Annotated in this window: 50 protein-coding genes and 3 pseudogenes (1 of these 53 running past the window's edge); 32 read left to right on the forward strand and 21 right to left on the reverse strand. The window is 60.7% G+C overall.

Translation table 11 applies throughout. From position 1 onward, the window contains the following. The first annotated feature begins 272 nt into the window (after positions 1-272). Entirely contained in the window at positions 273-1,157 is an 885-nt protein-coding gene (locus tag ACRARG_RS18595) for a DUF1403 family protein (protein ID WP_107817727.1), read from the forward strand. 2 nt (positions 1,158-1,159) lie between these two features. Continuing rightward, a pseudogene (gene scpB / locus ACRARG_RS18600) lies at positions 1,160-1,615 on the forward strand (SMC-Scp complex subunit ScpB); the annotation flags it as partial. An 83-nt stretch (positions 1,616-1,698) separates the two neighbouring features. On the opposite strand, the gene ACRARG_RS18605 reads toward scpB, so the two are convergent. From ACRARG_RS18605 to ACRARG_RS18615, 3 genes are read right to left on the reverse strand one after another with little or no spacing between them, the layout of a single operon-like run. Then, positions 1,699-2,550, reverse strand: coding sequence for a TniQ family protein (locus ACRARG_RS18605; protein ID WP_082852112.1), 852 nt, complete (start codon positions 2,548-2,550; stop codon positions 1,699-1,701). After that, the gene (locus ACRARG_RS18610; RefSeq protein WP_067267035.1) at positions 2,547-3,428 is read right to left on the reverse strand and encodes a TniB family NTP-binding protein; all 882 of its coding nucleotides are present in this window, start codon (positions 3,426-3,428) and stop codon (positions 2,547-2,549) included. The genes ACRARG_RS18605 and ACRARG_RS18610 overlap by 4 nt, the downstream gene beginning before the upstream one ends. Before the next feature lie 12 nt (positions 3,429-3,440). After that, entirely contained in the window at positions 3,441-5,054 is a 1,614-nt protein-coding gene (locus ACRARG_RS18615) for a TnsB C-terminal domain-containing protein (protein ID WP_107817728.1), read from the reverse strand. 156 nt (positions 5,055-5,210) lie between these two features. On the opposite strand from ACRARG_RS18615, the pseudogene ACRARG_RS18620 reads away from it, so the two are divergent. Together ACRARG_RS18620 and ACRARG_RS18625 are read left to right on the forward strand one after the other, a co-directional pair. Further along, positions 5,211-5,819: pseudogene (locus tag ACRARG_RS18620) on the forward strand (IS3 family transposase); the annotation flags it as partial. Between the two features lie 146 nt (positions 5,820-5,965). Further along, positions 5,966-7,092 (forward strand): IS3 family transposase gene (locus ACRARG_RS18625; protein ID WP_371931096.1). Its coding sequence is split into 2 segments (ribosomal slippage): positions 5,966-6,236 and positions 6,236-7,092, totalling 1,128 coding nucleotides; the frame shifts between segments, so codons are not numbered across the junction. Positions 7,093-7,151: 59 nt separating this feature from the next. Here ACRARG_RS18625 and ACRARG_RS18630 read toward each other — a convergent pair. Beyond that, the gene (locus ACRARG_RS18630; RefSeq protein ID WP_067264464.1) at positions 7,152-7,490 is read right to left on the reverse strand and encodes a TetR/AcrR family transcriptional regulator; all 339 of its coding nucleotides are present in this window, start codon (positions 7,488-7,490) and stop codon (positions 7,152-7,154) included. A gap of 167 nt (positions 7,491-7,657) precedes the next feature. Between ACRARG_RS18630 and ACRARG_RS18635 the strand changes: the two genes are divergently transcribed. The 6 genes from ACRARG_RS18635 to ugpC all read left to right on the forward strand — a co-directional run bounded on the left by ACRARG_RS18635 (position 7,658) and on the right by ugpC (position 13,556). After that, positions 7,658-8,500 carry a metallophosphoesterase gene (locus ACRARG_RS18635; RefSeq protein ID WP_067264461.1) on the forward strand — a complete coding sequence of 281 codons (843 nt, stop codon included), beginning with the start codon at positions 7,658-7,660 and terminating at the stop codon, positions 8,498-8,500. Positions 8,501-8,545: 45 nt separating this feature from the next. Continuing rightward, entirely contained in the window at positions 8,546-9,859 is a 1,314-nt protein-coding gene (locus tag ACRARG_RS18640) for an ABC transporter substrate-binding protein (protein WP_432691721.1), read from the forward strand. A gap of 62 nt (positions 9,860-9,921) precedes the next feature. Next, positions 9,922-10,857, forward strand: a complete 936-nt coding sequence (locus ACRARG_RS18645) for a carbohydrate ABC transporter permease (protein ID WP_082852031.1) — start codon at positions 9,922-9,924, stop codon at positions 10,855-10,857. After that, a complete protein-coding gene (locus tag ACRARG_RS18650; RefSeq protein ID WP_067263926.1) occupies positions 10,847-11,710 on the forward strand; it encodes a carbohydrate ABC transporter permease in 864 nt (287 codons plus the stop codon). Before ACRARG_RS18645 ends, ACRARG_RS18650 begins: the two co-directional genes overlap by 11 nt. Further along, positions 11,710-12,453, forward strand: coding sequence for a tyrosine-protein phosphatase (locus tag ACRARG_RS18655; protein ID WP_067267189.1), 744 nt, complete (start codon positions 11,710-11,712; stop codon positions 12,451-12,453). The genes ACRARG_RS18650 and ACRARG_RS18655 overlap by 1 nt, the downstream gene beginning before the upstream one ends. Beyond that, positions 12,450-13,556, forward strand: coding sequence for a sn-glycerol-3-phosphate ABC transporter ATP-binding protein UgpC (ugpC, locus tag ACRARG_RS18660; protein ID WP_067264170.1), 1,107 nt, complete (start codon positions 12,450-12,452; stop codon positions 13,554-13,556). Before ACRARG_RS18655 ends, ugpC begins: the two co-directional genes overlap by 4 nt. Before the next feature lie 18 nt (positions 13,557-13,574). On the opposite strand, the gene ACRARG_RS18665 is transcribed toward ugpC, so the two are convergent. The 4 genes from ACRARG_RS18665 to ACRARG_RS18680 all read right to left on the reverse strand — a co-directional run bounded on the left by ACRARG_RS18665 (position 13,575) and on the right by ACRARG_RS18680 (position 17,383). Continuing rightward, positions 13,575-13,958 carry an enoyl-CoA hydratase-related protein gene (locus ACRARG_RS18665; protein ID WP_067264167.1) on the reverse strand — a complete coding sequence of 128 codons (384 nt, stop codon included), beginning with the start codon at positions 13,956-13,958 and terminating at the stop codon, positions 13,575-13,577. 69 nt (positions 13,959-14,027) lie between these two features. Next, a complete protein-coding gene (locus ACRARG_RS18670; protein WP_082852112.1) occupies positions 14,028-14,879 on the reverse strand; it encodes a TniQ family protein in 852 nt (283 codons plus the stop codon). After that, positions 14,876-15,757 carry a TniB family NTP-binding protein gene (locus ACRARG_RS18675; RefSeq protein WP_067267035.1) on the reverse strand — a complete coding sequence of 294 codons (882 nt, stop codon included), beginning with the start codon at positions 15,755-15,757 and terminating at the stop codon, positions 14,876-14,878. Before ACRARG_RS18675 ends, ACRARG_RS18670 begins: the two co-directional genes overlap by 4 nt. A gap of 12 nt (positions 15,758-15,769) precedes the next feature. Continuing rightward, positions 15,770-17,383, reverse strand: a complete 1,614-nt coding sequence (locus tag ACRARG_RS18680) for a TnsB C-terminal domain-containing protein (RefSeq protein ID WP_107817728.1) — start codon at positions 17,381-17,383, stop codon at positions 15,770-15,772. A 157-nt stretch (positions 17,384-17,540) separates the two neighbouring features. On the opposite strand from ACRARG_RS18680, the pseudogene ACRARG_RS18685 reads away from it, so the two are divergent. Beyond that, a pseudogene (locus tag ACRARG_RS18685) lies at positions 17,541-17,702 on the forward strand (SMC-Scp complex subunit ScpB); the annotation flags it as partial. 223 nt (positions 17,703-17,925) lie between these two features. Here the strand turns inward: ACRARG_RS18685 and ACRARG_RS18690 are convergent. The 3 genes from ACRARG_RS18690 to ACRARG_RS18700 form a co-directional block, all read right to left on the reverse strand. Further along, positions 17,926-18,054: a hypothetical protein gene (locus tag ACRARG_RS18690; protein ID WP_274840669.1), complete on the reverse strand. Its 129-nt coding sequence runs from the start codon at positions 18,052-18,054 to the stop codon at positions 17,926-17,928. A gap of 281 nt (positions 18,055-18,335) precedes the next feature. Further along, positions 18,336-19,703: an ATP-binding protein gene (locus tag ACRARG_RS18695; RefSeq protein ID WP_078572350.1), complete on the reverse strand. Its 1,368-nt coding sequence runs from the start codon at positions 19,701-19,703 to the stop codon at positions 18,336-18,338. Next, positions 19,700-20,359, reverse strand: coding sequence for a response regulator (locus ACRARG_RS18700; RefSeq protein ID WP_078572351.1), 660 nt, complete (start codon positions 20,357-20,359; stop codon positions 19,700-19,702). Before ACRARG_RS18700 ends, ACRARG_RS18695 begins: the two co-directional genes overlap by 4 nt. 145 nt (positions 20,360-20,504) lie before the next feature. On the opposite strand from ACRARG_RS18700, the gene ACRARG_RS18705 reads away from it, so the two are divergent. From ACRARG_RS18705 to ACRARG_RS18745, 9 genes are all read left to right on the forward strand, one after another. Further along, on the forward strand, positions 20,505-20,786 hold the full coding sequence (locus ACRARG_RS18705) for a PepSY domain-containing protein (RefSeq protein ID WP_078572352.1): 282 nt from the start codon (positions 20,505-20,507) through the stop codon (positions 20,784-20,786). Next, positions 20,779-21,447 carry a cytochrome b/b6 domain-containing protein gene (locus tag ACRARG_RS18710; RefSeq protein ID WP_078572353.1) on the forward strand — a complete coding sequence of 223 codons (669 nt, stop codon included), beginning with the start codon at positions 20,779-20,781 and terminating at the stop codon, positions 21,445-21,447. The genes ACRARG_RS18705 and ACRARG_RS18710 overlap by 8 nt, the downstream gene beginning before the upstream one ends. 171 nt (positions 21,448-21,618) lie before the next feature. After that, the gene (locus ACRARG_RS18715; RefSeq protein ID WP_107817729.1) at positions 21,619-22,026 is read left to right on the forward strand and encodes a hypothetical protein; all 408 of its coding nucleotides are present in this window, start codon (positions 21,619-21,621) and stop codon (positions 22,024-22,026) included. 38 nt (positions 22,027-22,064) lie between these two features. Next, positions 22,065-22,535 carry a DUF2271 domain-containing protein gene (locus ACRARG_RS18720; RefSeq protein WP_078572355.1) on the forward strand — a complete coding sequence of 157 codons (471 nt, stop codon included), beginning with the start codon at positions 22,065-22,067 and terminating at the stop codon, positions 22,533-22,535. A gap of 12 nt (positions 22,536-22,547) precedes the next feature. Beyond that, a complete protein-coding gene (locus ACRARG_RS18725) occupies positions 22,548-24,755 on the forward strand; it encodes a PepSY domain-containing protein (protein WP_078572356.1) in 2,208 nt (735 codons plus the stop codon). After that, complete coding sequence (locus ACRARG_RS18730) at positions 24,736-25,716, forward strand: FAD:protein FMN transferase (RefSeq protein WP_038147442.1); 981 nt, start codon at positions 24,736-24,738, stop codon at positions 25,714-25,716. The genes ACRARG_RS18725 and ACRARG_RS18730 overlap by 20 nt, the downstream gene beginning before the upstream one ends. A 5-nt stretch (positions 25,717-25,721) precedes the next feature. After that, complete coding sequence (locus ACRARG_RS18735; RefSeq protein ID WP_088726623.1) at positions 25,722-27,635, forward strand: heavy metal translocating P-type ATPase; 1,914 nt, start codon at positions 25,722-25,724, stop codon at positions 27,633-27,635. Next, positions 27,632-28,333 carry a VIT1/CCC1 transporter family protein gene (locus tag ACRARG_RS18740; RefSeq protein ID WP_078572358.1) on the forward strand — a complete coding sequence of 234 codons (702 nt, stop codon included), beginning with the start codon at positions 27,632-27,634 and terminating at the stop codon, positions 28,331-28,333. The genes ACRARG_RS18735 and ACRARG_RS18740 overlap by 4 nt, the downstream gene beginning before the upstream one ends. A gap of 541 nt (positions 28,334-28,874) precedes the next feature. Next, positions 28,875-29,471: a DUF6088 family protein gene (locus ACRARG_RS18745; RefSeq protein ID WP_107817737.1), complete on the forward strand. Its 597-nt coding sequence runs from the start codon at positions 28,875-28,877 to the stop codon at positions 29,469-29,471. A gap of 178 nt (positions 29,472-29,649) precedes the next feature. Here ACRARG_RS18745 and ACRARG_RS18750 read toward each other — a convergent pair whose 3' ends face one another. From ACRARG_RS18750 to ACRARG_RS18760, 3 genes are all read right to left on the reverse strand, one after another. Then, on the reverse strand, positions 29,650-30,567 hold the full coding sequence (locus ACRARG_RS18750; protein ID WP_107817730.1) for a nucleotidyl transferase AbiEii/AbiGii toxin family protein: 918 nt from the start codon (positions 30,565-30,567) through the stop codon (positions 29,650-29,652). Continuing rightward, positions 30,557-31,387, reverse strand: coding sequence for a type IV toxin-antitoxin system AbiEi family antitoxin domain-containing protein (locus ACRARG_RS18755; protein WP_107817731.1), 831 nt, complete (start codon positions 31,385-31,387; stop codon positions 30,557-30,559). The genes ACRARG_RS18750 and ACRARG_RS18755 overlap by 11 nt, the downstream gene beginning before the upstream one ends. Before the next feature lie 246 nt (positions 31,388-31,633). After that, positions 31,634-32,215 carry a plasmid pRiA4b ORF-3 family protein gene (locus ACRARG_RS18760; RefSeq protein ID WP_245890225.1) on the reverse strand — a complete coding sequence of 194 codons (582 nt, stop codon included), beginning with the start codon at positions 32,213-32,215 and terminating at the stop codon, positions 31,634-31,636. 928 nt (positions 32,216-33,143) lie between these two features. Here ACRARG_RS18760 and ACRARG_RS18765 point away from each other — a divergent pair. From ACRARG_RS18765 to ACRARG_RS18790, 6 genes are all read left to right on the forward strand, one after another. Next, complete coding sequence (locus tag ACRARG_RS18765) at positions 33,144-33,482, forward strand: DUF736 domain-containing protein (RefSeq protein ID WP_008335659.1); 339 nt, start codon at positions 33,144-33,146, stop codon at positions 33,480-33,482. Between the two features lie 635 nt (positions 33,483-34,117). Next, positions 34,118-34,294 carry a hypothetical protein gene (locus ACRARG_RS18770; protein WP_170109353.1) on the forward strand — a complete coding sequence of 59 codons (177 nt, stop codon included), beginning with the start codon at positions 34,118-34,120 and terminating at the stop codon, positions 34,292-34,294. A 411-nt stretch (positions 34,295-34,705) separates the two neighbouring features. After that, a complete protein-coding gene (locus ACRARG_RS18775) occupies positions 34,706-35,326 on the forward strand; it encodes a helix-turn-helix domain-containing protein (RefSeq protein WP_107817733.1) in 621 nt (206 codons plus the stop codon). After that, positions 35,319-37,247 (forward strand): relaxase/mobilization nuclease domain-containing protein, encoded by a 1,929-nt coding sequence (locus ACRARG_RS18780; RefSeq protein WP_107817734.1) that lies wholly within the window; start codon positions 35,319-35,321, stop codon positions 37,245-37,247. Before ACRARG_RS18775 ends, ACRARG_RS18780 begins: the two co-directional genes overlap by 8 nt. A 16-nt stretch (positions 37,248-37,263) precedes the next feature. Next, positions 37,264-39,189, forward strand: coding sequence for a type IV secretory system conjugative DNA transfer family protein (locus ACRARG_RS18785; RefSeq protein WP_432691722.1), 1,926 nt, complete (start codon positions 37,264-37,266; stop codon positions 39,187-39,189). Between the two features lie 495 nt (positions 39,190-39,684). Next, complete coding sequence (locus tag ACRARG_RS18790) at positions 39,685-40,605, forward strand: HNH endonuclease (protein WP_432691723.1); 921 nt, start codon at positions 39,685-39,687, stop codon at positions 40,603-40,605. 99 nt (positions 40,606-40,704) lie between these two features. On the opposite strand, the gene ACRARG_RS18795 is transcribed toward ACRARG_RS18790, so the two are convergent. The 5 genes from ACRARG_RS18795 to dndB are packed head-to-tail and all read right to left on the reverse strand — an operon-like array spanning position 40,705 to position 47,157. Further along, entirely contained in the window at positions 40,705-42,288 is a 1,584-nt protein-coding gene (locus ACRARG_RS18795; RefSeq protein ID WP_432691724.1) for a DNA phosphorothioation-associated putative methyltransferase, read from the reverse strand. Then, positions 42,176-42,550 carry a DNA sulfur modification protein DndE gene (dndE, locus tag ACRARG_RS18800; protein WP_420415727.1) on the reverse strand — a complete coding sequence of 125 codons (375 nt, stop codon included), beginning with the start codon at positions 42,548-42,550 and terminating at the stop codon, positions 42,176-42,178. The genes ACRARG_RS18795 and dndE overlap by 113 nt, the downstream gene beginning before the upstream one ends. After that, positions 42,550-44,541, reverse strand: coding sequence for a DNA sulfur modification protein DndD (dndD, locus tag ACRARG_RS18805; protein ID WP_432691725.1), 1,992 nt, complete (start codon positions 44,539-44,541; stop codon positions 42,550-42,552). Before dndD ends, dndE begins: the two co-directional genes overlap by 1 nt. After that, positions 44,538-46,070 carry a DNA phosphorothioation system sulfurtransferase DndC gene (dndC, locus tag ACRARG_RS18810; RefSeq protein WP_432691726.1) on the reverse strand — a complete coding sequence of 511 codons (1,533 nt, stop codon included), beginning with the start codon at positions 46,068-46,070 and terminating at the stop codon, positions 44,538-44,540. Before dndC ends, dndD begins: the two co-directional genes overlap by 4 nt. Continuing rightward, positions 46,045-47,157 (reverse strand): DNA sulfur modification protein DndB, encoded by a 1,113-nt coding sequence (dndB, locus tag ACRARG_RS18815; protein ID WP_432691727.1) that lies wholly within the window; start codon positions 47,155-47,157, stop codon positions 46,045-46,047. The genes dndC and dndB overlap by 26 nt, the downstream gene beginning before the upstream one ends. A 69-nt stretch (positions 47,158-47,226) precedes the next feature. On the opposite strand from dndB, the gene dndA reads away from it, so the two are divergent. The 6 genes from dndA to ACRARG_RS18845 all read left to right on the forward strand — a co-directional run bounded on the left by dndA (position 47,227) and on the right by ACRARG_RS18845 (position 55,013). Continuing rightward, positions 47,227-48,396, forward strand: a complete 1,170-nt coding sequence (dndA, locus tag ACRARG_RS18820) for a cysteine desulfurase DndA (RefSeq protein ID WP_432691728.1) — start codon at positions 47,227-47,229, stop codon at positions 48,394-48,396. A 218-nt stretch (positions 48,397-48,614) separates the two neighbouring features. Continuing rightward, complete coding sequence (locus ACRARG_RS18825; protein WP_432691729.1) at positions 48,615-50,522, forward strand: DEAD/DEAH box helicase family protein; 1,908 nt, start codon at positions 48,615-48,617, stop codon at positions 50,520-50,522. Next, positions 50,512-50,724 (forward strand): CxC ATPase DNA modification system associated small protein, encoded by a 213-nt coding sequence (locus ACRARG_RS18830; RefSeq protein ID WP_432691730.1) that lies wholly within the window; start codon positions 50,512-50,514, stop codon positions 50,722-50,724. The genes ACRARG_RS18825 and ACRARG_RS18830 overlap by 11 nt, the downstream gene beginning before the upstream one ends. Continuing rightward, positions 50,724-52,703, forward strand: a complete 1,980-nt coding sequence (locus ACRARG_RS18835) for a hypothetical protein (protein WP_432691731.1) — start codon at positions 50,724-50,726, stop codon at positions 52,701-52,703. The genes ACRARG_RS18830 and ACRARG_RS18835 overlap by 1 nt, the downstream gene beginning before the upstream one ends. Next, on the forward strand, positions 52,703-53,176 hold the full coding sequence (locus ACRARG_RS18840; protein ID WP_432691732.1) for a hypothetical protein: 474 nt from the start codon (positions 52,703-52,705) through the stop codon (positions 53,174-53,176). Before ACRARG_RS18835 ends, ACRARG_RS18840 begins: the two co-directional genes overlap by 1 nt. Positions 53,177-53,180: 4 nt before the next feature. Then, positions 53,181-55,013, forward strand: coding sequence for a DUF262 domain-containing protein (locus tag ACRARG_RS18845; protein ID WP_432691733.1), 1,833 nt, complete (start codon positions 53,181-53,183; stop codon positions 55,011-55,013). Between the two features lie 64 nt (positions 55,014-55,077). Here ACRARG_RS18845 and virB11 read toward each other — a convergent pair whose 3' ends face one another. Both virB11 and ACRARG_RS18855 read right to left on the reverse strand, forming a co-directional pair. Further along, the gene (gene virB11, locus ACRARG_RS18850) at positions 55,078-56,055 is read right to left on the reverse strand and encodes a P-type DNA transfer ATPase VirB11 (protein WP_432691756.1); all 978 of its coding nucleotides are present in this window, start codon (positions 56,053-56,055) and stop codon (positions 55,078-55,080) included. An 82-nt stretch (positions 56,056-56,137) separates the two neighbouring features. After that, on the reverse strand, positions 56,138-56,648 hold the 3' portion of the coding sequence (locus ACRARG_RS18855) for a TrbI/VirB10 family protein (protein ID WP_432691734.1). 932 nt of this gene lie beyond the right edge of the window; the window shows 511 of its 1,443 coding nt (coding positions 933-1,443); its start codon lies beyond the right edge, outside the window; its stop codon occupies positions 56,138-56,140.

The raw sequence follows: 56,648 nt of genomic DNA on the forward strand, positions 1-56,648 counted from the left end.
ACAACGCCAGTCTCACAAACTCCGGCTCATCCAGTCTCATAAATACCGGTACGGAATCTCATGAACCCCGGCTCGTTTTTCAGGGAAGTGCTTGAATCTCATGAATTCCGGCTATCCGACACCATGAAACTAAAACGACACTGACATGCCTCTGAGCATATCCTTTTGTGTCCGATAATGCAAACTTATTGGACATAAACAGGAACGACAAGGCGGGGCGGTTTATGTACTATTTACTGGTGGAAAGCGCCGCGACGATGTAGGCTTCCGGCATGACATTTGCCCGGCCCGATCACATGAGCGACCTCGACACGATACCCCGAATGCCCGCTTGGGTCACCTCTGCACGCGCTGAAACCCTTGAAGATGTTGCGTTTTTGTCGGGCGCGGCGCTGAACCACCTGCATCTTGTGCTAGGACGCGCGGAGGTGCCCCAAGCCTTGTTGCGGGACCGGCTCGCGCTGCGCGCAGCGGAGGCCTGTGTCGCGTTTTCGGGGCGCCTGGAGAGAGCAGGGGATCTGCGCGACGCGGTGCATTTATTGCGCTCTGGCGATCTGCCGGGACCGGCTGGCGAGACCTGCCTCGCCTGGCGGCGCGCGGTGGAGCGGCCTGTGTCGACCAAGGCTCTGGGTCGAGCCTTGCCGGCCTTCGAGTCGGGCAAGATCGCGATGTGGCTCAATGCAGGGAAGGGGGCGCCGGTGATTCGGGCCGCGATGGTGCTGGAGGCCGTGCTAACGGAGGCGCCACGCGCTGACGTAGCTTCGCTGGTCCTCGCGGATGTGGCTCTCGCCCAAACATTCGGTTGGGATCATCTCGTGCCGCTGCTGGCCGCAGGCCTGAAACGCGCCGAATTGCGCAAACAGGGCGATGACCTTCGCCTTGCTTGTTATCGCGCTGTTGTCTCCTCGGTGGTCGAAGCAGTGCGCCTCGCGGCAGATCTCGCGCGCCGGGCGGCGCATCTGAAGGCAGTCGCACCCAAGCTGCGGGCCAAGGGGGCAGGAGAAGCGGTCGAGATGTTCCTGACCCGTGATGCGATGGCACCTTCGGCTTTGCCTTTGCCGGATCGCGCCGCGCGGCGGCTCTGTGACCGGCTGGTCGACCTCGGCGCGGTGCGCGAGCTGACCGGGCGCGACACCTTTCGGCTTTACGGGGTGTAGCGATGGCGAAGGATCGCTCTGACCCCGAACTGGATCGCGAGCTGGCCGACCTGCCGCCAGAGCTGCGCTGGCGCGAATGGATGCGCCGGATCGAGGCGGTGCTCTTCGCCTCTGCCGCGCCGGTGCCGCGCGACGACCTCGCGCGCGTCGTGGGGCAGGGGGTGTCGATTGACCTGCTGGTCGAGGACCTCAGCGCCGATTTGGAGAGGAGGGCGTTCGAAATCGCGCAGGTCGCCGGCGGGTGGATTTTCCGGACCCTACCTGCCTACGCCCCTGCGATCCGCGCGGCGGCAGATGTCGGTAATCAATTACTGGACTTGAGTGAATTCGACGTCGCAGTTCTGGCCGCCATCGCCTACCATCAGCCGATCACGCGCGACGGGCTCAAGGACATCTTCGGCAAGGAGATCAGCCGCGACCTGATCGGCCGGCTGCATGCGCGCGACTTGATCGGGACCGTGTCACTTAGCACTTAAATGTGAGAATGCGGTCGATTTGAAGATTTTTGGCACTTTAAGCTGAGAATCATCTGGCCCGGGTTTCATATCAGTTGGAACTGCTGGGGTGGTCCCCACTCGATCGCCGGGCTTACCAAATGGTCTGTCGCCATGACAAAGCGCTTTCTGTTCTCGCCCATCATGTGCCCGTGCAGCATCTTCAGCATCGGTGGCCCTGCGCGGTCAATGATCGCCACGCCTGCCAGGAGCGCGGGTCGGATGCAGAGTGGCAGGATGGGGTGTTTTGGCGAATGTGGAAACGAAGTCTCCCTGGCCAGTATGGCATCGAAATCGGGGACGATGGCGCCGAGGAGCCGGTAGCGCCAGAGATCGCCGTCACGCGGGGGCGGCCAGGGGATGCGGCGCATGAGCAGAAGCCGCGCGATCTCCAGAGGTGGCAGCCATGTTTCCACGCGGCGCTCTGCGTGGTTGTTCAACAAGGTCTCACCGCGACGTGCTGCCGCGCGATATGGCTCAAGCGTCCGTTCGCCGTCACTGGTGGTCTTGTCCTGGTAGGGTTCCCCACAGTGCGAGCAAGTGATCCGCCACCCCTGCAATTCGCTTCTAAGAATTGGCGGAGGGCTGACATCGGTTTGAGTGCACCGCCCGCAACGCTGCATTGGACTCTTGGCGATGAACCGGTGAGCCGCTTTGGGGGCACCCGCGAAGCTCAGGCTGCGTACAAGTTGCGGGCTGACACCGAACATCCCCGCAATCCGGTTCGCTTGGGCGTTGGTCAGGGAAAAATCGATTGCCTCAAGGGATGTCGCATCCGGCAATCCATGGCGCAACATGGTCAACGGCGTGACGCCATAGAAGTCCGCGTGGCGACTGATCCAGGATGACAGGACTTCGCCGCGCAGAGGTGGCAAGGTGACGGGCAGGGGTCCCGTCATGCGAAGACCGCTTCGGCATCAAATGCAGGCACCCAAGCCTCGACGGCGCCGTCGGTGATGTGTTCGGTCCCGCTCTCGATAGCCTCGATCGCAAGACTGCCCAGCATCTGGAAGATGTTCGCCGTGATACCGTCCGTAATCTGCAGAATGCGCCGCAGGGATTTCGGCGTCAGCACAGAGGGTCGCCGCAATGGCGTATTGCGCAGGATCGACGCGATCAGCGTCTCGAAGTCTTCGTTGGCGGCCCAACGGTTCAGGGTGAGTTGCTCGAAGCGTCGCGCAAGTTGAACGTCACCGCCGATGGCTTCCCGGGCGTCGTTCACGCCGAAGCAGACCAGTGAGATTTGGAGCCGATTGCTGAGAAAGCGCAGCATGTTGAGCACGATACGTTGCTCTCGATAGGTCCCGGCGAGGATGTTGTGGACCTCGTCGATGACCAGAACCTGGGTGCCGATTGCCTTCATAATCCGCAGCGTCGCCTGTTCCATCTGAGCAATATCGGCCCGCGGTGCCTGGGGTGCGCCGAGGAGGGAAAGCAGTTCACCATAGAAGCGCCGCTCGCCGGGGCGGCTAACCATTTCCATGGCCAGGACCGGTGTCTTCAGAATCCCGGTACGGCGATCAAGATGTGGCGGATGCTGATCGCGGAAGCGTTGCATGATCATGGTCTTGCCCATCCCGCTGTCGCCATAGATCGCGACAGACGGCATGCGGGAACCTCTCGGATGATCAAGGAGCGCCTCGAGGCGATCGAGGGCTTGCTTTGCGCGAGGGTAGAGAACCCAACGGCGGGACCTGATGGCGCGAATGCGTCCCGCCTGGGGTTCAGACAGCAGGGCTGCCGCGTCGGCGGTAAGATGAGGGTGATCGTTCGTCATTATGGCTCCAGCTCATTCGGTGTCCTCAACAAAAGGCACCGGTTTGCTGGAGTCGACACCACGGAGCGTGCCCGTATCCCGGAGGTCGTCGGCACGCCTCGGCTGAGCTTTGCCGCGCCGCACGGCAGCGGTTCTGTTTACGGCCTCATCAACCAACTTCCGCTGTTCGAGTGCGGTCCTCACAACCGCGCGGCTATCGACTTCACGCCGCCCTTTCTCACGCAGGGTGCGACGCGCCGTCAAAGCCTCGTGCAGGGAAATGGGTGCCAGGGTCAGGTCCGCGTAGCGGGCTTCGACGAAGTTGCCTGAGGGCCGCCGCACGAACACACGCGACATATCACGCGGATCATACTTCACGAGAAGCCGCCGCTCAGTCCGGCCGACATCGGCGCTGAGTGCGGCTGACCAGTAGCGCAGATCGAACAGGTGAATGCCGGTTGGACGCAAGGTCCGTTCCTGCTCCGGCAGGAAAGAGACCCAGAACTGCAATCGATCCTCAGGCAGCCGCAGAGGGATCTCGCCTTCATGGTCCCACCAGACGGCGAGGGGAGGGCGGCTCAGCGAGCTGTGGATGGATTGATGATAGGACCCGACAATGTCGAGGGCGATATAGCGCTCCAACTCGCGCAGGGTCAGCGCCGCATGTTTTCTTGAATCATACTCCGCGAGGTCCTGAGCGTTGCTGAAGGTCGTACCGGGCAACAGGTGCAGCCGTCCCATCTGGGTGCCGATCAAACGCTCGATATGTCCGCCGAAGCGCGGCGTACCCGGCGGTCGCCAGTCGATCGCAATGCCTGCATTCTCGCAGCCACGTTTGAACGCGCGACTCCGGAAATCCGCGCCATTGTCCACATGCACCCGGTCGGGAAGGCCGGCCACGGGCCAGGGCTCTTCGATCTCGCGCGCTTTGAGCCAGGCCGTCTTGTCATAGACCGAATGCAGCAGGCATAGGCTCGTCGAAAGCCGGGATGGCGCATCCATGGTCAAGTAGAAGCCCGTCACCATACGGCTAAAGACATCCATGGCCAGGGTCAGCCACGGTCGTCCGATTGGTTCGCGGGTTTCCTCATCGACGACAAAGATGTCGGCCTTCGTGTGATCGATCTGAACAATCTCGAGGGGTCGGGAGGTGCTCAGTGTTCCCGGGACCGCCGTCGTTGCTTTTACGGTCCGCGTTTCGCCCCGACGCTGCGCCCGGTGGCGCAGGTCCAGGTCGCCCAGCCGCCGCTCGATCGTTCGGCGATGCGGCGACTTCAATCCTGCCGAAGCGCAATCCGTTTCAATGTCCCGCACCAGCTGCGAGACCGGTGGCCGGGTCGGTTTCAGATAGTACGTGCGGATTGCCTTCTCGATGATCTCCTCGCGCCGAGCATCCAAAGCGCGATGGCCCGTCGGGCGTCCGCGCTTGGTCTCAACGAGCGACATGACAGTTCCGTCCGCCCGAAACCGCCTCAGCAAACGGTAGGTCGTCGCTTGGCTGACCTGCAGTTCGGAGGCAAGATCGGCAATAGCGGCCACTGTTGACTCACCGGAACTGGATTCCAGGAATCTGCGGATCGCAGCCGCACGGCGACAGGCTTCTGCCCACACGGCGTCGTCTATCTCGTATAGAAGTGGTTCGGTCACAATGAGAACCCGACAAAATCGGAGCCACAATTATCGAATTAAGGGCTAAAGTCCAGTCTCCATTATTAATTTAAGTGCCAATTCTCACATTTAGGGGCAAAGCTAAGTCATTGAAATAAGGAAGATCAGATTATCATCTTTAAGTGCTAAGTGACAGGGTTGATGCCGATCTATCAGAAACCCAACACAAGCAGGCCGGCGAAGGGGCACAAGACCTATCCCTACCTGCTCAGAGGGCTGCGGGTAGAACGCCCAAACCAGGTCTGGTGCTCGGATATCACCTATCTGCCTATGAGACGCGGGTTCCTCTACCTCGTGGCGATCATGGACTGGCACAACCGCAAGGTTCTGTCCTGGCGGATCTCGAACACGTTGGAAGCCCAGTTCTGCGTCGACGCGTTGAACGAGGCCATCCACAACTTCGGCCCGCCCGAGATCATGAATACCGATCAAGGATCCCAGTTCACGTCCTTTGCCTGGACGGATCGGCTCCGCCGATCAGGGGTGAGGATATCGATGGATGGGAAAGGCCGGTTCCTCGACAACATCTTCATCGAGAGGTTGTGGCGCACCCTGAAATACGAATGCGTCTACCTGCATGCTTGGGAGACCGGATCGGAGACGAAAGAGGCCATCCGGAAATGGATGACCTTCTACAACCACCAGCGCCCGCATTCAGCCCTGGGCGGCCAGCCTCCGGCGCTGGTCTACTGGCAGAGAAATGATATCAACCAACCCGATCAGCAGGTGCAACGAGTAGCTTAAATTACGCCAGATCCTGTCCAAGAGATGGGGAGTAGCTCAAACACTGCTTTGCGACACAAACTTGTCGACCCATGCGCCACTGAAGTGGTCCCAGGAATCCGGACAGTCGGCTAAGGTGTATCCCAAACCTTTGAAGGGATACGAGAATGGCGAAGCGCCGGAACTTTACAGACCAGTTTAAAGCCAAGGTGGCGTTGGAAGCGCTGCGTGGCGACAAGACCGTGCAGGAGATCGCGGCGAAGCATCAGCTGCACCCTAACCAGGTCAGCACGTGGAAGCGGCAGGCCATCGAGGGCATGGCGGACGTATTCTCGGGCGGCAAGCAAAGCGGCCCGACCGAAGCCGAAGTCAAGGAGCTTCACGCCAAGATCGGGAGGCTGGCGGTGGAGAACGATTTTTTGTCGGAAGGGCTCAAGAGGTGAGCCCGGCAAAGAAACGGTCGATGGTCCAGCGCGACCATCCCGAACTGAGCATCAGCCGGCAATGCAAGCTGGTGAACCTGAGCCGGTCGGCGTTCTACTACACGCCGGTCGGTGTTGATGCCGAGACGCTGGCGATGATGAAAGAGATTGACCGCGTGTTCACGAAGTATCCGTTCTTCGGGTCACGCCAGATCGCGGCCTATCTGCGCCGGGAAGGCACCGTCGTGGGCCGCCATCGCGTGCGCCGACTGATGGCGAAGATGGGGCTGGAGGCAATCTACAAGCGCCCCAGAACCAGCCAGCGGCATCCGCAGCACCCGGTTTATCCGTATCTGCTGAGGAAAATGCAGATCGACCGACCCAACCAGGTCTGGTGTGCGGATATCACCTTCGTGCCTGTCAAGAACGGCTTCCTGTATCTGCTTGCCATCATGGATTGGGCCACGCGCAAGGTGCTCAGCTGGCGGCTGTCGAACACGATGCATGCCGACTTCTGTGTCGAGGCTCTGAACGAGGCCATCGCGAAACACGGCCCACCGGAGATCATGAATACGGATCAAGGGTCGCAGTTCACGGGATCAGCCTGGATCGCGACGTTGACCGAGGCAGGCGTGCGCATCTCGATGGATGGGCGCGGCCGTTACCTCGACAACATCTTCATCGAGCGCCTCTGGCGAAGCCTGAAACAAGAGGCCATCTACCTTGAGGAAATCACCGACGGCTTCCAGGCGCGGCGCGTCGTTAAGGACTGGATGGCCTTCTACAACACCAAGCGGCCCCATTCCGGGCTTGATCGGCGGACGCCAGACGACGCATATTGGGCAGGCTTGGAAAAGCAAAAAGCAGCATGAAACCTAAACCCGATACACCTTAGAAACGCTGCAAACCTGTCCGAAATGATAGGACCACTTCAGTAACCGAACAGGCTCGCCCGATCCGGATCCATCGCGATGAAATCGAGGTAGTCCCGTATGTAACGCTTCACCCGCTCTTCATGAGGCTCGTCCGGGGCGGGTTCGCGGACCAGAAACGCCGTCATCTCGGCGGCCAGATCGGCATAGACGGCCTTGATCAACTCTTCTTTCGACTTGAAATACAGGTACAGAGATCCGATCGCCACGTGCGCCCGTTCGGCGATCTCCGACATCGGACCCTGCAGGCCGGACAGGACGAACTGCTCTCCCGCTGCCTTGATAATGCGCGCCCGTTTGTCGTCGCCGCGCGGTTTTTCTGCCCTGACCAAATTCATGAATGAACCTTCATTCAGTTGTCACATAGTCACGCTAGTCGATGGAAAACCCGAACTCAAGCGGTGAGTCCCGGACCTTTCCGGCCTCACCGGACAACAGCCAGACCCAGCCATCCCGCCGCGGCCACCGGCCGCGATCAGGAAAGGCATGCCCAAGGAGACCCGCGATGCCAAAGACCTTCGTTCACCTCACCGACCTGCACATGTCGAACCCAGATGTTGACGAACCGCACCTCTATTCCGACACGGCCGCGATCCTGCGGGACGCGCTTGCCCGGATCGACGCCCTGCCCGACCGGCCCGAGTTCATCATCGTCAGCGGCGACCTGACCAACAACGAAGACCCGGTCGCCTATCAGCGCCTGCGGGCGATCTGGGACGACGTCGATATTCCGACCCTCTTTGCCCTTGGCAACCACGACAGCCGCCCCGATTTCCGGCGCGAGATGCTGGGCGAAAGCGCCGATCTGGACGCGCCTTACGATCATGAGGCGGTCATCGCGGGGGTCCATGTCATCGTTCTCGACAGCTCGACCCCGGATCAGATCCACGGCACGCTTGAGGACGCGCAGCTTGAATGGCTGGCCGCCGCGCTCGACCGTCACGCGGACCTGCCAAAGGTGGTCGTCCTGCATCACCCGCCGATGATGGGTGCAGACGAACCGGCCTTTGAATGCCTCGCTGCCGAAGATACCGAAAAGCTCCGCAAGGTCCTGAGCGGACGGCCCCTGTTGGGCCTCTTCTGCGGCCATATCCATCAGGACCGCGTGTCGATCTGGAACGGCGTCCCGGTCTTTGTCGGCAACGGCCACCACTCCCGGATGCAGCCCTTCAGCGACATGGCGATCGAAGCCACCGACGGCACCGGATTCTCGGTCTGCACCCTGCGCGACAGCGGGCTGACCGTGAACTTCCTGCCCCAGCCCTCCGAAGGCCGCACCGTAATGGCGATGAGCCATGAAGACGCCGCCCGCCTGATGTCCGAACCCGCCGCCGAGGTCGTGGGCTGATCCTCAGGCCCGCGACCACACCCAAACAAACCGACAGGAGACACCATGACCTTCCCCCTATCCCGCCGCGCGCTGCTTGCGCTTGGTATTGCCACCATGGCCACCGGCCCCGTCTGGGCGCAAATGGCCGACGAGATCATCGAACCGGTCGAGATCAGTTTCTACAACTACAACCTCGCCACCGCCGGGCAGGGTCACGACGCGACCGTTCAGCTGATCGAAGAATTCATGGCCGCGAACCCGATGATCAAGGTCGAGGGCGTCGGCGTGAACCTCAATGACATGGGCACCCGCGTCCAGACCGATATCGCCGCCCGCCGTCCACCGGATGTCGCGCAGGTGATCTTCTCGGACCTCGCCTACGCCGGGCAGCAGCTGGGCGCCGTGCCGATTGATCAGGCCGTGCCACAGGCCGACTGGGATGCGCATGTGGAGGGCATGGTCCCCTCGGGCCTCGACCTCGGCAAGGTCGGCGACAAGACCTATGCACTGGCTTATACCTTCTCCACCCCGATGGTATTCTACAACGCCGACCTCTTTCGTGAGGCCGGGCTGGACCCCGACCAGCCACCCAAGACATGGGAAGAGGTCAAGGACTACGCCCTGACCATTCAGGACAAGACCGAGGCCAACGGATTTGCCGGCGGCATCATCGGCGTGCAGGTCGGCCCGTACGACTGGCTGCTGCAATCCGTCATCCTGTCCAACGGCGGCAGCGTGATAAACGATGCGGGCACGGCCGTCACCTTTGACCGGCCCGAGACCATCGAGGCAGTCGCCATGCTGCGCGGTCTCAAGGATGCGGGCGTCTACGGCAATATCTCTCGCGGGGAGGCGCTGGAAAGCATGGCGGCGGGCAAGCTTGCGATGTACATCGACTCATCTGGCCTGCAGAACCACCTGCTGAGCCAGGCCGAAGGCAACTATGAACTGCGCGCCGCGCAGATGCCGGGCTTTGGCGAGCGTCCCGCGTCGCCGACCAATTCCGGCAGCGGGCTGGTCATGTTCTCTCAGGACCCGGTCAAGCAGCGCGCGGCGTGGGAGCTGATGAAGTTCCTCACCTCCGAACGGGGCTACACGATCATCACCTCCAAGATTGGCTACCTGCCGCTGCGGACCGCCATCGTCGACGATCCGGAGTATCTGAAGGACTGGGTCGATGCGAACCCGCTGGTCCGCCCGAACCTCGCCCAGCTTGAGCGGATGGAGCCGTGGCGGTCGTACCCCGGCACCAGCTATCGCCAAGTCGCCGCAACGCTGATGGAGGCCGCCGAGCAAGCCGTCTTTGGCGACGGCGACGTGGCCGAGATCATGCAAGGCGCGCAAGCCCGAGCCCAGGCCATGATGCCCGGAAGCTGACCTGAACTTCGGGTCGGCCCCCGGGTCGGCCCGATCCGCCCCCGTTCCTTCGAGGAGCCGAAATGACCGTCGCCGATATCCACACCCCTGCCCGCGCACAGCCGCGCCGATCCCTGAAGATCGGGCGCCTTTCGTTGCCCTGGTTCTTCCTCTTCCCGGCGATTGCCACCTTCGTCATCTGGATCTACGCGCCGCTTGTGCAGGCGGCATGGCTCAGCTTCTACGACTGGAACATGCTCCCTTTCGCACCCAAGACTTTCGTGGGCTGGAAGAACTACGAAAACATCCTCGCCCTGCCCAAGCTCTGGCAGGCGCTTGGCAATACCGCGATCTACATGCTGGGGATGCTGCCCTTTTCGGTGCTCGTGCCGCTGGCCATCGCCATCTGGACCGAAGATCTGCCGCCCCGCGCCCGCAACATCTATCGCGCGCTGATCTTCCTGCCGATGATCATCGCCCCCGTGGTCGCCGCATCTGTCTTCCGCTGGCTGCTCGACCCCGGGCACGGGCTGGTGAATGTCGGGATCACGGCGCTTGGCTTCGAACCCGTCCAGTTCCTGAACGACCCCGATATCGCCATCTGGACGATCATCTTCATCACCGGGTGGAAGCTCGTCGGCTTCGCGACCCTTATCCTGTCGGCCGCCAATGCCAATATCGACCCCTCGCTGGTCGAGGCCGCGCGGATGGACGGCGCGACCCGCTGGCAGATCATCCGCGACATCCGCCTGCCGCTGCTCAGTTCGACCATCCTCTTCCTCGTGATGATGACAATCCTTCTGGGCGCACAGTGGAGCTTTTCCTATATCCACGTCCTGACCGAAGGCGGCCCGCTCGGCGCGACAACGAACATCTACTACCTGCTGTGGGAGTTCGGGTTTTCCTCCCTCTCCGTCGGGTGGAGTTCCGCCGCCGCGATGATCCTCTTCCTCGGCTTCGGCGCCCTCGCCTTCCTCCTGCTGCGTCTGATGGAGCGCTATTCTTTCCATGACAGCTGAAACCGCGACCTTCGCCGTCCCGCGCCGCCGGGCTGTCCGCCGCGCGGGCGCGACCCGGATGCTGCCGGGCCATGCGGCCATGATCCTTCTGTCGCTCATCTGCGTCTTCCCGGTCTACTGGATGATCGTCAGCTCCCTGAGGCCCGCCAACCGCATCTTCGAAGGCACGCTCTGGCCGACGGCCCCGTCGCTGGAAAACTACGCCCAGGCCCTTCAGTCGATCCCCATGGGCGCGATGCTGTGGAACACGGTTGTCGTCTCCGCCTCCGTCACGGTGATCCAGCTTCTGACCGGGGTGCTCGCGGCCTATGCCTTCGCACGCTTCCGGTTCCGGCTGGACTGGGTGGTCTTCGGGCTGGTCGCGCTGACATGGCTGGTCCCGTTGCAGGTCGTGATGATCCCGAACTACCTGCTGGTCGCCCGGCTTGGCCTTCTGGACACGGTCACGGCGCTGGTCCTGCCACATTTCGCCCATGCGCTGGCGATCATGCTGCTGACCCAGTCGATCCGCGCCTTCCCGAAAGAGGTGCTCGAGGCCGCGCGCATGGACGGGGCTGGACATTGGCGGGTTCTGTGGGGGATCATCGTGCCGAACCTCCGCGGGATGATCGCCTCGCTTGCGATCCTGATCTTCATCTCGACCTGGAACGAATATTTCTGGCCGCTGCTGCTGACCCGCACGGCCGAAAATTCGGTCGTCCAGATCGGCATCCAGATGTTCATCACGCAGGAAGGGACGCAATGGGGTCCGCTGATGGCCGCCTCGACCATGGCCAGCCTGCCGATCCTGATCTTTTACGTGGTCCTGCAAAGGCAGGTCATTCAATCCTTTATGAAATCGGGGTTGCGCTGATGAAATTCGACCGAATTCTTTCCGTGCCGGGGGCCTATAACATCCGTGACCTCGGCGGATATCCGGGCACGCAGGGCAGCACCCGCTGGCGCAGCATCCTGCGCGCCGACAGCCTGCACCGGCTGGACGGCCCCGCGATGGACCAGCTGCACGCCATGGGGCTCACTACGGTAATCGACCTGCGGCACGCGGCGGAACACGCACGCTTCCCCAACCCCTTTGCTGACCATCCGGCGGTGATCTACCTTCAGATTCCGCTGTTCGAGAGCCTGCGGATCCCCCACGACATTCCCGAAGATCAGGTGCTGCGCACGCTCTACACCCAGGCGCTCGACAAGCGGCACGACGCCATCGCCCGGACCCTGACCGCGATTGCCGAGGCCCCCGATGGCGCGGTCATGTTCCACTGCACCGCCGGCAAGGACCGCACCGGGCTGATCGCCGCGCTGCTGCTCGCGCTTGGCGGGGTGGATGCCGAGACCATCGCCACCGACTATGCCATGACGCGCGAGTTGCTGGAGCCGATCATCGACGGCCTTCAGGCACATGTTCTGGAACAAGGCACCGACCCGGCCATTGCCGCCGCCGTGCTGGGCAGCGACCCGCAGTCGATGCTGCATCTGCTGGCCCATCTGGACGCGACCTACGGCGGCATCCACCCCTATCTCGACCGGATCGGCCTGACGCCTGCGACGGTCGACGCCCTTTGCGCCCGTATCATCGACATGGAGGCAACCGCATGACCGGTGTCAGCATCCGCGACATCCGCAAATCCTATGACGGCAAACAGGTGGTTCATGGCCTGAACGCCGAGATCCCGGATGGCTGTTTCGCCGCTATCGTCGGCCCGTCGGGCTGCGGCAAGTCCACCCTGCTGCGCATGATCGCGGGGCTGGAGCAGATCACCGGCGGAGAGCTGCGGATCGGCGATCACTTGATGAACGATATCGAACCCTCGGACCGGGGTTGCGCCATGGTCTTTCAGAACTACGCGCTCTATCCTCATATGACCGTGGCCGAGAACCTCGCCTATCCGCTCAAGATCGCCCGCCTGCCCAAGCCCGAGCGTCAGACCCGGATCGAGGAAGCCGCCCGCATCCTCGGCCTCTCCGAGCTTCTGGACCGCCGTCCCGCGCAGCTCTCCGGCGGGCAGCGGCAACGTGTCGCCATGGGCCGGGCCATCGTGCGCAAGCCGGATGTGTTTCTGTTTGACGAACCGCTCTCGAACCTCGATGCCAAGCTGCGGGTACAGATGCGGCTTGAGATCAAGCGCCTGCACCGTCAGCTTGGTGCAACCTCGGTCTTCGTCACCCATGATCAGGTCGAGGCGATGACCATGGCCGATCTGCTGATCGTCATGAACGGCGGCCGGATCGAACAGATCGGCTCCCCGGCCGAGGTCTACGCCCACCCCGCTACGACCTTCGCCGCCAGCTTCATTGGCTCGCCCGCGATGTCGCTGTTTCCCGTCCGGATCGCCGATGGTGTTGGTCATCTGACCGGCGCGGAGGATCATAGGATCGACCTGCCGGGCGTCCGGGCCTCCGGCGACACGATCCTTGGGCTGCGGTCCGAAGATGTCTCCCTCTCGCCCGCCACCGGCAAGGTCCAAGTCCGGATCGAGCTGATCGAGGATTTCGGCGCCGCGCGGCTGGCCCATTGCCGGATGCCGTCGGGCGACTCCGTGGCCGCCACCTTGCCCAAGTCGACCACCCTGCGCGAAGACATGCTGGCGTGGCTCGACTGGCCAGCAGAGGCGCTTCACCTGTTCGACCCACTCAACGGCAGGCGGACCGACCGCACCGGTATGGCCACGTCGAACGTCGGCCCCGAATTCGTCAGCTGATTCGGGGCGCGATTGCCGTCACGCCGGACCTGGACCGCCGATCTTGACCTGTCGGTTAAGGTCGGCGGCGCGCTCAACTTCCAGCACCAGCGCGTCGCTCAGCGGCAGGGCATAGCCGTCGTCCATCAGCGCCTTGATCCGTGCGATGTGGGCCGGGTCCCATTGCGCGATCCCCTCGGCCACCTCGCGCGCGGCACTGGCCAGCGCGTCATCCGGCACGACCCGCGTGACAAAACCAAGCGAAGCAGCCTCTGTCGCAGGCACGCGGCGGGCGGTGAGGGAGATTTCCTTCGCCGTCGACGGCCCGACGACCCGCGGTAGGCGCTGCGACAGGCCCCAGCCCGGCAGCAGCCCGATCTTGGCATGGGTGTCCTGGAAATACGCGCTCTTGTCACTTAGCACTTAAATGTGAGAATGCGGTCGATTTGAAGATTTTTGGCACTTTAAGCTGAGAATCATCTGGCCCGGGTTTCATATCAGTTGGAACTGCTGGGGTGGTCCCCACTCGATCGCCGGGCTTACCAAATGGTCTGTCGCCATGACAAAGCGCTTTCTGTTCTCGCCCATCATGTGCCCGTGCAGCATCTTCAGCATCGGTGGCCCTGCGCGGTCAATGATCGCCACGCCTGCCAGGAGCGCGGGTCGGATGCAGAGTGGCAGGATGGGGTGTTTTGGCGAATGTGGAAACGAAGTCTCCCTGGCCAGTATGGCATCGAAATCGGGGACGATGGCGCCGAGGAGCCGGTAGCGCCAGAGATCGCCGTCACGCGGGGGCGGCCAGGGGATGCGGCGCATGAGCAGAAGCCGCGCGATCTCCAGAGGTGGCAGCCATGTTTCCACGCGGCGCTCTGCGTGGTTGTTCAACAAGGTCTCACCGCGACGTGCTGCCGCGCGATATGGCTCAAGCGTCCGTTCGCCGTCACTGGTGGTCTTGTCCTGGTAGGGTTCCCCACAGTGCGAGCAAGTGATCCGCCACCCCTGCAATTCGCTTCTAAGAATTGGCGGAGGGCTGACATCGGTTTGAGTGCACCGCCCGCAACGCTGCATTGGACTCTTGGCGATGAACCGGTGAGCCGCTTTGGGGGCACCCGCGAAGCTCAGGCTGCGTACAAGTTGCGGGCTGACACCGAACATCCCCGCAATCCGGTTCGCTTGGGCGTTGGTCAGGGAAAAATCGATTGCCTCAAGGGATGTCGCATCCGGCAATCCATGGCGCAACATGGTCAACGGCGTGACGCCATAGAAGTCCGCGTGGCGACTGATCCAGGATGACAGGACTTCGCCGCGCAGAGGTGGCAAGGTGACGGGCAGGGGTCCCGTCATGCGAAGACCGCTTCGGCATCAAATGCAGGCACCCAAGCCTCGACGGCGCCGTCGGTGATGTGTTCGGTCCCGCTCTCGATAGCCTCGATCGCAAGACTGCCCAGCATCTGGAAGATGTTCGCCGTGATACCGTCCGTAATCTGCAGAATGCGCCGCAGGGATTTCGGCGTCAGCACAGAGGGTCGCCGCAATGGCGTATTGCGCAGGATCGACGCGATCAGCGTCTCGAAGTCTTCGTTGGCGGCCCAACGGTTCAGGGTGAGTTGCTCGAAGCGTCGCGCAAGTTGAACGTCACCGCCGATGGCTTCCCGGGCGTCGTTCACGCCGAAGCAGACCAGTGAGATTTGGAGCCGATTGCTGAGAAAGCGCAGCATGTTGAGCACGATACGTTGCTCTCGATAGGTCCCGGCGAGGATGTTGTGGACCTCGTCGATGACCAGAACCTGGGTGCCGATTGCCTTCATAATCCGCAGCGTCGCCTGTTCCATCTGAGCAATATCGGCCCGCGGTGCCTGGGGTGCGCCGAGGAGGGAAAGCAGTTCACCATAGAAGCGCCGCTCGCCGGGGCGGCTAACCATTTCCATGGCCAGGACCGGTGTCTTCAGAATCCCGGTACGGCGATCAAGATGTGGCGGATGCTGATCGCGGAAGCGTTGCATGATCATGGTCTTGCCCATCCCGCTGTCGCCATAGATCGCGACAGACGGCATGCGGGAACCTCTCGGATGATCAAGGAGCGCCTCGAGGCGATCGAGGGCTTGCTTTGCGCGAGGGTAGAGAACCCAACGGCGGGACCTGATGGCGCGAATGCGTCCCGCCTGGGGTTCAGACAGCAGGGCTGCCGCGTCGGCGGTAAGATGAGGGTGATCGTTCGTCATTATGGCTCCAGCTCATTCGGTGTCCTCAACAAAAGGCACCGGTTTGCTGGAGTCGACACCACGGAGCGTGCCCGTATCCCGGAGGTCGTCGGCACGCCTCGGCTGAGCTTTGCCGCGCCGCACGGCAGCGGTTCTGTTTACGGCCTCATCAACCAACTTCCGCTGTTCGAGTGCGGTCCTCACAACCGCGCGGCTATCGACTTCACGCCGCCCTTTCTCACGCAGGGTGCGACGCGCCGTCAAAGCCTCGTGCAGGGAAATGGGTGCCAGGGTCAGGTCCGCGTAGCGGGCTTCGACGAAGTTGCCTGAGGGCCGCCGCACGAACACACGCGACATATCACGCGGATCATACTTCACGAGAAGCCGCCGCTCAGTCCGGCCGACATCGGCGCTGAGTGCGGCTGACCAGTAGCGCAGATCGAACAGGTGAATGCCGGTTGGACGCAAGGTCCGTTCCTGCTCCGGCAGGAAAGAGACCCAGAACTGCAATCGATCCTCAGGCAGCCGCAGAGGGATCTCGCCTTCATGGTCCCACCAGACGGCGAGGGGAGGGCGGCTCAGCGAGCTGTGGATGGATTGATGATAGGACCCGACAATGTCGAGGGCGATATAGCGCTCCAACTCGCGCAGGGTCAGCGCCGCATGTTTTCTTGAATCATACTCCGCGAGGTCCTGAGCGTTGCTGAAGGTCGTACCGGGCAACAGGTGCAGCCGTCCCATCTGGGTGCCGATCAAACGCTCGATATGTCCGCCGAAGCGCGGCGTACCCGGCGGTCGCCAGTCGATCGCAATGCCTGCATTCTCGCAGCCACGTTTGAACGCGCGACTCCGGAAATCCGCGCCATTGTCCACATGCACCCGGTCGGGAAGGCCGGCCACGGGCCAGGGCTCTTCGATCTCGCGCGCTTTGAGCCAGGCCGTCTTGTCATAGACCGAATGCAGCAGGCATAGGCTCGTCGAAAGCCGGGATGGCGCATCCATGGTCAAGTAGAAGCCCGTCACCATACGGCTAAAGACATCCATGGCCAGGGTCAGCCACGGTCGTCCGATTGGTTCGCGGGTTTCCTCATCGACGACAAAGATGTCGGCCTTCGTGTGATCGATCTGAACAATCTCGAGGGGTCGGGAGGTGCTCAGTGTTCCCGGGACCGCCGTCGTTGCTTTTACGGTCCGCGTTTCGCCCCGACGCTGCGCCCGGTGGCGCAGGTCCAGGTCGCCCAGCCGCCGCTCGATCGTTCGGCGATGCGGCGACTTCAATCCTGCCGAAGCGCAATCCGTTTCAATGTCCCGCACCAGCTGCGAGACCGGTGGCCGGGTCGGTTTCAGATAGTACGTGCGGATTGCCTTCTCGATGATCTCCTCGCGCCGAGCATCCAAAGCGCGATGGCCCGTCGGGCGTCCGCGCTTGGTCTCAACGAGCGACATGACAGTTCCGTCCGCCCGAAACCGCCTCAGCAAACGGTAGGTCGTCGCTTGGCTGACCTGCAGTTCGGAGGCAAGATCGGCAATAGCGGCCACTGTTGACTCACCGGAACTGGATTCCAGGAATCTGCGGATCGCAGCCGCACGGCGACAGGCTTCTGCCCACACGGCGTCGTCTATCTCGTATAGAAGTGGTTCGGTCACAATGAGAACCCGACAAAATCGGAGCCACAATTATCGAATTAAGGGCTAAAGTCCAGTCTCCATTATTAATTTAAGTGCCAATTCTCACATTTAGGGGCAAAGCTAAGTCATTGAAATAAGGAAGATCAGATTATCATCTTTAAGTGCTAAGTGACAGACCGGGCCAAGGTCGCCCCGGCGAGGGGCTCCCTACACCTTTGTGACGACCGAGCAGTTTCTCGTGGCGTTCGGGTTAGAGAGCCTTCGCGATCTTCCGGATCGGGAGCAGTTGGCGGATGCGGGGGTTGTCGACGAAGCACCACAAGTCGATTTCGGGTAACCAGCTGCCGATGCAGAGGGTGAAGTCCGCCGTTCTGCTTATCGTTTCATTTGCGGTGCACCGATTCATCCGCGGGCCAAGAAAGCCGCACGATTACAATGTGATAATCGTTTCAGGATTTCCAAACGAAGCCTCATGCATCTATTGGCGACAGGGTATTCCCTCCTCGTCGTTGTCGGCGGATTCCGGAAGTTCGCTGCAACCGCGATGCGACGCGGCAGCTTCATTGAGAGCTGACATTCAGATTGCGTTGCACCGCGAATTTTTCTGCGCGGTCGCAAGGCTGACCGGAGCCTGGATTGACCAACGCGGCGATTTGAACCGACGTCTGAAAGCCGGTGGAAGCGGTCATGCGAAAACGATCTTTGCATCTAACTCGTGATGGATAGTGTCGATTTAAGCGAGTATTCAGTATTTCGACGGACGTCGAAGGGCAGTTTGTGTAGATGCTTCGATCGCGCAAATCGGCATTGTGTTGCGTGGGCGGCGGAAAGTCTTTTGATTAAGCGGTTCTGGGGCTTGGGTGGCCAAAGCACCGGCCTCGTTGCTGCATGGCTCGGCGATCGTACTGATGATGAGCGATTATGCGGTAACATGCCAGCAAGCGCGAAGGTGCTGATGCTCCTCGAATTGTCACTCCCTTTGCATCATGCCTTGCGCGAGGTCTCCGGCGGGGGCTGCCGGTAGCTTGATGGAGGCCTCGAAACCGGAAGACCTGCCCGGACGCGGAGATGCCAAGCTGAGCGGACTACCGATCCGGTTCGCGATGGCGGCGACGATGGCGAGGCCCAGCCCACTGCCGTCGGTGCTTGCACTTGCACGCTCAAAACGGGCGGTGAGGCGGTCAAGGGTGTCACGGGAGAGAACAGGACCATCATTCGCGACGACAAGCCGCCCCTCCGCCGTCAGCGTCATGTCAACCGGAGCATTTTCCTCGCCATGGCGAAGGGCATTTTCCAGGAGATTCCGGCAGAGGATGGCGAAGGCGTCGGGGTCAATGTCCGACATGACGGCCGTTTCCGGCAGTGTCAGCACGATGCGGCCCGGCGTGCCCGCGCGTCCGATATCGTCCACCACAATCCGCACGACGGAGCGAAGATCCGCGCTTTGGTCCATCCGAAGGCGCCCGCCTTCGGCCCGCGCAAGTTGCATGAGCCGTTCGGAAAGCCGCGTCAGCCGCTTTAGGGACGCCTCGATATCGGCCGCCCGGGCGTCAATGGCCGGGTCGCGCGTCTCCGAGCGGAGCCGCTGCGCCTGCGCAATGGCACCCGCGAGCGGCGTTCGAAGCTCGTGCGCGGCATTCGCAGCAAAGCTGCGCTCGGCCTCGAACGCATCGCGCAACCTGCCCAGCAGGCTGTTCAGCGTGTCGGCCAGTGGCCCGATCTCCCTTGGCAGATCGTCAGCGGGAACCTCTGAAAGGTCGCGCGCGCCGCGCGACTCCAGCCGCACCCGGAACCGGCGCAACGGGTCGAGGCTGAAACGGACAGCAAGGATGATCGCAGTCAAGGCGACCGGCAGGACGATCAGCAGCGGCAGACTAAGGCCCATCTGGATTTCACGCGCGGTCGACGCACGATGTGCCAGCGGTTCGGCCACAGTGATGCGGATCGTCCCTTGAAGCGCTGCGTCACCGTAGAGGCGATGGGTGGCGGTCTGCCGAAACCCCGGCCCGTCATAGGGCGGAAACACAGCGGGGTCCGCCGCATGGGATTGCAGCAGGACGCGCCCTTCGGCATCGCGGACGAGATACGTAAAGAACTCGTCGTGTTCCCGGATCGGGGCGAGCCGTTGCGTTACCCCCTCATCTTCCCGTCCGACAATGTCGGTCACGGCCAGCGGCAGGATCCGCTCAGCGGTCTCGCGCAGGGCACTGTCGAAGACTTCGTCCATCTCGCCCCGGACAATCACGCCGGTGACGCTCGCAGCGAGCAGCCAAAGTACCGTCAGCACAAGGCCGACCGACAGGGCCAGCCGCGCCATGAGGCTCGCGGGCCACCTCATGGTTTGCCCAGGCGGTAGCCCATGCCGCGCTCGGTCTCAATGACCTCGCTCCCGAGCTTTTTGCGCAGGCGGCTGACATGGACCTCGATCGTGTTGCTCTCCACCTCGGCGTCAAAGGCGTAGAGCCTCTCCTCCAGTTGCGCCTTTGACAGCAGCTGACCGGGCCGGGCGAGGAAGGCGTCGAACAGCGCCCATTCGCGGGCCGTCAGCGCAACGGGCTTGCCGTCGCGGTGAACACTGCGTGCAGCAAGGTCGATGTCCAATGACCCATGGGTGAGGATGGGATTCGGGTTGCCGCTGTAACGCCGGGCGACAGAGCCGATCCGGGCAGACAGCTCGGCAAGGTCGAAGGGCTTCACGAGGTAATCGTCGGCGCCCACGTTCAGCCCTTCGATCCGATCCGAGACCTGGTCGAGCGCGGTCAGGATGATGACCGGGGTCACATCTCCCCGCGCGCGCAGGCCTTTGAGGAACCCGATGCCCCGGCCATCCGGAAGCATCAGATCCAGGAGCATCAGGTCATAGGACGTGACCCTCACCGCATCGCCGGCCGTATCGAGGCGCGTGACCCAGTCCACCGATTGGCCATCGGCGGCAATCTGGTCGCGCACTGCGGCTCCCAGAACCGTGTCGTCCTCGATCAGCAGGATGCGCATATTTGTTCTTTCCTTTTGTCCCTAACCTTCTTTTGGCGGCTACGGCTGACGCAAAGCTTACGCGCGCGGATGAACTTCTTCAGCCTGCTGTCAGCTTCGTGGCGCATACCTTGCAACGAGACGCGCCCCATGAGGAGTTTGGCCTATGAAGAAGACATTGACAATTCTCGGCTTTCTCGCGGTGTTCCCGGCCGGCTCCGCACTGGCGGACGATGATTGCTTTGTGCCGATGGCCGATTGGCAACCGCGCGATGCCGTCACTCGACTGGCCGAAGAGAACGGCTGGACCGTGCGGCGCATCAAGATCGACGACGGCTGCTATGAAATTGACGGCCGCGACGCCGAGGGCCGCCGGATCGAGGTGACGGTGCACCCGTCGAATCTGCAAATCATTGAATTCGAGTACGAGGATGACGACGATGACTGAAACCTATGCGACCGAAGGCGAGGCCGGAAGACATGATGCCGATGGTCCGGTCCGCGTCTGGGACCCGCTGGTGCGGATTTTCCACTGGGGGCTCGTGGTGGCCTTCGTGGTGGCATACCTGAGCGCCGAAGAGCTCTCGACGGTCCATGAGGTGGCGGGATACGTCGTTGCCGGGCTGGTGGCCTTCCGTCTGATCTGGGGATTTGTCGGAAGCCGCTATGCCCGCTTTTCCCAGTTTCTTAAAGGGCCGTCGGCGACAGTCCGGTATCTCAGCGACATGGTAGGTGGTCGTGAGCGCCGCTATCTGGGCCACAATCCCGCAGGTGCTGTGATGGTCGTAGCACTGCTGATCGCCCTGTCGGGAACCGCTTTCACGGGGTGGCTGATGGAGGATGAGACCCGCATGGCGATGCTGCCCGATGTTCCGCAGATCGTGGCGACAGCCTGGGCCGACGAGGATGGCGACGAACGCTCAGAATATGGTGAAGGCGGTGAAAGCGCAGTGGGGGAGGTGCACGAAACCCTTGCCAACCTGATGCTTCTGCTGATCGCGGTACATATAGGCGGCGTGGTTCTGACCTCGTTCCGGCATCGCGAAAACCTTGCGCGGTCCATGGTCACCGGTACCAAACGTGCGCCCGAGCCGGGCGACATCGCCTGACCGGAGGAGTCCCCCAAGGTCGATCGTCCCATCGGCCGAACCTGGCCCCGCCCTGATCGGCGGGGTCTTTTTCTTTCCTGACAGCAAGCTGAAGCGGAAACTGCCGCGCTGTCAGGAAACCCTCAGGTCGGCTCTCCAGATTGTCCTCAGCAGACGAAAGGAGACCCTGCCATGAAAAAGACCCTGACATTTCTCGCCGCCACAACCGCGTTGACGACAGCGATCGGCGTCCCTGCCTGGAGCGCGATGCAGGCGCCCGACGGCGGCCTTCGGCCGTTCACTGCGTTCTTCGAAGAGCGCGCGCAAGCGATGCCGCTCATTCTTGCAAGCGACGACGACGATGACGATGACCGCTACCGTAACGGCTCGCGGAGCCGCTATGGCGACGATGATGACGACGACTGCGACGACGATGACGATGACGACGATGACGATGACGATGATGACGATGACGATGATGACGATGACGATGATGACTGTCGCGGTGGCGCCCGCAATCCCGCGCCCGCGGGCACCGTCGCACCGCCGAAGAACGGCCTTTTCGGGAACGGTGCCCCGCCGCAGGTTCAGGTGAACTGAACCACTCCGCAGCCCCTCTCCGAATAAGGATACATCCGATGAAATCGCTTCTCGCAACGCTCGCTCTCACCACCGCGCTAACGCTCCCCAGCCTCGCCATGGCGCGGCCGGTGACACTGACCGCAACGCTCAATAATTACGGCGGCGACGGCGCCTATCTTGCGCTCTACGTCACAGATACCTCTGGAGCCTATGTCGGCAGTCTCTGGATGGCTGGCGGCAAGTCCAAATACTACGAGCATCTGACCGACTGGTACCGCGCCACGGGTGGCGACACCGCGCAAGTGAACGGCATCACCGGCGCCAGCATTGGCGCGGGCCGCACGCTGGAGATCACTCTCGACCTCGCCGATGCGCTGTTCGATGCGGGGTACACGCTTCACATCGACGCAGCCGTCGAGGATATGCGCGACAGTCCGAACGAGGTGGCGGTGCCACTCACGACCGACGGTGCGGGGACTTCTGTGCCCGGGCGCCGCTACGTCGCCAGCTTCGCCTACGACATGTGAGGAGTGAGGGCCATGATCCGTGCACTCCATCGCTGGCCGGGTCTGCTGGCCCTCGTGCTCGTCACCATCCTCAGCTTGAGTGGCGCGGCGCTGTCTGTCTTTCCTGCGGCCGAGCGGCTTGCCGCGCCACAGGCAGAGACCGAACTGACGGTCGCCACTCTCGCGGATCGCATCCAGTTGGTCTATCCGGGCGTCGAGCAGATCCGCCGGTCGCCATCGGGACAGATCACCGCCTACTGGTTCGATCAAGGCACGCCGGGCGCCGCCGTGATCGACCCCGCCACGGGTGAGGGCGTGGCCTCGGCTGATCCCAATCAAGTTGAACGCTGGATTACCAACCTGCATCGCTCGTTGTTTCTGGGCGACGGCGGGCGCATCGCCATGGCTGCAGGGGCGGCCGCGATGCTGGTCCTCTCCCTTTCCGGAGCGGCACTGGTCGCGCGCCGGACGGGCGGATGGCGGCACTGGTTTGCGCCTCTGCGCGGACCGCTCGCTGGTCGTCTTCACGTCGAAATCGCCCGGATCGCCGTGGTTGGCCTTCTGCTTTCCTCGACTACGGCTTTGTGGATGACGGCGTCGACCTTCGACCTGCTTCCCGATGGCGGAGCCCCGCCGGCCTTTCCGGCCGAGGTGAGCAATGAGACGGGCGTTGCGCTCGACCGCCTTGCCGGTCTGAGCGAAATACCAGTCGCAGACCTGCGCGAGCTGAGCTTTCCCTATCCCGGGGACACCACGGATGTCTTCACGCTCAAGACCGACCGGGGCACCGGATATCTCGATCAGGGCGACGGTGCCCTCCTGGCCTGGGCCGACCTGACCGGATGGGAGCGCGTCTCCGAGACGATCTACATGCTGCACACCGGACAGGGTGCGGCGGTGCTCGGTCTCGTGCTCGGGCTCATGGCGCTCGGCGTGCCCGCGATGGGCGCTACCGGCGTCCTGATCTGGCTCGCCGGGCGGCGCGCGCGGCCGCGCATCCGGGGCAACCAGCCCGCAGGCCGCGCCGGGACGATCCTGCTCGTCGGCAGCGAGGGGGGAAGCACCTGGGGCTTTGCCGCGACGCTTCATGCCGCGCTGACGCAAGCCGGGCAGAGCGTCCATGTCGGCCCGATGTCGGGCTTTGCGCCAGAGCGCTACACGAGGGCCGAGCGGATCATCCTGCTCGCCGCGACTTACGGCGACGGGGCGGCGCCCGCCTCAGCGAAGGGCTTTCTCGATCGGCTGAACGCGTTCGATCGGGTGCCAGACATGCCCATTGCGGTGCTTGGCTTCGGCGACCGCAGCTTTCCAGCCTTTTGCGCCTTCGCCAAGGACGTCGCAGCAGCGGCGCAGGCGAAGGGCTGGCCCGAGCTTCTTCCGCTCGAAACCGTCGACCGCCAATCGCCGCAGGATTTCGCCCGCTGGGGCCGCGCACTGGGCGACGCTCTCAGGATCGACCTCGAGCTGTCGCACCAGCCCGTCTTGCCGAAAACTGAAACGTTGACCCTCGTCTCGCGCCGCGACTACGGCGCCGAGGTGCAGGCCCCGACCGCGATCCTCCGCTTCGCGCTTCCGCGCGTCACGCTCTGGCAGCGGCTGGTCGGGGCGGGCTTCGCGCGGTTCGAGGCCGGTGACCTGATCGGCGTCCTGCCGGAAGGAAGCGCCGTCCCGCGGCTCTATTCGCTCGCCTCCGCGCGCTGCGACGGCTTCATCGAGATCGTCGTGAAAAAGCACCCCGGCGGTCTCTGCTCGGGTCAGCTCACGGCCCTGGAGCCGGGCGATACGGTCACCGCCTTCCTCCGCCGCAACCCTGGCTTCCGTCCGGGGCCGAGCCGGGCACCGCTGATCCTGATCGGCGCGGGGACCGGCATCGGGCCGCTCGCGGGTTTTGTGCGCGGCAACACGCGCCGCAGGCCCATCCACCTCTTCTTCGGGATGCGGCATCCCAAAAGCGATTTCTTCTACGGCGAGGAACTGCCCGCCTGGCAGGATGAGGAACGCCTGGTGCGTCTGGTCATGGCGGTCTCGCGGGTGGAGCATCCGCACTACGTGCAGGACGCGTTGCGGGACGACGCGGCCCAGGTCACCAGACTGATCCGTGACGGGGCGCGCGTGATGGTCTGCGGCGGTCGTGAAATGGCGGCGGGCGTGGCCGATACGCTGGCCGAGATCCTCGCGCCGGCCGGGCTCACGCCGGCAGTCCTGAAGGCGGAGGGGCGGTATGTCGAAGATGTCTACTGAGCTGGTGAAGGTCGCGCTGAACGGACCGACCATGGGCACACGCTGGTCCACGCTGTTCTTCGCGGAACCGGACTTCGACCCGGCCACGGTCCGCGTGGCGCTTCAGGCGGCTGTCGATGAGGTGGACGCACAGATGTCCACCTGGAAACCCGATAGCCACCTGATGCGGCTCAATGCGGCGCCGGTCGGCGAATGGATCGCTGTTCCCGCGCGATTGCGCGAGGTGATACGCCTCGGCCTGGAGATCGGGCGCGCCTCCGGCGGGGCCTTCGATATCGGCATGGGCGACGCGGTTAAAGCTTGGGGCTTCGGGCCAGGAGACGTCACGCCGGATGGCATCCGCGCAGCGATGAAAAACCCTCGTTGCCCGGCGCATGAAGTCCTGGAGTTCGACGGCGACCACGTTCGCAAGACCGCGCCCGTCGCGCTCGACCTCAACGGTATCGCCAAGGGTTATGGCGTCGACCGCCTGGCCGAGACCCTGCGCGATCATGGGATTTCCGCCGGACTCATAGGGATTGACGGCGAGATGCGGGCGATGGGTGTGCGGCCAGACGGCGAGGCCTGGACCATCGCGGTCGAGGCGCCGGACTCCGAGCGCCGAAGGCCGCATTCAATCCTCGCGCTGCAGGACGCGGCCGTCGCGACCTCGGGCGACTACCGCCACTGGGTCGAGGTGCAGGGTCGCCGTCTCTCGCACACAATGGATCCGAGACGCGGCGCGCCGCTGATCGCGTCGCCTGCCTCCGTCACCGTCGTTGCCCGCAGCTGTGCCGAGGCCGATGCCTGGGCAACGGTGCTTATGGTGCTCGGTCTCGACAAAGGAGCGAAACTCGCAAGAAAACAAGGGCTCGACGCCCTGTTCCTCCTGCGCGATGATGCAGGGAGCGCGAGGGGCGTAGGAGTCGGACGACTTTTTTCCGAAGAGCCAGCGGCGATGACCCCAGCAGAGGGGAGATAAGCCGAATGGACCAGACCCGCACCGATCGCTTCAAGACCGCAATTCTGCTTCTGGCCGTGATTGGTCTGATCGCGGGTCTTGCATTCTATTTCGCTGGCAGGCGCGACATCGCGAACATCGTCTGGTTCGCCGGGGTTGTTCCAGCCCTTGCCGCGCTCACAGTCGAGATCCTGCGCAGCATTGGACGCGGCGAGGTGGGCCTCGATATCGTCGCAGCGCTGTCGATGACTGCCGCGCTCGTCTTCGGTGAGACTCTCGCCGCGGCGGTCGTCGCGGTGATGTATTCCGGTGGCACCTTCCTCGAAAGCTTCGCAGAAGGCCGCGCCCGGCACGAGATGCACGACCTGTTGTCCCGAGTTCCGCGGACAGCGACACGGCATCGCAATGGCGGCCTCGAAGATATACCGCTTGAGGAAATCGCTCCCGGCGATCGGCTGCTGATCCGTCAGGGCGACGTGGTGCCGGTGGACGGCACGGTGGCCTCTGACGCGGCCTTTGTCGATACTTCGGCGCTGACCGGCGAGTCGCTACCGGTGCGGCTTGCACGCGGGGCCGAGGCCATGAGCGGCTCTACCAATGCAGGCGAGGCTTTCGACGTCACGGCGACCCGCGAGGCCAAGGACAGCACCTATGCCGGAATCGTCAGACTGGTCGAGGAGGCGCAGGCGTCCAAGGCACCGATGTCACGGCTGGCCGACCGATGGTCTCTGGGATTCCTGGCCGTCACCGTGACCATAGCCTTCGCTGCCTGGTGGTTCACCGGCGACCCCATCCGGGCCGTCGCCGTTCTGGTCGTGGCGACGCCCTGTCCGCTGATCCTCGCCGTTCCTGTGGCGCTGGTCGCGGGCCTGTCGCGAGCCGCGCATTTCGGCGTGCTGATCAAGGGCGCGGGGCCACTCGAAACGATGGCGCGGATCCGCACGCTCATCCTCGACAAAACCGGAACGCTGACGGATGGCCGCCCGAAGATCGTGTCGATAAATAGTGCGGATGGCATGGACGAGGACGACATCCTGCTCTTTGCGGCATCCCTCGATCAGGCCTCCAAGCACCCAGTGGCACAGGCCGTCGTCGCCGCCGCGAAGGCGCAGGGCTTAACGCTGCCCGTGCCGTCCGAGGTTGCCGAGTTTCCGGGGGAAGGGGTCGTGGGCCATGTCGAGGGCCGCAGCGTGATCGTCGGCGGCGACGGTTTCGTGGCGTCCCGGGTTGGGCGGATGACGGGCGATCACCCCGCCACCGCCAAGAGCGCCGGATCGGTCCTTGTCGCCGTAGCGGTCGATGGACACATGGTCGGGCATCTGGTGATGTCCGACCCATTGCGCGAGGGCGCGGGCGTCATGCTGGAAGGTCTGCGCCGCGAGGGTATCGGGCGTATACTGTTGGCCACAGGCGACCGCGCAGATGTGGCCGAGCGCGTGACCGAGGGGCTGGGTCTCGACGGTCTGCGCGCCGGGCTGACGCCGGATCAGAAAGTTCTCCTTGTTCTCACAGAGCGCAAGCACGGACCCGTCATGATGGTGGGCGACGGCGTGAACGACGCGCCGGCACTCGCGGCAGCCGATGTCGGTGTGGCCATGGGTGCTCGGGGCGCCGCTGCCTCCGCCGAGGCCGCTGACGTGGTGCTGCTTGTCGACCGGATCGACCGGCTTGGGCCCGGCATCGAGATCGCCCGCGCGTCCCGGCGGATCGCCGTCGAAAGTGTTGTCGCCGGGATCGGCCTTTCGGTTCTTGGCATGATTGCCGCCGCCTTCGGCTACCTCACCCCTGTGCAGGGAGCGCTTCTACAGGAGGTGATAGACGTCGCCGTGATCCTCAACGCCCTGCGGGCGCTGCGCATTGTGCCGCATGAGCCTGCTATGGCCAAACCACAGCCCGCAACGTCAGGGCAAGCCGACATTGTTCAAGGAGCCACGCCATGAGCCGTCTCTCGCATTCCGAAATCCACATGGTGCACCGCATCGGCTGGCTGCGGGCGGCCGTACTTGGGGCCAATGACGGTCTCGTCTCGACCGCGAGCCTTATCGTCGGCGTCGCCGCAGCGGGGTCCGAAAAGCCCGAGGTCCTGATCGCGGGGTTGGCCGGGCTCGTGGCCGGTGCGATGTCGATGGCTGCAGGCGAGTACGTGTCAGTCAGTTCCCAGACCGACGCCGAGCAAGCCGACCTTGCGCGCGAAACGCGCGAACTTGAGGAAACACCGGAGGCTGAGCTTGAGGAACTAACCCTGATCTATGTCGATCGAGGTCTTGATCGGGATCTGGCCGAGAAGGTCGCGGTTCAACTGACCGAGCGAGACGCGCTTGGGTCGCATGCGCGCGACGAGCTGGGCATTTCCGAGACCGTGACGGCCCGCCCGGTCCAGGCGGCATTGGTTTCGGCGCTGACTTTTGCCGTCGGCGCGGTGCTTCCACTGATCGTGGTGCTGCTCGTGCCGGAAACGTTGATCGCGCTCTTGGTGGCAGCATCGACGATCATTGGCCTCGCGGTTCTCGGTGGACTGGGCGCCTCGGCGGGCGGCGCTGGCGTCGCGCGAGGGGCCGCCAGGGTCACGCTCTGGGGCGCCCTCGCGATGGCCGCGACAGCGGCAGTCGGCACAATCTTTGGTGTGACTGTCGGGTAGGAAATGATGGCAGCAGAGGGTGTAGACGTTGGATGTCAGCCCCCCGGGTTCGGCCACTCCGTTCGGCAATCGCGTCGGTCTTGAATTAAACCCAAGGAGCGATTTTGATTCGCTATCAAGGTGTTACGGCGTCCAGTGTGCGTTTTTGTGTACAAGCGCCTCCTAAAGTCTGCTAACGGGTGGGAAGCAGACCTTCACGGCCGTTGGCCGAACGGCAGGCTTTGCTGCAAGCTGTGAGGTCGATGGCACCGAGATCATGCATCTGCAGTGAAAGTCCGGTCTGGTGAAGCTGCAGCGCAGCGATTGACGACAGCGGCCATGGCTGGTTTGGGCCGTTCTTGTCGCTTGGTCGATATGGGCCTTACAACGCGAACCCAATTGGTCATGATTTGCCGTCGTCATGAATCTCCTCCTTGTGCCTCAGAGGCTCGGGGAAGGTGTCCCAATAGTGCGATCTGGTCCTAAGCGAGACTGACCCACGGAAGCTTCAGCTTGAAAACCGTCAGAAACTAAGCTATATATCTGACACATGGAGGCGAGCATGCAAACCACATCTCAAGCGATCAAGGCCTATGCTGAAGCGCTGCCGGAGGGGGCGACCCTGTCGGCGCGGGAGTTGTTGCACCTCGGAGAGCGTGCCGCGGTCGACCAGGCGCTGTCGCGTTTGGTTCGACGTGGGGAGCTTCTGCGTGTGAGACGCGGATTGTTCGCACTGCCCGTGAAAACCCGCTTCGGGAGCCGGGCACCCTCGGTTCAGGCCGTGGTTGAGCACATTGCGAAATCAACCGGTGAGCGTGTGTCGCAAAGCGGGGCGTCGGCAGCGAACCTGCTCGGTATTTCGACACAGAATCCATCCCGTCAAGTCTATTGGACTTCCGGGCCGAGCCGTCATCTGAAACTCGGAGCGCAAAGCGTCGAGCTTAAACATGTGCCGAGCTGGCAGCTTCGTGCACCCAACAGTCGTGCCGGCCACGCTTTTCGGGCGCTTGCATATTTCGGCAAAACCGAAGCTGCGCAGGCTTTGAGGCGTATCAAGGCGACATTGAACGAAGAGGAGCAGCGCGAGCTTCTGAGCCTTCGTGCCGGTGCGCCAACCTGGATGGCCAAGGAACTTAGCGCGCTTGCGTCGTCGCAATGACAGAAAACCAAACCTATTTTTCGTTGTCGCGCGAAGACAAGATTGACGCTCTGGAAGTGGCCGCCTCGAAACTGGGGCGGCCCGCAGACTTGTTGGAAAGCCGAGCACATCAAAAAACGTGACCAAGCATTCTTCGTAGTCGGGGTCGTTCTCGAAATCAGTCATCTCTGATCCATCTTCAGCCGAGGAGCTTCTCCAGCTCTTCCCCTTGGACGGCGTGCTTCTCCGGGTTTTCTGCTTTCAGCTTGTTCACGTTGATGAGCTTCCATCTGACCGCCGGAAGCTCGGCCGCTTGAGGGCGGTCGATCGCGTCGAAGTCGGGGTCGCCTTCATGCAGGGTTCTCAGAAACCTCTTCGCGCTCTCATCCAAGCGGGATTGGATATCACCGATCAGGCGGTCGCGCGTTGAGACCAATTCCGCAAGGTCGACCGCTCCCTTCGTCATGCCCTCGAATTCCCGGGCATAGGGCTGATCCAGATCGATCAGGTTTGGGTTCAGAAGTTCGTGCGGCGGGCGGGGTGAACTCGCAACGTAGATCAGAAAAGTACGGAACAACTCGTCGGTAAACCCTTCATTCTCGTAGAGGAGCTTGACGTCGTAGAGGTCTCGCGGGTGCTGGCGATCGAGGGCCGCATGTAGCTTACCGCCGAACAAATCTTCGAAAGCGACGATGTTCATCGTCGCATATCCGAACTCCTGCTCGACGGCTTCGGAGACTTCACGTTGTTCCGGATCATGCACGACGCCCCGGGTAACGGGGGAGGTTTCGATTTTGATTTCGGCTGCGCCGAGGCGTGCGAGCGCACGCGTGGCGCCGCCGCCGCCGCCGGCAATGCGCTGCGCTTTGGCGCCGGTGATGCCGCCTTCGATGGCAGCGGCAATCCGGTTCATCGCGTCGTTGATCTCGACGAGGCTTTCGGCGCGGTCCTTGACAGGCAGATAGGTCAGATCGATATCGACTGAGAGCCGCGGAAGGTCGCGATAGAAGAGGTTGATGGCTGTCCCGCCCTTGAGCGCAAATATCTCCTCCTTCGCGACATATGGAAGTACCCGCACGAGCAGGGCCACTTGGGCGGCATAGTCTTCACGCGCCATGACCACGTTCCTTTCTTACAAACTCTTCGGGCACCATGATCCTGTAGCGCGGATGTATCTTGCCGCCTTTGACCAATGCGCGATCCCCGCTGCCGAGGTCGAACTCTTCCGGATCGAGTCGCTTGCGCCAGGCATGGTCGTGGCGGTCGGCGAACACGAAGAACAGGCGTTTGACCTTGATCTTCTTGCAACTTCTGAGCAGTGCCGAGAGGGTTCTTGGGCGCAACGTCGTCAGGCTTTCGAACACCATGTCGAGGTTGTGAAAGCTCTCCTGATCCGGCAACTCGTCCAGCGCCTCAAAGATCGCGCGTTCCGGCGAGGACATCACCAGTTTCCAGTCCCATGGCAGGGACGATGCTGTCTCGTTGAGATTATTTCGCGCGTCGTTGACACCCAACTCTGGATCGGAGAACAGCGATACGCTGCGTGTGCGGAGTTCGGCGTTGAGCGGCAGTTTTTCGAGCCAGTTGGGGATTTTTGAGCCGTAGAGCCAAACCGTGCTTTTGTCGCCGAGGGAGAGATAGTGCGCATAGCCTTGCAGGCCCAATGCCGTCGCGCCCCCGATATGGACAGGGTAGTGCATGATGTGCTGGAGCGAGAGCAGGCAGGTCTTCCAGTCGAGCGTGTTCGTGGTGGCGCTGCTTGGTGAGGGGCGGCGGAAGACGCCGCGGCCAAGGCGTTCCAGCCAGCCGCGTTGAACATAGGCGTAGGATGAACGCCGGCCTATCCCGTGGTGCTCAAGCCAGGCGGAGTCCACGAGGAACCCCGTGGGGACAGCCTCAAGAAGGCTCTTTAGCTTTTCGTGTTCTTGTCCATTCATGTGCGACACAATGATATATTTTTAAAGAGGCCGCTACTTGTTTCTGTGAAAACCTGTGAAGTAGTCCGTTAAGGATCGACAAATTCTGAAATTCTCAAAGAGACTGGTGGTTGTCGGCTCTGAAGCTCACCAGCAAAGCAGGGCGTGGATGCCCTAGATTGGCTGAGAAGACGCTCGGCCATTCGGATCGAAAAGTTGAAGCTTTGTGCCCATGTCGAAGCCGCTGCGCCAAACCAGAGTCAGGTTTCACTTTCGATTGTGGCGTTCTTTTGCCCATACAAACATCGCACCAACGGCAGCATTGGCTTGCTGCACGCTGAACACTTCCGGTTCGAACGCGCCCGCCCATTGCTTTGTATCGCGATGTTCCGGGTGGTGTTTGTCGGTCAGCGCGTCGAGAAACTCTTCGTATGAGTAGGGCCCTCCACAGTCCTCTGGCGGGCACGCTCGCTCTCCGGCAACACAGGCGGGGAAGTCCAGATCTGGTCTTCCGGTTGGTTTGCTAATCTTCTCAACGGTGACGAGATGCCGCCAACCATCGCCGAAATCATAAGTATATGTGAACTGACTGCCTTTCTTGACCAGCTCTCCAAGAGCAAACTTCTTTTCGTCCTTCCGGCCATCGTTTGGGTCCCAGCTGTCGTCACTTTCGTCGCGGGCCTCGAACCTGTCTTCGCCAATCTCGAACTCATGCAGATGATAGTCTTGCCAAGGCATAGCGCCCTGGAGAACGGAATGCAGGATGTCCAAGCTGATGTCATTCGGCACGAGGATCCGGCGCCAGATGGGTGGTTTGATGCCAACAAGTTCGATTTTCAGCTCAATCAAAGTGTGTCCCGCCTGTCTCAATGGTCCTGCCGTTGAAGTAATTTTTGATCCTTAAGTTGAAGCATTCAAGGGGAACATTGGCCCCTCCTGCCCTTTGGTCAGGACCGCGCCCTAATCGGTCGGCTGCAGGCAGCCGCCCTCCCCGAGATGAAACGCCGCCTCTCCCTGCGACGTGCTGCTGGCCGCGCCGTCTCCTCCGGAGCCAGCCCGACCAGCCGTCGCATGGTCGTGGCAACGCTTCATCTCGGCCATTCGGTAACGGTCGCTGGGGCGGGGCGGGTCGCTTCAATGATCCCCTTTTTCCCGTATCAGCCGGTGTTACTCCTCGCTTTGCCGGACATGCTGTTCTGCCATCATTGACCGCAAAGGAGTTTCGACGACCGCCGGATCGCTCTGGCCAAAGCTGGCAGAGGGCTGGTGATCAGCGCGATGCAAGAAATCGCAAAGGATTCGGCTGCCGAAGAGGGGTCGTTCGAAATCGGGATGACCCGCGCCCGGTGCAGATGCCTCGGAGGTCAGCTTGAAATCGCTCTGCCAGATGGCACCGCACTCAACCAGCTTGCTACGTATGAGTGAGGTCGCGAAACGTTAGGCAGGGCTCGGCAAAGCGCGAACCCGTCCGGCTGCGGCTCGGGGTGAGAGGGCAGAAAAGACACCGCCGCCGGCAGTTCCATCGGCTGTTTACCTGGGTTTCCTTCGCGGCCACCGCACTTCTCCCGATGTGTTGCTTTGCATGAAATGCTGGTCGCAGCTGTCGTCCCGTCCACAAAGGTTGTCTCCGATCTTTTTCCCCTGACCCTGCGGGTCATTCCGCGCGGATCAAAAAGACCGGCGCCTGCCCCTCTCCGCTGCGCTTCGCCTTCGGTGTCGCCGGGCCTTGGCCAGCTGCAAGGTGACCATCATTGCAACGCAAACAAGGAGAAGAGCAATGACCACGAACTGCATCAAATTCACCAGCGCCGACATCGAAACCGCCAAAGGCGTCGGCTCCATCTCGACCCTGACCTTCGACCTCGACATCACGGTCGAACCCGTCGCGAGCTCGAACCCGATGGCCCCCACGCACCGCGTCCTCGGCCGCTCCCCCCGCGGCAAGCTGGTTGAGTGTGGTGGCATCTGGAAAAAGCAGAACAAGGAGACCGGCGCGGACTATTACACGCTGACCATCCGCGATCACGGCTTCAACGCCAACCTCGGCAAGGCCGCGAACCAGGACGATCTGTCCCTGCAGGCCGTCATCCCCTGGGGCCCGAAAGACGCCGCCTAAACCAAGGGCCAGACCGCTCCGGCGGTCTGGCCTTTTCTCGTTCCGGGGAATGGCAGCAGTTCGGGTCCGAAACCCGTGTCCGAAGAACGCCGCATATTTCGGAGGCTGACACCGAGGCGGATAGTCTGACTGGATCGATCGCAGAAGCAGCTTTGATCGTTCTGTTGAGGGACAGAGTGGATCGCGCGAACCCGAGGGTGAGCCGAAAGTAAGCAGAGGAAAACTGGGAGCCCACTTGGCGAGCCAAGCGCACCCCTCCGACGGTCGAGCAACCGGCGCCTGGGTATTCTTGGTGAAGCTGCCGGGGGTGCCGAACTCACCCTGTGTCGCGAGGTTGGAAACCGCAGATCAAAGTCATACGTCCGGGGGGCGACGTCGCACGCCGGGGTCGCCGCCGCGCACCTTTCCGTCGACCTGTTGGCCTTTTAGATCGCTAGCCCGGGGTCGAGCGGCCGGCAACGCCGGGGGCAGGTTTCTGGACGGCTGACGCCTTGAGCGCTGCGGGGCATCGCCCACAACAAACCTGCCCCCGGCGTGCTCCATTTCATTGCGCCCCGTGCCGGGTGCAGCCCGCTCTCATGCCCCCGGTCTTTTCCACGATCCGTCCAACGACGATCAACGGAAAGGATCACACCATGACACTCGAACAATCCATCGACCTCGCCGAACTGCAAGCCGACATGGCCTTCGATGCCTACCTCGCCGCCTTTGATGAAGACGCCCATCCGGAGACCCTCGACAGCCTCGAGACCGAGGCTCTGATCGCCCGCAGCCGCTACGACGATCTGCGCACTCTGGGACTGGGTCACTGACCCAGATACCCCTGCGGCTCTTCGGATCCGCAGGGGTCTGACGTCGACTCTCAGAAGCATCGTGCCGCCCTCAGAGGGTATGATCCGCGCCATCCCGCGCGGGCAGTTTTCGTGTTTCTGGCGCCCGATCCGTGAACGGCTCGGGCGCTCGGATTGCCTGACATCGCGTGCTGCGCCAGCACAAGTTTCAGAAGATTTTTTTGACCAGATTGCCTTGCCTCGATGAGGGCGGCGGCGCTCCGTGTCGCGCTGCGCAGCGGTCATGAGTGCATCCCATTTCATGCAAAAAGACACAATATGCAAAACGTAATATTGCGCAATATGATTTAGTGAAGTATAAGCGAAGGAGAGAAGGAAGACGTTGGCAGGATATGGCCAATGTTTGCACATTTTGTCCGAGGGGTCTGACCCGTGCCGAGGCCAGCGAAAAACCTGAAGCTTGAAGAGCGCATCGAAGTCGCGCGGCGCTTTGCGGCGGGCGAGAGCGCGAGGGAGCTGGCGGCGGCATTCGGCATCTCCCCGCGCCACGTGAACCGGCTCGCGAAAGAGGAGGCGGGCGAGGGCATCGCGGTGCGCGATCCAAGCGAGACGGTGGCCTTTCGGGCGAGCCAGTCCGAGCTTGCAGCGTTCGATGCCGAGTGGCGCGCGCGAGGCTATGCCAACCGGTCGCAGGCGCTCAATGCGGTGCTGCGCGGTCGCTGCGGTTTTCTCGATGTACCTCGTGATCTGGTCTCGGAATTCTGCGCCGCATGGCGTCAGGCGAAAGATGTGAGCGACGCCGGATTGGTGCTCGCCAAGGCGCTCCATCGCGGTCGGCTCGAGGTCACGGAAGCGGATCGCGCGGTGCTGATCGAACTCCTTGATCTGGCGCAGTCGATGAGCCGTGAGATGGGCCGGATGAAGGATGCGGCGCAGGCGATGCGTCATCAGGATTGGCCGCAAAAGGAAGAAGGGCAGGGGACGGTGAGCGCGGTTCTGGAGGACAGCCCGCGCACGATCGAACGCGAATTGAGGTTTGTCAGGAATGGCTGATCCGCTCGCCCTCTACACCTCGGTCATGGGGCGGCTCTGGGAGGATGAGCGCATCCGGGGCCAGGCCGCGGCGCGGATCGACGCGCGTCTGGCGGGGCGTCGGCAGGGGCGGAGTTTCGCGCGCGTCGGATCCCTGTCGGCGCGCAATGCGCTGAAGGCGGCCTCGGGTCAGAGCCGGGCGGCGGTGTTCAAACGGATCCGGGCAGGGGGCTGCAAGACGCGTGCTTCGCTCGGGGCGCAGATATCCTACATCAACGACAAGGCGGTCTACACCTACTCGACGATGACCAACGCGCTGACCGATGCGGCGGTGCTTTCTGAGGAGCAGAAAGAGGACATCATCGAGGACTGGGCCGGTACCTGGCGCGGCTCGACCAAGCTCGGGTTCACCTCGCACATGCTGCTGTCCTTCCCGACCGACGTGACGGTCGACCAGGTGCGCGACATCGCGATGGACTGGACGGAGCATTTCTTCGAGAGCGGCGAATACGGCGACCAATGGGACTATGTCCTCGCGGTTCATGACGACCGGGCGCACAAGCATGCCCATATCATCCTGAACAATCGCGGCGTGGAAACCGGCACCTGGTTCTCCTGCTGGGCCGAGGGGGTGATGTCGCCGCAGCTGATGCGCGAGAAGCAGGCCGAGATCGCGGAGCGCTATGGCGTCATGCTCGACGCCACCACCCGGCTCGAACGCGGCATCTTCGAGAAGCCCGCCGGGATCGAGGAGATTTACCGCGCCAAGGAAGAGGCCCGTCTGCCGCGCGAGATCGTCATGACGGCCCATGAATCCGCCGTCGCGCAGGCGCAGGTGGTGGGCTTCGCCAAGGACTACAAGAACCTCGCCGACTTGCTGGACCGGATGGACCAACGCCACATGGCGCGCGCCCTGCGCGGCATGGCGGACGGTCTCGGCTCCGGCACGCCGTGGAATTTCACCGAAGGAGAGATAGACATGAAGGACATCAAGACCGTCGGTGATGCGATCGACTATTCCGAGCGCACGATCGAGGCGCTGAGGCTCAAGGCCGAAGAACTGGACCCGGCCGAGCGCGCCGCGTTCGAGGTTAAGGCTGCGCCGATCATCGCGGACCTGTCGCAGATGGTGCCGGACCCGGACCTGCGGGCGCGCTTTGGCAAGCAGCTCGAAGAACCCTATCCGCCGGGGGCGGGCAGCGACGTGCTGATTGCCCCGCTGCAGTCCGGCAAGGACGAGGGCCTGCGTGACGTGCTCGAGCGTGCAGAGGAAGCCGGAATGGACAGCGAGGAACTGGTGGCGCGCATCTCGGCGGGCGGCACGCGGAACTACGGCATGGCCCAGGACTGGGTCGAGCGGGACATGAACGCGGTGCTCGCCAAGGACGGTCTCAGCGTGGAGACCGCCAGTGACGACCAGCTCGATGCCGCGCTGGAAAAGGTCGACGGCGTGATGGACGCCCTGATGGAGCGCGCCAAGGAACTGGGTGTCCAGATTGGTCGGACCCTCGCGGACGAGGAGGAGGCGACATTGCCCCTTATCGACGAGGATGACCGGACGCCCAATCCTTACCTGCAGGACCTCGCTGACATGTTGCGGGACGGCAAGCTCAGCGAGGAACAGGAAGAGACAGTCGAGCGGACTCTGCAATCCGAGCTCTTCAAGGAATTGGGTGAGGAGGGCTTGGCCGAGCTTCGGCGTGGCAACTACGAAGTGCTGGATGCGGCCTTGCCGAGCAAGCTCGACCAGATCACCGTCACGCAGGAATTCCTTGAGATGACCTTCGAGGAGACCCGCGATCAGGTCTTCACCAACCGCGCCGCCGGATTGCAGCAGGCCAAGGCGACCGAAGTGGCGCGGCTGCGCGGCCAGCAGGAGTCGCAGGAGCTGGGCCGCGATCTCAGTCGGGACCGCGGTCTCGACGACGAGATGGAATTCTGAGGGGGAGATGACCACCATGACCAAGACACTCCCCCTCTGGGCCGCGCTTCTCTTCGGCGTGATCTGCGGTGCCCTCATCGGCACCATCGTTGCCGCCTTCTACCTGACCCTAGCCCTGAAAACCGGGTTTCAGAGCTTCGACATGTTGGCGCTCTGGAAGGCGAGCGCCGGTACCCGCGCGGCACATCCCGAGGCGTTCAAGGTGGGGTTTGGGGCCGTCGGCTTCGGGGCCATCGGGCTTGGCGCCCTGGCGCTGGCCTGGACCTGGAAGAAGGAGCGCGACGACTACGGCTCGGCCCATTGGCAGACCAAGGCGGAGCTGAAGAAGAACGACATGCTACAGGCGCCCGGCAAGGGCTTTGTCTGCGGCAAGCTTGGCGCGCCGACCTCCAAGGCCGAGTTCATCTCCTCGACGACCATCCCGCATGTGATGATGGTGGCGCCGACTCGTGCCGGTAAGGGTGTGGGTTTCGTGATCCCGAACCTTCTGAGTTTTGCAGGCTCGGTCGTGGTGCTCGACGTGAAGGGCGAGAATTTCGACAAGACCGCGCGGCTCCGGGCGCTGAACGGCGACGAGGTCTATCGGTTCAGCCCCTTCGACTGGGCCAATGCCACGCATCGCTACAATCCGCTCGCCCGGATCGCGAAGGCCCCGAGCTTCGCGCAGCGGTTTACCGAGGTTTCGATCCTGGCCGACCTGTTCCTCGACAAGGACAACAAGCAACTCGACACCTTCTCCGAGGCCGGCAAGTCGATCTTTGTCGCCGCCTGTCTGCTGGCGATCCAGCGCGGAACGCCGAACCTTGGCGAGGTAAACAAGATCGTTGCAGGGGGCGAATACAAGAACGCCCAGTACAAGACCTATGCCGACGAGGCCGAGGAAGACATCCTGCGCGAGCTCTGGACCAACGCGGCCTCAGCTTCGTCGCGGCTGCTGACCTCGAACATCCAGGCGCTGATGACCGCCGGTCTCAAGCAATGGGACAATCCGGCGGTGCGCTCCGCCACGAAGGCGAGCGACTTCGACTTCTCGACCTTCCGCAAGACCCCGCAATCGCTCTACATCGCGGTGTCCGAAGATCACATCGCGACGCTGGCCCCGCTCCTGCGCCTGATGTTTGCCGATCTCATCGCCTCGATCCGCCTCAACGAACCGGGTCCGGACGAGCCCTGGCCGGTCATGATGATGATCGACGAATTCCAGCAGATGGGGGCCATGCCCTATCTCGAACGCGCGATCCATTCGCTGGCGAGTTACGGTGGCCGCGTCGCTATGATCGCGCAGTCGCTGGCTTCGCTCGACCGGATCTACGGGCCCGAAGGCCGCGAAAGCCTCGAGAACGGGGCAGGGCTGAAGCTCTACATCACCCCGCGTGACCAGCGCACCGTAAAGGAGGTTTCCGCCGCAGTCGGCAGCACCACCCGCGAGGCGGTGACCCGGATGTATGGGCGCAACAAGGGATTCCTTGGCGCGACCTCGACATCAGCGCGGCTGGAAGAGCGGCCGCTCCTCTCCGAGACCGAAGCGCGCCTCATGGATCCCGACGAGGTCATCATCCTCGCTTCGCCCCAGCATCCGATCAAGGCGAGCCGGATCAAGTATTACGACGATCCCTTCTTCAAGCAGATGCTCGCCCGCCAGGAGGGTAAGCCCTTCCCCTATCCGCCGAGCGTGCAGGGTGTGGGGCCTTGGAATGGAATAGTGGGCGGCGACGGTGGAGAAGAGGTCGTCGCAGACAAGCGGGCGAAACCGGCCGACCGCGCGCCAGTCCGGGATCGCTCGCAGCGTCGCGAAGCGCGTGCAATGAGCGTGAGGATGATGGAGGCCGAGCGCGGGCAGCCTGAGCCCGAGACGCTCGAGCGCGAAGCGGCTGTGCCGCAGGAATGGGAGGCGGCGCTCGACCGGCAGGAGGATTTCATCGAGGAGTTGTTGGGCGGGTGAGGGGGCTTCGTTGTGAACAGCTTTTCTGGGCCTTCACGCCACCCCAAAATATACTGCGGTCGCAGCCCACTTTTGTGACATGCGCTGCGAGCGCATACTCCGGAGATGGTCAAACAGGCGAAATATAGGACGAAGCAAGGGTAGGCCCGCGCTAATGAGTAGGGGGACGTCCGTCCAGACCGAGAGCCGTTGAAAAGGTGTGGGCGCAGGCGCAGACGACCCACGGGCCATGGCTTTCGCCTGAAGCCATAGCGTAGGGCTTGGTCTTGACGGAGTAAGGGGCCGCAGGCCCACACGAAACGAAGAGAAAAACGTCTGCCCATCAGGGCTGCCAAATAACGCGCAATGGATCGAAGCCGCATGGCCGAGACAACCCGCTGGCTCGGTTGACGAAAGCCCGATCTGCTAGAATATGCTATTCTAAGGTGTGGATGCACTCGGATACTGAAGAGTTTAGCGTGGCGTAGACGCGTAGGACTCATCTATGCTCAAGCTATGAAACCGACTGATTTGCTTGATTTTCTGCGTAGCCGAATGTCGATGACGGATGTCTATCAGCCAGTTATCGTCAAAGAACTATTGCTCAACGAAGGCACTTGCACCAAGACCGAACTGGCAACAGCCCTGTCAGGTCATGACCTAGCAGTGCAGGAATATTACGAGCGTATCGTTATGCGCTGGCCCAAGATCACACTCACAAAGCACGGCATTATCGACTACGAGCGCGAAGGCTCTGTCTTTCGTCTTCTGCCGTATCCTGCGCGTGAAGAAGATCGGATTGAAGCCATGGCACTCTGCGATGAGAAAATCACGATCTGGCTAGAACGCAAAAGATCGCGTGAACAGGCACCTGAGGCAGGAGCCTCTGTGCGCTATGAAATCCTCAAATCAGCCAAAGGGAAGTGCCAGCTTTGTGGAATTTCCGCAGAAATTCGACCGATTGATATCGACCATATCATACCGCGATCAAAGGCCAATAAAGACGGAAAAGTTCGTCTGAACGGGCAGCTTATTGATGTCAACGATCCCAAAAACCTTCAGGCGCTTTGTTTTTCATGCAATCGCGCGAAAAGAGACAAGGACGAAACGGATTTCAGGCGTCGCGACAAACTGGTGCGCGATCACATCCCTGACTTAATCCGCGCTGAAGGGCGAAGCCCTGTCATCAAGACACTTGAGGGCAAAGCTCTCACGAGCGCCCTGTACGATAAGCTGACGGAAGAACACGCAGAACTGCTGGCGGCGAATGATTCCAAGCAAAAGCACGAGGAACTGGCTGATCTCCTAGAGGTTATATTCGCTCTCGGCGAACAATACGGCGTGAGCAAGGAAGAGCTGCTGTTGTTCGCGGAGAAAAAACGCAATGCACGCGGCGCGTTCAACAAAGGATGCTTCTACCAAGGCGACGAGGGGTAGCCAGTCACGTACTGTTTGGGCCGTAAGGTTTTAGAGTTAGCGTAGAAAATAGCTCAACACACTAAACGGTTGCGGCGCACTTGATGGACGACAGTTTCTTCAGTTCTCTCGAAGCTGCAAAAGACGATGGCCCTTGAGATAGACTCCCTTTTCGGCAAGCGCCTCACGCCATCCGTTTTCCAACCCGATACGGCTGGTATCCTCAAAGAGTCCCTTGCTTTCCTCGACCCGCGTCAAGCGCTCGAACTTGGCACGGAGTGGATGATCGGCGGCAATGAACAGCTCTTTCCTGTGCAGAATGGGACGGTTCGCACTGTCCCGATAGCGGCGCGTTTTCACACGAAAAGTTTGCAGATGTACCGTCAACGCTTCATCCAAGGGCGGATGCGGGTCGTCATCGAATCCCGGATAACTCAGATAGGATACTTTAGGTTCGTCGCGATGTAATTTGATGATGTTGGCTCCCTCAACCCGCCCGAGATAGCCGCGTGCACACCCTTCGTACAAGCGCAGCAGGGGTGAGAGCATCGGCAAAGCGGTTTCATGGATATAGAGAGCGCTCGGCGTAAGTTTACCGAGCCCTGAGTCCTGACACGCCTGTTCGACAATTCCGGGCTGGCCCAGAGAATAGAGAAGTGTATCGGCTTGAGTGCAAGCCTGCTTGTATGTGGAAAAGAACGCCTTCACATCCCGTTGTAGGGATAGCGGCAACTTTCCGAAGGCGGGGCGACCCTCGAACTGCGAAAGCGCAAGATAGATCAGAAGATCCCGTGCGCGCTCTTGCCCTACGGCATCCCAATCAGACTCCTCCGTTGCATAAAGCACAACGCGAAATGCTTTACGGATAGAACCGAAGACATCGATCAACGCAGGCGTGTTGACCAACTCGTCATCATGGGGCAAGCGCCCGCGCTCACCCATAAAGTCCACAAGCGGTGCCAGCAGCGTCTCATGACGGGCATAGAGTTCAGCGGATTTGCTAAGTCTGGGGGCAATAAGTCGGCGGCGGTAGCGCGAAGCCAGAAATTGGGTTCGGGCTTCCTCGCTGCGAAAGACGTAGAACACGCCAGGCGCAGCCGGAACGGACTTCACCGCGAGGACGGTATCAATCCAGTGGCGCAATTCCTGTTGCTCGAAAAATTTTTGGAACGTACCGCGCCCTGTTAGGTAGCCGTCCGCATACTCGGTCGTTTCCCGCAATGATTTGGCTTCAAGCGTCAATCGTGCGCTCACCACCAGCACTTGTTCCGCAAGAGCCCAAGCGCGGCGGAGCGTATCGGCGCGTTCATTGACGTTCTCGATGACGTTGACGACGTAACCGAAATTGACGACCGATGCGCTGCGCCGCTCATGATCGGGTCTGTGAACGGGGTCCCAACCGCTGGCATTGTGTCCGAGAAAGGCAAGATGGCGCAGGTCGTCGCCACGACCGCAGCCATAGTCGAACAGGTGCATGTCCTGTTGGAGGATGCCGTCGGCCAGTATGCATTTCAGGGGGCGTGACGGTTCCGCCCGACCGATAGCCGTTCGTCCCCGCGCACGAAACTTATCGTCTACACCGGACACGTCATCAGGCAACGAGTGCGACGAGATCGTCGATCTTGCGCAGCTCCTTGTTGCCCGCAAGGTAGGATATGCCGCGATGCAGATGGAGCCTGAATTGCTGCGCCACGGTTTCAGCATCGACGCCGAGCCCGTCGCGGACACAGCGCTCTTTGACCAGGGCGATATAAAGGTCGGCATATCGTCCGCCGAACACTTTCCAGCTCATCTCGACATTACTATCGGCAGGGATTTTCGCTTGCGGAGGCACGCTCTGTTCCGCCAGAGACACGCACAATGCCCAACGACACAACACGTTCCAGTGCTCGATACCCGTGACGCGCTTGAGTTTGATGAGTTGGTCTTTGGCCTGCTGGGAGAGCCGGATATGTTCGATTGCCATTATGCGGCCTCCTTGGACGGAAGATATCCCGTCGCGATGCGGGTCGCGCCCGTCTTGTCATCGTAGGTGAGCTGGTAAGTGTGTCCGATCCACGGACGCAGGCGCTCGTGATAATCTCCCGCAATCTCTTCATCGGTTGAAAGCAGCAAAATCTGGTGGCTGGCATAAGGAAGGTAGCGTTCGACGAGATGCATGCGGTGCACGGAGTCGAGACGTCCGAGCGGCGTGTCGATGGCTGTCGGTAAGGGCCGGCCTGAAGCCTTTGCTAGGCCCCAGAGGAGAGCGATTGCCAGAAGCTGGCGCTCGCCCGCAGACAGTCTTTCGGCACTCAACAGGTCGTCATCGCGACCGAAAAGCGTCAGCGCATAATCTTCGGGATCGATTGAAAGACGTGTGACAAGCCCACCCTTTCGCAAGAGTTGTTTGTAGCTTTCGAGAACCAATTGCTCGATGCGTCGTACATGGCGAGCGATGACGGCGTGACGGAATGCTTCCAGCGTCCCGCGCACTTTTCCCGAATGGCGAAGAATTCGCGAGCGGTCATCACGTCGTCCCTGATCTTTCGCGTCTGCTTCCAGCAGTCGGGCAAGTGACTGCTCCTGTCGTTCGAGTTCGCGCTGTTGCCGTTCGATGTCCTGCCCCATTGCGGCATACATGGCTTCGAGTTCGGCAATGTCGCTGCGAAGCTCGTCTCGTTCTTTGGCCACGTCCTCCACCGTGTCAGAGCTCGGTATACTCTCATATTCCACACGGGTTTGTTCCTCATCCCGACGACGGCGGTTTTGTCGAGAAAGATGGTTGCCTGCGTCTGCCGCAAGCTGTTCCAGATCGCCCCGCAACAGAGAGTGAAGATCACTACGTACTTCCGAAGTGATATCCAGAACCGTGTCCTTCTTGCCCAGCTCTGCACGCTTGGCGCGGTCGGACTCGAAAAAGTCTTTCAGAGCATCCAGAACCTGCTTTTCGGCTTTCCGGCCGCGCAAATGTTTCAGGATGGCTTTATCTCTATCGACAAGCGCGTCAGCGAGATCACGGGAGCGACGGCATTCCTCTTCGTGCCGGTCACGCAACTCGGCAGACTCAAGAAGAACGCGGGCAAGGATTAAGGGCGCGGCCCCGCCTGCAAAGTCACGCAGGGCAACTTCTCCGTCCTGCACGGCTTGCACGGCATCCGCCCATTTTTTCTCGATAGCATCTTTCTGATCGTAGAGGGCGCCGCCGATCTTTCGGTACCTGTCCTCTGCTTTCCGCAAGGCCCTGCGCTGCTTGTCGATGCGATGTGTTTGCAATGACGCGCGCTCCTGTTTCAGGGCATCTACGCGCCGACGCAGGTCACGCACCTTATCCTGGGCGGATGTGATTTCAGTGTGGCGCGGAGCATCCTTTTCTTCCGAACGCTTGCGGCGTTCATAGACCAGCAAGTCCTTTTCGAGCTGATCGACCATATCCAGTCCCAGCAAGTTCTGAATCGCTGCACCGATCAGAGCGGAAGAATCCGATTGTGAGGCATACGCCTCGACTTGCTCGCCATCAAAAAGAAACAGATGGGCGATATTGGCGGGAAAGAACTCTTCGACCTGTGTTGCCCAATTATCGGCCAGTGTAGGTTCAGCATGGCCGTTCTTGAAAACCTCGAACCGCTCTTTGCATCCGTTGCCAGTGATCTTCCAGAAGCGACGCAGGTGGTAATGCTCTTCCGTACCCTCGACAGTATGGCGAAACGCCATTTCGATCCCCGCCTCGGTGTTGCCCCGTCTGCGATGAATGCAGCGCGACAGATACTCTGAGTAAGAAAGCGAACCACGGTTGGAGCATTTGGCATGGGCTCCGAACAAAACCAGTTGGAGAGCATCAAGGAACGTCGTCTTCCCGCCGCCGTTCAAACCGCCGATAAGAACAATCGGCTTGCCAGGTTCCGGCGGGGTCAGCTCGATGCGTTGCTCACCCTGATACAGACCGAAGTCGTGGAGAATGATCTCATCAAAAATCATTTGCAGCCCTCATCAACAAGGGCCAACGAATTGTCGATGGGCGCAAGCTCATCGGTGGCCTTTTCACGAGCTTCACCGAGCGCATCGCGGCGTGTCCGCGCTCTTTCGATAGCATCCTCTTCGTTGTCATAGAAATTGCGGTAAAAAGAGGCTTCCAGCGCATCAAACAAACCCGCCCGACGCAGCATCGATTTGTGGCGCTTTTCTACGGACAGTAGTTCTCTGACGAGCTGAAAATGAAGCTCGTCACTTTCGCAAATATCGCGCAACAATTCCATTTCCGTGGCGCCCATGACCAGATTGTCGTCGAGGCTACCGCCCGGATAGGCTTCGCTTGTTGCCTCTTCGTAGACGCGCGGTAGCGTGTCTTCGATTTCGTGTTTCTCGACGACCCAGATGCGACGGATTTCTTCGAGCTCTTCGAGTGTGATCAACTCGATGTCACACACCGTATTCGGACCGTTTTCCCGAATATGCCGCTGGGCTTCCAAAACCTGTCGAAGCCACATTTCGCGGGCGTTTTGCTTGTAAGGCCCCGGAATTGGACGGTCGTGGAAGAGCTGGACGGCTCCGTTCATGCGCCTGAAATCCCGTAAAGGACGGTCACCGTCAGGTGTCTTGGGGGGATCAAGTCTGTTGCGCAGCTCAAGAAGCGGCAGCATCCACTCCTTTTCCTCATCATTCTGGATCATGGCGTGCATGGATTTGTCTTTCTCGACAAGCGTGCACACCCAGCATCCGAAGCGGCTATCGCCGCAACTCGGTGTAGTGGTGTCAACAACAAGCGGGCATTCCCCGTCAGCCGAAGCCCCTTGATACATCGTCAGCAGGTCTTTGTTGTTGTAGCCCCATGGGTTTTGCACCTGCATGAGGAACATCCACACGTCATCATTCGACCAGTCTTCGACGGGCGAATAGACGTAGGAGTTGGGCAAACTGCCGTTCGGACTCAGACGGTCGCGAACCCGCTTTCGCTCAAAACGCTCCATGACCTTGGCGCGGGCCGTGCTTTCGGCTTTCCTCGTGCCGAGAACGAGGATGGCCTCGCCGTGTTTCTGAACGACCGAGCTGATGAACTGTGTTGAAGGGTTGATCTTCAGCCGTTCGGTGCACCATCTGAACTTTGGTCTCGGAGCGGGATAACCGCGACCGATCAGATTGACCCAGAATGTGTTTTCGGGTGCAGGCGTTAATTTATGCGCGGTCAGCGGCAAGCCCTGATCCGCAGCTTCCTGTCCCATGCGTTCAAGAGACTTCGAAACCCAGAGCGAGACGACGGGATTTTCGACCAACGTGTCGGTACTGATGACGTAGACGGGTTTGGAGCATTTGTCCTTCGGCAGATCAGCCAGCGCCAGCCAGACAAGCTGCAACACGGCGGTCGAATCCTTTCCGCCGCTATAGCCGACGACCCATGGGATCTCATCGGAAAAGTAGAGATCGACAATCTCCTGCTTGAGAGCGTCAATCGTTTTCTTGAACCCGGCTTCCGAGAATGCCGAATTACGCTGTGGCTTTTTTGTTGCCATTGGCCCCTCGTTTATATGCGTCTTCGACGCGCAGTTCATCATCCGTAAGCTCAAGCCCCAGATGGGTCTTGATAGCATTCGCAGTCAGGACGACGTTCTGATGTGCTTTTGAAAGCTGTCCGCCGACCAAGGCGCGACCTTCCCACATCTTACTGTTAGCCCGTCGCCAGTCTATGGCCTTGAGCTTGACGATCTTCGACTGCCAAGTCTTCGGATACTTGGAAATCAGCGCCCGGCCTGCGCGAGCCAATGCTTGCAGCACGACGCCGTGCGTGTGGATAAAGTCGGTTCGCACTTCGCCTGCGGTAAGGTCGCCGTTGCGTACCCGTCCCCATTCGTCAAATTGTTCGGCCACAGCCTCCCAGAATTCCAGAGCGAGTCGCGCCGCATCGTCAGGCGTCGTCTCGGGCATCCCTGTCAGAAGTTCGTTTGTGGCGTGATATATGGCGCTCAAGGTAAAAAGCCGTCGGGAACGCGGCGCGAGGCTGGTCTTTTCCAGCTCGACGACATCGCGGAAGATATCAGAGCCTGCGATCAGAGACTTGGCAAGGCGGGCCGCTTCATCTCGATAGTCATAGAGAATACTAAGTGAAGGCGACGGTCTGATGGCGTAGCGATTGAGGTCCGCAAACATCTGCTGGCAACGCTCCAACCCTTTGTCGAGGAAGAACACAACCGCGATAGTCTCGTCTCCGAGCTCGGGATGATTGCGCAATGCCTGATCAATCGCTGCGCGCCGATGCTGTCCGTCATTGATGATGAAGCGCGCCGACATAGGAATTTTGAGTATGCCGATTCGGTTGGCCTCGCCGTCTCCGGCAAAGGGCGCGAACGCGATATCGGCATCAATCGAGACCGTAATGGCTGAGAAAACGTAGTTATCCACATTTTCCGTGATGTATCGCGAAAGCTCGGGAATGCGGGCTCTGTTGAGCTGACGCTGGGCTCTCAGTTCGGGGGCGAGTTCATCCTCATCGAACTGGAATAGCTTCGGCAAAAGCCGCATGGGACACATGGAAACATAGTATTCCCGTCGCGCCTGGATGCCCCTGATGGCGGGGAACTGGTACTCGAAGCCGTCGCTCATATTTCTTTTCAAACCGGTGGGTTGTACGATACAAACATACTGAATCACATCGACCAAAGTTTGTCAAATATGAAACATACGTTTGCACCTACATACAAACAAGAAGACGGCCCCGTTTATCTGGATTGCAACGCGACAGCGCCCGTTGAGCCGCGCGTTCAGGAGGCCGTGGTGCAGTGGATGGCGGATGGTCTGGGCAATGCAGGAAGCCGCACGCATGAGTTCGGGTTGCGGGCAAAACGGGCCGTGCAGCTCGCCCGTGAACAGGTCGCTGCGGTCGTCGGTGCGACGGGAGACGAAGTTGTCTTCACCAGCGGCGCGACAGAGAGCAACAACATTGCCCTTCTCGGTCTGGCGGCTTTCGGGGAAGAATCGAACCGACGTCACATCATCTCGACGACGATTGAGCACAAAGCCGTGCTGGAGCCTTTGGAAGTATTGGAGGCCAAAGGGTTTACGCTGACCTTGGTCCCTCCCGACAGCGCCGGACGAATTGCACCAGAGGCCATCGCGGACGCCCTGCGCCCCGAAACGCTTCTTGTCTCGGTGATGCATGCGAATAATGAGACAGGCGCGCGCCAGCCGCTTTTGGAAATCGCAGAGCTTCTGAAAGACAGCGACGCCTACTTTCATGTCGATGCCGCGCAAGGCTACGGCAAAGACCTTGAGCCTCTGCGGTCCGAGAGGATTGATCTGATCAGCGTGAGCGGACACAAGATTTACGGCCCGTTAGGCGTGGGCGCGCTTGTTGCGCGTCGGCGCGGCTTCAAGCGAGCGCCCCTCAAGCCGATCATGTATGGCGGCGGTCAGGAGCGCGGGCTTCGCCCCGGTACGCTTCCCGTGCCACTGATCGTCGGCCTCGGCGTGGCGGCGGAGGCTGCGTTGAAGGACAATGAAGCCCGCAAAGCCCGCTGCCTCGCCGTGCGCGACGAGGCGCTGGCGGCGCTTGAGCCGCTGGGAATACGGATGCACGCTAACGAAGAACACACACTGCCCCATGTCCTGAACTTCTCCGTGCCCGGACTGGACTCGGAAGCGATCATGGTCGCTTTGAAAGGCGTTGCGGCCGTCTCCAATGGCTCGGCGTGCACCTCGCAAAGCTACACACCCAGCCATGTTCTTGAAGCGATGGGATTGCCCGACGAAGCTATCGCAGGCGCAATCCGCGTGTCCTGGTCACACCTGACGCCCGATGTTGACTGGCCCTTGCTGGCTGCGCAGATTGATGCTCTGCGCTAAAACCCCCCCCGAACCGCCATATGCCGCAAGGGATCATGAGCGGATCATCGTTAAATTGAAGGTTGATCCCCAACTCCCTGTAAAGCAAACTCTTTTAGGATAAGAATGAGATTCCTTCACGCGACTTCAATGCAAGCATTGTTCAAGTCCCGATGGCAGAGCGGGATCGCATATGGCAGGCATAACGACCGACTTTAGCGGGGGCAGAGTAACGACTAATGGGGTTGCGCAAAATTGAATATCAGGAAGACTACAGGTCCGGCTATAACAACATAGTCGAAGAGTTCTTTCGTCCCTGTCTGGCACGCTCCAAAGCCTATTGGCGAGCCGTCGGTTATTTTTCCAGTAGCGCATTGGAATCTTTCGGCACGCCGCTGGGTGAGTTCATCAAGCGTGGCGGCCACATCAGACTGGTCACCTCCGTAGAGCTTTCCCATAGCGACATGGAAGCGATCAGCAACGGTGTTCCGAAAGAGAAAATCTGTTCGCAGCGCCTCGAACAGATCATAGAAACCGACTTTGCCGACGGCATCGGAGACGGGACGGTCCGCTTGGTCCGTTTACTGGAACTGGGACGATTGGAAATCCAAATCGCCGTGCCTAAGACAGGAACGGGGATTTACCACGAGAAGATCGGTCTGTTTTTCGACGACGAGGACTTTGTGGCCTTCACGGGGTCGTCGAATGAGAGCCGCAACGCGTTCGAGAACAATCGCGAATGCGTAGACGTATATCCCTCCTGGTCGAGCACAGCGCGTGCGGAGCGTAAGAAAGCTCACTTCGAAGAGTTGTGGGATCGCAGTGACAAAGGCGTAGAGGTTTACAGCTTCCCTGACGCGGCCCGCCAACAACTCATCAGAGTATGTGGTGAATGGGAAGCGGGTCGGCGTCAGCGCAAGCAGGAAGAAAAGGCCAAACCCGACAAATGGCGGCACCAGAACGATGCGCTCGAAGAATTCATGGCGGCGGAGCGCGGCGTACTGAATATGGCTACAGGTACGGGCAAGACCCGAACCTCGCTCAAAATCCTACGGGCCCTGTATGAACGCGATAGCATCGACACCATTATCGTCAGCACTGACGGCAACGATTTGCTGGATCAGTGGTATGCCGAACTGCTCGGCGTGAGAAAAGACATCGGCGCGAAAGTGTATCGCCACTACAAGTCTTCGCGCGAGGTCGAGGATTTTCTGCTTGAACCGAAGAATGCGATCCTACTGGTTTCACGCCAGCCACTGGCGTCCGCACTTCGTCAGCTCCCTTCCGAGGTCGCTCAACGCACATTGTTGATACATGATGAGGTTCACGGGTTGGGGAGCCCCGCCAACAGGAACAGGCTTGAAGGGCTCTCGGACAATATACGCTTCAAGTTGGGTCTAAGTGCAACGCCAGAACGTGAATACGATGACGACGGGAATGAATTTTTGGTCCGCCATATCGGACCCGAACTCATGCGGTTCGAACTCGATGATGCGATCCGTCGCGAAATCCTGGCACCGTTCGACTACTTCCCGCTGCCCTACCACATGACCGCTGAAGACGGGCAACGCGTCCGCGATGTCTATAAGCGGCAAGCCGCGCGGGCGGCGGCGGGCAATCCGATGAGCGAAGAAGAAGTTTGGATCGAGATCGCACGCGTTTACAAGACATCCAGAGCCAAGCTTCCGATATTCGATGACTTCATCCGCGAAAACCAACATCTCCTCCAAAGATGTATCGTCTTTGTCGAGACACAGGAATATGGGGATGAAGTGCTGGAAATCATTCACAAATACAGATCAGACTTTCATACTTATTTTTCGGGAGAGGAGTCGGAAACACTAAAACGCTTCGCGCGGGGTGAATTGGAATGCCTGATCACCTGCCACCGTGTTTCCGAAGGTATCGACATCAGGTCACTCAACTCAGTGATCTTGTTTTCGTCGGCCCGCGCACGGTTGGAGACGATCCAGCGTATGGGGCGTTGTCTCAGGACAGACCCTGACAATCCCGGAAAAGTGGCGAACATTGTCGATTTTATCCGGCAATCGGACGAGGATGGCGAACAAAATGCAGACGAAGAGCGCGCCGAGTGGTTGACAGACCTCGCGGCGGTGCGTGCGGGGGACACGACAAGTGACAATTGATGCTCGAATTACACAGGCCATTAATGAGGCTGTAGCGGAAGCCGGACAGCCCGACACGCTGGCCCGCCGCCTGATCGCCTGGTTCGAGGCCGTCACATCGGGGAACGAAGATATCAATGACCAGGCCACGACAGCCCGACATTTAGAGGTCTTGTTCGAAGGGACCGTCGTCGAGAATGATGACATGGAGGATGAAGACTAATGCCTGCTGTTATGCGTATTCTCGGCTGGAAAGCTGAAGGTCTTCGATGCCCCGACCACGAAATCAGTTGCGTGGATTCTGACGGCCAGCCCTATCCCGTCTCCCTCATCCAGATGCCGAACGGGACGGGGAAGACGACGACCTTGGCGTTGCTTCGCGCCGCTTTGTCAGGGGCCGCGATAGACCCCGGCTGGGATCGTCAGACCATCGCTGAATACCGAAAAAGGAACGGGGCGTCACAGCACGGGTATTTTGAGGTTCGGCTTCTTCTGAATGACCGACGCGCAACCATTCTCATGGAGTTCGACTTCGAAAACGGTCGCGTATCCTACAAGACCACGCATGGACCGGGACGACGGGACGGCTTCCATCCGCCTTCGGACTTCAGGCGCTTCATGAACGAGAACTTCGTCAACTTCTACGTCTTCGATGGCGAGCTGGCGCAGCACTTGCTGGATCGTGAGTATACGGACGCGCAAGTGGTTGTAGAGAACCTGTTCCAGATGAATGCGTTCGACGCCATGTCGCGCAAAGTCGGGGAATATTGGGACAACAAAACGCAGAATGTGAGCGCGACGGAAGAGCGTGGACTGTCCCGCCGCCAGAACCGCCTTGTCAGTCTCAGAAAGCATCTCGCCAAGTGTCGCCGCGACCAGCAGGAACTTCAGGAAAAGCGCGCTGATCTGGCGGCGCAACTTCAAAAGAAGGAAGATGCCTATCATCAGGAGATTAAGAAAGAAGACGCTCGCTTTCAGGCGCTGAACGACGCCGAGACGAAGGTTGAACGCCTCAAGGGAAAAGTTCGTGAAGAGGCATTGGACGTACTCGACAGGATGCGTGACCCTCATGCTCTATCGTCATTCTTTGCGACATCCATGTTGTCCCTCAAGGACGGTTTGGATCGGGTGAAGCTTCCCGAGAGCGCCGCACGGGAATTTTTTGAAGACCTGGCAGATGCGCAGGAATGTGTCTGTGGTCGCCCCATTGATGCGGAAATCGCTGCGACCATCAGAACGCGGGCCGCAAGGTATCTTGGCACTGAAGATGTTGCGCTTTTGAATTCGATGAAGACGGCCATCAAGGATGCTGTCGGCGATGCAGATGACGAGGCGGAAAAAGACCTGAACGGCAAGATGGGCAGTCTCGCAACCGCCGTCGAAGAGGAACGCGATGCGCGCAATGATCGGGACTCGCTAAGGCTCGAAGCCGAACAAGCCGATCCTGCTGTGAAGAGCGCCCGCGATGACATCGAAAGCTTGCGTAATCAAATCGAAGATGTCGAAGCCGATCTGGAAAAATTTGACAGCAAGGATCAGACCCGGAACGACGAAAGGACCTATGGCATCGAAATCCTTGAAAAGCGGGTTGATGACGCCGAACGAAAGCTTGCTGAAATCACGCATACCCTGACCGAAAAGGCCAAACGGGATACTCTGACAGCGATCATCGATAGCGCACACAAAAAGGCCCGCACCGGAATTACGACAGAACTATGCGAACAAGCCAATGCCCGTATTTCTCAATTGATGCCGAATAACAGCATCTCGATTGACCGGATCGAACAAAACCTGATCCTCGAAGGCCAGGAAGGCGGGAGTGTTGGTGAAACGCTTTCAATTGCCTACGCATTTCTGGCGACCCTATTCCACCGTTCGGATCATCAGCTTCCTTTTGTCGTTGACAGCCCGGCGGGCCCGATTGATCTGGCCGTCCGCCCGAAAATCGGCGAACTGATCCCCAACCTGACGGGCCAGTTCATCGCCTTTACGATTTCTTCGGAGCGCTCAAGATTCATTACACCGCTAAAGCGCGCAAGCCATGCCGACATTCAATTCGTAACCTTGTTCCGCAAAGGGTCTGAAGAACTGGCGCAGGAAGCGCATGACAATGGTAGCGTTCAGGAGACGGGCGACGGGCTGAATGTGACGGGCGAAGCCTTCTTCAATGACTTCCAGCTGGATGAAGAGGAGGTCGCCTGATGCAACCGTTCAGACTACGCTTGGATGCTCGTCAATGGTTCAAGGACCTCCGTGACCAGAGAGTCTTCAAGACCGATTTTGACGCATTCTATTTCTGCTTCATCGCGGGCATCACGGCCAAACGCAAAGAGTCCGTTCCCTTGGACGAAACGGCCGAACTGGTCGCCTATTTCCCCGACCGCTACGGTGCTCGTGGAAAGCTCCTTGTCGGGCTATTCCTCAAAGCCGAGTTGGAAGCTCTGGGCGTTTCGATGGAAGAGCGCCCCGAAGTCCATTCCGCAATCGCTCATCTGGTGACGCCTGACGCACCGAACTTCCTGAGCGATGAAGGCGTCCGTGAGTTCAACAAGTATGCCCATGGCGGCTATGAACAGCTCATAGAATGGTTTGAAGACCGCCCGCGTGCTCTTGAAACATTCTTGCGGAGCTTCAAGCGCAAGGTCGATCAGAAATTGTCGGATAAGGCCGCATAACAGAATGCCGATCAAACCCACCCAGCTCGCAGTCAAATTTCTCTTTGAGCAAAACCATACATTCGCCGTGCCCAAATATCAGCGCGGATATGCCTGGGATGAAGACGCCATCGATGACTTTATCGAGGACCTGTCGCGATGCCTGAAGGTGCGCGAGGGCGGTTCGGAGAAAAGTCATTTCTTCGGTGGCGTTGTAACGGTCCGCATGCCCGTGGCCAGCTCAAACCGTTCCAACTACGAGGTTATCGACGGTCAGCAGCGACTTGCGTCTTTCGTCATGTTTATCGGTGCGGTCGTCCGCGGAATGCGGGGCATTGTCGGCGAGCTGACCAAGAAGGGGAGCCTGTCGGCTGAAGAAAAGAAGGCAAAGAAGTTTCTTGAAGACACTATCGAGACTTTGCGGACCATCTATCTGATTTACCGCGACGAGATTGATCTGGAATATGTCGAGGTTCCCAAGCTCAAACTCTCGGATGCTGATGATGAATTTTTTCAGAACATCATAGCCGAGAAGAAGGCTGTTTCGAAAAGAGCATCGCATGACCGTATCCGCGCCGCGTGGGATCGGCTTGTCGGGTTCGTGGAGAATGACCTGCTCAAGGACGGTTCCCCGTGGGAAAAAGCGAAGCGGTTGCAGCTTCTCGTGAACAGCGTGCTGGCGACCGATTGCAGCGTGATCTTCATGTGCTCGGAAACCCGCAGCGAGGCCTACCAGATTTTCCAGGTGCTGAATGACCGTGGTGTTCACCTGACCGATGGAGATTTGTTGCGGGCGAGTACGTTGGAACTGCTGGACAGCAAGGGCTTAGTGTCCATCCAGAACACGCTCTCCGAGCGGTGGGACAGCGTTCTGGGGTATGCACCCGGCGACATCGATAGCTACTTGCGCTGGTACTATTCTTCGTATGAAGGAAAGCGTCCGAAATCCTCAAACCTCGCGGATCAGTTCCTCGAATACCGATTCAAGAGCAAGGACAAGACGACCGCGAGCAAAGAAGAAGCGCAGGCAATTCTCGAAGAGGTCGAGAGGATCGATACGGATTTTGCATCGCTGCAAACGCTCGGCGACGGGGAATGGCCGTATGAAGATCACAGCAAAGTGGTAAGCTGGGACCGTGAGCGCTTGAGGATGCTGGTCATCCATCTGAAGCACACGAACGCGATGCCGCTGCTGCTATCCCTCATGAAGCTGGAGCCGAAGAAGTTTGCCGAGGCCGTTGCAGCCCTTGAGCGGTTCATTTTCAGGTTCAGGACGATTGGGAACGCTCATATCACGCCGATGACCGAAATTTATCTGCGTCATGCGAAGAAGATTCGGGATGATGCGAGCTATGCGATCAAGGACCTTCGCAAAGACCTGCAAACGCTGATCGATAAGGCCGTGCCTGATAGCGTCTTCGAAGCAAATCTGTCAGAGGTGCGGTATTCACCGAGAAGCGGGAACGGTCATATTCGCTACCTCCTCATTACGCTTGAGGACTACGCGAAATGGTATGAGGACGGTGCGAACGGCGTTCCGAAGTGCAAGGATAAAACACGCGTATTCGACTTTTCCAACACGACGCTCGAACACATTTATCCGCGTTCGGCCAAGGGTACGGACAAAGTAGACGCTCTGGAAAAGGTCAAGGATTCCCTTGGAAATCTGACCATTTTCGGCCCGAACGACAATGATGCGGCGGCAAACAAGTCCTTCGCGGATAAACGGCCCGTTCTGCAAGCCTCAAACCTGAAGCTGAACCGTGATATCGGGGAACATACGGATTGGACGGCTGATAAGGTCAAAAAGCGCACGCAAGACCTTGTTGAAAGGGCGGTGAAGGTGTTCGTCCCGTAAAGGCGCTTCGCCATCGCATGAAGATCGAAGGCCATCTCTCCGCCCTGCCAGTCGAAAGTTGTCGTCAGCCCGGCAAATAAAACTCCGTAATCCCCCGCTTCCCCTCGGCCCGCCCGAGCTGGACGATCACATCGATGGACTTCCGGATGTATTCGCGCACTTCGGCGAAAGTCAGCGGCGTTCCCGCCTGCAGTACCATGATCGCCAACCGGTCGATGGCGAGTTCCGCGGTTTCAGCGTGGATGGTGGAAACCGACCCGCCATGGCCGGTGTTGATCGCTTCGAGATATGTCAGGGCCTCGGCGCCGCGCAGCTCGCCGACGATGATCCGGTCGGGGCGCATGCGGAGGGAGGCTTGGAGGAGGGCATTGGCGCTGCGTTGTGAACCGGCACCTCGGTCGGCCAGGAGGGCGACAGTGTTCGGCTGGCCGGGGAAGAGCTCGAAGGCGTCCTCGATGGTGATCAGCCGTTCGTGCTCGCTGACGTGGTTCAGAAGGTGGCGGGCGAAAGTGGTCTTGCCGGTCGAGGTGCCGCCACTGATCAGGACGTTGAGCCGCGCTTCGACCAGGGTCTGCAGCGCGGCCTCTAGGTTCTCTTCAGCGAGCGTGGCGATGTTCTTCATCTTCTCGGCTCGGAGCGCATCGAGCGAGACGGCTTTTCCGAAGAGATAGGCGGGAGCGTAATCCCGGACGCTGCCGGAGGCGAAGAGGCGGATCGTGATCGAGGCACCGCGATCGATAGCAGGCGGCACGGCGACCTGGACCCGAAGCGGACGACCTGCATATTCCACCTTGCCGGAGACGAGCGGGTTCTTTTCAGAGACGCGGGCCTTGGCGTCGCCGACGATGGTCTGGGCCATGTTGAGGGCTGTGGTCCGGTCCACAGTCTGACCTTCGTGGCGCATGGCGGCGTCGCCCGCGACCTCGATCCAGACCTTACCGTCCGGATTGATCGCGATCTCGACCACGTCATCGCGTCTCAGAAGGTCGCGGAACGGGTCAAGATAACGCTCGAGGTATGAGGCCGGTGATGACTGCTCCATCATTTCGGGGGTTCCGGTAATATTGAATCAGGTTTCGCTGCCTCTCGCCTGCGGCTCGAACGCGAAAGCTGATGCTTCTTTTTCATTGTGAACTGGAACCCCCGTAGATCACCACATCCCTGTCCACGAGCACGGTGACCGAGGCCCCCTGGTCAACATAGATCGTGGGCGCGATCGAGACCTGGTCGGCTATGACCGAACCGACCGCGTCCTGGAGGTCGCTGCCAACATCGCCCAGAACGATGCTGGTCGTTTCGTTGTTGGCACTCTCCGCCGCCACGCCTGGTGCCGCCCCGATCACGGAAATCAGCGCCGCCCCGCCGAAGCGCTCGGCGAACTTGGTGTCGACGAGGCCAGTAAGCCCCGAGCGACCGAGCTGGTCCCCGCCCACGGCGGCGATTTCCATCGAGGTGCCGTCCGGGGTCAAAACGCGGGTCCAGAGGATCAGGATGCGTTTCTGATGCATCTCGATCCCGGAGCGGTATTGGCCAAAAAGGCGGGAGCCCCGGGGAATCAGGATCCGATCCCCGGAAAACGCCGGAACCGGCTCGGAGACGACCGCGACCACGGAGCCCGGCAGATCGCTGTTGATG

It is taken from the genome of Pseudooceanicola profundi (genome assembly GCF_050897955.1).
In the GTDB taxonomy this organism is placed as follows: Bacteria; Pseudomonadota; Alphaproteobacteria; order Rhodobacterales; family Rhodobacteraceae; genus Pseudooceanicola.

Excerpts from the sequence above, each read along its gene's own strand:
- ACRARG_RS18595 (WP_107817727.1), top strand. The coding sequence starts at position 273 with ATGACATTTGCCCGGCCCGATCACATGAGCGACCTCGACACGATACCC.
- ACRARG_RS18605 (WP_082852112.1), bottom strand. The coding sequence starts at position 2,550 with ATGACGGGACCCCTGCCCGTCACCTTGCCACCTCTGCGCGGCGAAGTC.
- ACRARG_RS18610 (WP_067267035.1), bottom strand. The coding sequence starts at position 3,428 with ATGACGAACGATCACCCTCATCTTACCGCCGACGCGGCAGCCCTGCTG.
- ACRARG_RS18630 (WP_067264464.1), bottom strand. The coding sequence starts at position 7,490 with ATGAATTTGGTCAGGGCAGAAAAACCGCGCGGCGACGACAAACGGGCG.
- ACRARG_RS18635 (WP_067264461.1), top strand. The coding sequence starts at position 7,658 with ATGCCAAAGACCTTCGTTCACCTCACCGACCTGCACATGTCGAACCCA.
- ACRARG_RS18640 (WP_432691721.1), top strand. The coding sequence starts at position 8,546 with ATGACCTTCCCCCTATCCCGCCGCGCGCTGCTTGCGCTTGGTATTGCC.
- ACRARG_RS18645 (WP_082852031.1), top strand. The coding sequence starts at position 9,922 with ATGACCGTCGCCGATATCCACACCCCTGCCCGCGCACAGCCGCGCCGA.
- ACRARG_RS18650 (WP_067263926.1), top strand. The coding sequence starts at position 10,847 with ATGACAGCTGAAACCGCGACCTTCGCCGTCCCGCGCCGCCGGGCTGTC.
- ACRARG_RS18655 (WP_067267189.1), top strand. The coding sequence starts at position 11,710 with ATGAAATTCGACCGAATTCTTTCCGTGCCGGGGGCCTATAACATCCGT.
- ugpC (WP_067264170.1), top strand. The coding sequence starts at position 12,450 with ATGACCGGTGTCAGCATCCGCGACATCCGCAAATCCTATGACGGCAAA.
- ACRARG_RS18670 (WP_082852112.1), bottom strand. The coding sequence starts at position 14,879 with ATGACGGGACCCCTGCCCGTCACCTTGCCACCTCTGCGCGGCGAAGTC.
- ACRARG_RS18675 (WP_067267035.1), bottom strand. The coding sequence starts at position 15,757 with ATGACGAACGATCACCCTCATCTTACCGCCGACGCGGCAGCCCTGCTG.
- ACRARG_RS18690 (WP_274840669.1), bottom strand. The coding sequence starts at position 18,054 with ATGACCGCTTCCACCGGCTTTCAGACGTCGGTTCAAATCGCCGCGTTG.
- ACRARG_RS18695 (WP_078572350.1), bottom strand. The coding sequence starts at position 19,703 with ATGAGGTGGCCCGCGAGCCTCATGGCGCGGCTGGCCCTGTCGGTCGGC.
- ACRARG_RS18700 (WP_078572351.1), bottom strand. The coding sequence starts at position 20,359 with ATGCGCATCCTGCTGATCGAGGACGACACGGTTCTGGGAGCCGCAGTG.
- ACRARG_RS18705 (WP_078572352.1), top strand. The coding sequence starts at position 20,505 with ATGAAGAAGACATTGACAATTCTCGGCTTTCTCGCGGTGTTCCCGGCC.
- ACRARG_RS18710 (WP_078572353.1), top strand. The coding sequence starts at position 20,779 with ATGACTGAAACCTATGCGACCGAAGGCGAGGCCGGAAGACATGATGCC.
- ACRARG_RS18715 (WP_107817729.1), top strand. The coding sequence starts at position 21,619 with ATGAAAAAGACCCTGACATTTCTCGCCGCCACAACCGCGTTGACGACA.
- ACRARG_RS18720 (WP_078572355.1), top strand. The coding sequence starts at position 22,065 with ATGAAATCGCTTCTCGCAACGCTCGCTCTCACCACCGCGCTAACGCTC.
- ACRARG_RS18725 (WP_078572356.1), top strand. The coding sequence starts at position 22,548 with ATGATCCGTGCACTCCATCGCTGGCCGGGTCTGCTGGCCCTCGTGCTC.
- ACRARG_RS18730 (WP_038147442.1), top strand. The coding sequence starts at position 24,736 with ATGTCGAAGATGTCTACTGAGCTGGTGAAGGTCGCGCTGAACGGACCG.
- ACRARG_RS18735 (WP_088726623.1), top strand. The coding sequence starts at position 25,722 with ATGGACCAGACCCGCACCGATCGCTTCAAGACCGCAATTCTGCTTCTG.
- ACRARG_RS18740 (WP_078572358.1), top strand. The coding sequence starts at position 27,632 with ATGAGCCGTCTCTCGCATTCCGAAATCCACATGGTGCACCGCATCGGC.
- ACRARG_RS18745 (WP_107817737.1), top strand. The coding sequence starts at position 28,875 with ATGCAAACCACATCTCAAGCGATCAAGGCCTATGCTGAAGCGCTGCCG.
- ACRARG_RS18750 (WP_107817730.1), bottom strand. The coding sequence starts at position 30,567 with ATGGCGCGTGAAGACTATGCCGCCCAAGTGGCCCTGCTCGTGCGGGTA.
- ACRARG_RS18755 (WP_107817731.1), bottom strand. The coding sequence starts at position 31,387 with ATGAATGGACAAGAACACGAAAAGCTAAAGAGCCTTCTTGAGGCTGTC.
- ACRARG_RS18765 (WP_008335659.1), top strand. The coding sequence starts at position 33,144 with ATGACCACGAACTGCATCAAATTCACCAGCGCCGACATCGAAACCGCC.
- ACRARG_RS18770 (WP_170109353.1), top strand. The coding sequence starts at position 34,118 with ATGACACTCGAACAATCCATCGACCTCGCCGAACTGCAAGCCGACATG.
- ACRARG_RS18780 (WP_107817734.1), top strand. The coding sequence starts at position 35,319 with ATGGCTGATCCGCTCGCCCTCTACACCTCGGTCATGGGGCGGCTCTGG.
- ACRARG_RS18785 (WP_432691722.1), top strand. The coding sequence starts at position 37,264 with ATGACCAAGACACTCCCCCTCTGGGCCGCGCTTCTCTTCGGCGTGATC.
- ACRARG_RS18790 (WP_432691723.1), top strand. The coding sequence starts at position 39,685 with ATGAAACCGACTGATTTGCTTGATTTTCTGCGTAGCCGAATGTCGATG.
- ACRARG_RS18795 (WP_432691724.1), bottom strand. The coding sequence starts at position 42,288 with ATGCTGAAACCGTGGCGCAGCAATTCAGGCTCCATCTGCATCGCGGCA.
- dndE (WP_420415727.1), bottom strand. The coding sequence starts at position 42,550 with ATGGCAATCGAACATATCCGGCTCTCCCAGCAGGCCAAAGACCAACTC.
- dndD (WP_432691725.1), bottom strand. The coding sequence starts at position 44,541 with ATGATTTTTGATGAGATCATTCTCCACGACTTCGGTCTGTATCAGGGT.
- dndC (WP_432691726.1), bottom strand. The coding sequence starts at position 46,070 with ATGGCAACAAAAAAGCCACAGCGTAATTCGGCATTCTCGGAAGCCGGG.
- dndB (WP_432691727.1), bottom strand. The coding sequence starts at position 47,157 with ATGAGCGACGGCTTCGAGTACCAGTTCCCCGCCATCAGGGGCATCCAG.
- dndA (WP_432691728.1), top strand. The coding sequence starts at position 47,227 with ATGAAACATACGTTTGCACCTACATACAAACAAGAAGACGGCCCCGTT.
- ACRARG_RS18825 (WP_432691729.1), top strand. The coding sequence starts at position 48,615 with ATGGGGTTGCGCAAAATTGAATATCAGGAAGACTACAGGTCCGGCTAT.
- ACRARG_RS18835 (WP_432691731.1), top strand. The coding sequence starts at position 50,724 with ATGCCTGCTGTTATGCGTATTCTCGGCTGGAAAGCTGAAGGTCTTCGA.
- ACRARG_RS18840 (WP_432691732.1), top strand. The coding sequence starts at position 52,703 with ATGCAACCGTTCAGACTACGCTTGGATGCTCGTCAATGGTTCAAGGAC.
- ACRARG_RS18845 (WP_432691733.1), top strand. The coding sequence starts at position 53,181 with ATGCCGATCAAACCCACCCAGCTCGCAGTCAAATTTCTCTTTGAGCAA.
- virB11 (WP_432691756.1), bottom strand. The coding sequence starts at position 56,055 with ATGGAGCAGTCATCACCGGCCTCATACCTCGAGCGTTATCTTGACCCG.